General features: G+C 46.1%; 47 protein-coding genes, 1 tRNA gene and 1 riboswitch (2 of these 49 only partly in view). Of the genes, 32 read left to right on the top strand and 16 right to left on the bottom strand.

The window, feature by feature from the left end; all coding sequences use genetic code 11:
• Positions 1–1850, top strand: the 3' portion of a protein-coding gene (locus MHH63_RS21990; protein WP_076302330.1) for a heavy metal translocating P-type ATPase. The gene continues 394 nt to the left of window position 1, outside the view; the window shows 1850 of its 2244 coding nt (coding positions 395–2244); its start codon lies off the left edge, out of view; it ends in the stop codon at positions 1848–1850.
• Positions 1851–2030: 180 nt separating this feature from the next.
• Complete coding sequence (locus MHH63_RS21985; RefSeq protein WP_254847742.1) at positions 2031–4073, top strand: methyl-accepting chemotaxis protein; 2043 nt, start codon at positions 2031–2033, stop codon at positions 4071–4073.
• A gap of 99 nt (positions 4074–4172) precedes the next feature.
• On the opposite strand, the gene MHH63_RS21980 is transcribed toward MHH63_RS21985, so the two are convergent.
• The 3 genes from MHH63_RS21980 to MHH63_RS21970 all read right to left on the bottom strand — a co-directional run bounded on the left by MHH63_RS21980 (position 4173) and on the right by MHH63_RS21970 (position 6504).
• Positions 4173–5135: an L-lactate dehydrogenase gene (locus MHH63_RS21980; RefSeq protein ID WP_341172111.1), complete on the bottom strand. Its 963-nt coding sequence runs from the start codon at positions 5133–5135 to the stop codon at positions 4173–4175.
• Between the two features lie 400 nt (positions 5136–5535).
• Positions 5536–6036: a CcdC family protein gene (locus MHH63_RS21975; RefSeq protein ID WP_036682651.1), complete on the bottom strand. Its 501-nt coding sequence runs from the start codon at positions 6034–6036 to the stop codon at positions 5536–5538.
• 207 nt (positions 6037–6243) lie between these two features.
• On the bottom strand, positions 6244–6504 hold the full coding sequence (locus MHH63_RS21970) for a GlsB/YeaQ/YmgE family stress response membrane protein (RefSeq protein ID WP_036682650.1): 261 nt from the start codon (positions 6502–6504) through the stop codon (positions 6244–6246).
• A 250-nt stretch (positions 6505–6754) separates the two neighbouring features.
• Here MHH63_RS21970 and MHH63_RS21965 point away from each other — a divergent pair, with 250 nt between their 5' ends.
• The gene (locus MHH63_RS21965; protein ID WP_076304330.1) at positions 6755–7804 is read left to right on the top strand and encodes a lactonase family protein; all 1050 of its coding nucleotides are present in this window, start codon (positions 6755–6757) and stop codon (positions 7802–7804) included.
• Positions 7805–7933: 129 nt separating this feature from the next.
• Here MHH63_RS21965 and MHH63_RS21960 read toward each other — a convergent pair whose 3' ends face one another.
• Positions 7934–10201: an alpha/beta hydrolase family protein gene (locus MHH63_RS21960; protein WP_341172110.1), complete on the bottom strand. Its 2268-nt coding sequence runs from the start codon at positions 10199–10201 to the stop codon at positions 7934–7936.
• Positions 10202–10588: 387 nt separating this feature from the next.
• Between MHH63_RS21960 and MHH63_RS21955 the strand changes: the two genes are divergently transcribed.
• The 4 genes from MHH63_RS21955 to MHH63_RS21940 all read left to right on the top strand — a co-directional run bounded on the left by MHH63_RS21955 (position 10589) and on the right by MHH63_RS21940 (position 13991).
• Entirely contained in the window at positions 10589–11716 is a 1128-nt protein-coding gene (locus tag MHH63_RS21955; RefSeq protein ID WP_036682645.1) for a sulfate ABC transporter substrate-binding protein, read from the top strand.
• Between the two features lie 93 nt (positions 11717–11809).
• Positions 11810–12658, top strand: a complete 849-nt coding sequence (cysT, locus tag MHH63_RS21950) for a sulfate ABC transporter permease subunit CysT (RefSeq protein WP_076124574.1) — start codon at positions 11810–11812, stop codon at positions 12656–12658.
• 127 nt (positions 12659–12785) lie between these two features.
• Positions 12786–13649: a sulfate ABC transporter permease subunit CysW gene (cysW, locus tag MHH63_RS21945; protein ID WP_076101318.1), complete on the top strand. Its 864-nt coding sequence runs from the start codon at positions 12786–12788 to the stop codon at positions 13647–13649.
• Between the two features lie 117 nt (positions 13650–13766).
• Positions 13767–13991: a YezD family protein gene (locus MHH63_RS21940; RefSeq protein WP_076101319.1), complete on the top strand. Its 225-nt coding sequence runs from the start codon at positions 13767–13769 to the stop codon at positions 13989–13991.
• Between the two features lie 656 nt (positions 13992–14647).
• On the opposite strand, the gene MHH63_RS21935 is transcribed toward MHH63_RS21940, so the two are convergent.
• A complete protein-coding gene (locus MHH63_RS21935; protein ID WP_076134873.1) occupies positions 14648–14956 on the bottom strand; it encodes a hypothetical protein in 309 nt (102 codons plus the stop codon).
• Between the two features lie 179 nt (positions 14957–15135).
• Here MHH63_RS21935 and MHH63_RS21930 point away from each other — a divergent pair, with 179 nt between their 5' ends.
• The 3 genes from MHH63_RS21930 to MHH63_RS21920 all read left to right on the top strand — a co-directional run bounded on the left by MHH63_RS21930 (position 15136) and on the right by MHH63_RS21920 (position 18152).
• Positions 15136–15549: a GNAT family N-acetyltransferase gene (locus tag MHH63_RS21930; protein WP_081386322.1), complete on the top strand. Its 414-nt coding sequence runs from the start codon at positions 15136–15138 to the stop codon at positions 15547–15549.
• Positions 15550–15779: 230 nt separating this feature from the next.
• Positions 15780–16412 carry an NAD(P)-dependent oxidoreductase gene (locus tag MHH63_RS21925; protein ID WP_076306498.1) on the top strand — a complete coding sequence of 211 codons (633 nt, stop codon included), beginning with the start codon at positions 15780–15782 and terminating at the stop codon, positions 16410–16412.
• A 90-nt stretch (positions 16413–16502) separates the two neighbouring features.
• Positions 16503–18152 carry an NAD(P)H-hydrate dehydratase gene (locus MHH63_RS21920; RefSeq protein ID WP_341172109.1) on the top strand — a complete coding sequence of 550 codons (1650 nt, stop codon included), beginning with the start codon at positions 16503–16505 and terminating at the stop codon, positions 18150–18152.
• A 16-nt stretch (positions 18153–18168) separates the two neighbouring features.
• Here the strand turns inward: MHH63_RS21920 and MHH63_RS21915 are convergent, their stop codons facing one another.
• Positions 18169–18624: a hypothetical protein gene (locus MHH63_RS21915; protein ID WP_076142073.1), complete on the bottom strand. Its 456-nt coding sequence runs from the start codon at positions 18622–18624 to the stop codon at positions 18169–18171.
• A 31-nt stretch (positions 18625–18655) separates the two neighbouring features.
• Positions 18656–19555: an SDR family oxidoreductase gene (locus tag MHH63_RS21910; protein WP_076142074.1), complete on the bottom strand. Its 900-nt coding sequence runs from the start codon at positions 19553–19555 to the stop codon at positions 18656–18658.
• Positions 19556–19680: 125 nt separating this feature from the next.
• On the opposite strand from MHH63_RS21910, the gene MHH63_RS21905 reads away from it, so the two are divergent.
• The 4 genes from MHH63_RS21905 (at position 19681) to sdaAA (ending at position 22419) form a co-directional block, all read left to right on the top strand.
• Positions 19681–20256, top strand: coding sequence for a DUF4269 domain-containing protein (locus MHH63_RS21905; protein WP_076302335.1), 576 nt, complete (start codon positions 19681–19683; stop codon positions 20254–20256).
• Between the two features lie 2 nt (positions 20257–20258).
• Complete coding sequence (locus tag MHH63_RS21900) at positions 20259–20678, top strand: GNAT family N-acetyltransferase (protein WP_076124560.1); 420 nt, start codon at positions 20259–20261, stop codon at positions 20676–20678.
• Between the two features lie 155 nt (positions 20679–20833).
• Positions 20834–21544 carry an L-serine ammonia-lyase, iron-sulfur-dependent subunit beta gene (gene sdaAB, locus MHH63_RS21895; protein WP_076124558.1) on the top strand — a complete coding sequence of 237 codons (711 nt, stop codon included), beginning with the start codon at positions 20834–20836 and terminating at the stop codon, positions 21542–21544.
• A complete protein-coding gene (sdaAA, locus tag MHH63_RS21890) occupies positions 21541–22419 on the top strand; it encodes an L-serine ammonia-lyase, iron-sulfur-dependent, subunit alpha (protein WP_076124557.1) in 879 nt (292 codons plus the stop codon). The genes sdaAB and sdaAA overlap by 4 nt, the downstream gene beginning before the upstream one ends.
• A gap of 2 nt (positions 22420–22421) precedes the next feature.
• Here the strand turns inward: sdaAA and MHH63_RS21885 are convergent, their stop codons facing one another.
• Positions 22422–22724, bottom strand: coding sequence for a hypothetical protein (locus tag MHH63_RS21885; protein WP_341172108.1), 303 nt, complete (start codon positions 22722–22724; stop codon positions 22422–22424).
• A gap of 62 nt (positions 22725–22786) precedes the next feature.
• Between MHH63_RS21885 and MHH63_RS21880 the strand changes: the two genes are divergently transcribed.
• Positions 22787–22984, top strand: coding sequence for a YwbE family protein (locus MHH63_RS21880; RefSeq protein ID WP_036682616.1), 198 nt, complete (start codon positions 22787–22789; stop codon positions 22982–22984).
• 73 nt (positions 22985–23057) lie between these two features.
• On the opposite strand, the gene MHH63_RS21875 is transcribed toward MHH63_RS21880, so the two are convergent.
• Positions 23058–23780: an HNH endonuclease gene (locus tag MHH63_RS21875; RefSeq protein WP_339170960.1), complete on the bottom strand. Its 723-nt coding sequence runs from the start codon at positions 23778–23780 to the stop codon at positions 23058–23060.
• A 366-nt stretch (positions 23781–24146) separates the two neighbouring features.
• On the opposite strand from MHH63_RS21875, the gene MHH63_RS21870 reads away from it, so the two are divergent.
• From MHH63_RS21870 to MHH63_RS21820, 11 genes are all read left to right on the top strand, one after another.
• Entirely contained in the window at positions 24147–24536 is a 390-nt protein-coding gene (locus MHH63_RS21870; RefSeq protein ID WP_248549100.1) for a hypothetical protein, read from the top strand.
• 52 nt (positions 24537–24588) lie between these two features.
• Positions 24589–25608, top strand: a complete 1020-nt coding sequence (locus MHH63_RS21865) for a LacI family DNA-binding transcriptional regulator (protein WP_339170961.1) — start codon at positions 24589–24591, stop codon at positions 25606–25608.
• 394 nt (positions 25609–26002) lie between these two features.
• Positions 26003–27340, top strand: a complete 1338-nt coding sequence (locus MHH63_RS21860) for a glycoside hydrolase family 30 protein (RefSeq protein ID WP_076185207.1) — start codon at positions 26003–26005, stop codon at positions 27338–27340.
• A gap of 28 nt (positions 27341–27368) precedes the next feature.
• A complete protein-coding gene (locus MHH63_RS21855; protein WP_341172107.1) occupies positions 27369–30596 on the top strand; it encodes a cellobiose phosphorylase in 3228 nt (1075 codons plus the stop codon).
• 173 nt (positions 30597–30769) lie between these two features.
• Positions 30770–31759 carry an ABC transporter permease gene (locus tag MHH63_RS21850; protein ID WP_036682605.1) on the top strand — a complete coding sequence of 330 codons (990 nt, stop codon included), beginning with the start codon at positions 30770–30772 and terminating at the stop codon, positions 31757–31759.
• A gap of 17 nt (positions 31760–31776) precedes the next feature.
• Positions 31777–32667, top strand: coding sequence for a carbohydrate ABC transporter permease (locus MHH63_RS21845; protein WP_036682603.1), 891 nt, complete (start codon positions 31777–31779; stop codon positions 32665–32667).
• Between the two features lie 92 nt (positions 32668–32759).
• Positions 32760–34454, top strand: a complete 1695-nt coding sequence (locus MHH63_RS21840; RefSeq protein ID WP_036682600.1) for an extracellular solute-binding protein — start codon at positions 32760–32762, stop codon at positions 34452–34454.
• Between the two features lie 127 nt (positions 34455–34581).
• Positions 34582–36483, top strand: a complete 1902-nt coding sequence (locus tag MHH63_RS21835; RefSeq protein ID WP_341172106.1) for a cache domain-containing sensor histidine kinase — start codon at positions 34582–34584, stop codon at positions 36481–36483.
• Entirely contained in the window at positions 36480–38039 is a 1560-nt protein-coding gene (locus tag MHH63_RS21830; protein ID WP_248549096.1) for a response regulator, read from the top strand. Before MHH63_RS21835 ends, MHH63_RS21830 begins: the two co-directional genes overlap by 4 nt.
• A gap of 73 nt (positions 38040–38112) precedes the next feature.
• Complete coding sequence (locus MHH63_RS21825) at positions 38113–38916, top strand: aminoglycoside N(3)-acetyltransferase (protein WP_076278895.1); 804 nt, start codon at positions 38113–38115, stop codon at positions 38914–38916.
• A gap of 38 nt (positions 38917–38954) precedes the next feature.
• Positions 38955–39593 carry a histidine phosphatase family protein gene (locus MHH63_RS21820; protein WP_339170971.1) on the top strand — a complete coding sequence of 213 codons (639 nt, stop codon included), beginning with the start codon at positions 38955–38957 and terminating at the stop codon, positions 39591–39593.
• Positions 39594–39699: 106 nt separating this feature from the next.
• Here MHH63_RS21820 and MHH63_RS21815 read toward each other — a convergent pair whose 3' ends face one another.
• Positions 39700–45996, bottom strand: a complete 6297-nt coding sequence (locus MHH63_RS21815) for a 5'-nucleotidase C-terminal domain-containing protein (RefSeq protein ID WP_341172105.1) — start codon at positions 45994–45996, stop codon at positions 39700–39702.
• 415 nt (positions 45997–46411) lie between these two features.
• The gene (gene serS, locus MHH63_RS21810; RefSeq protein WP_076124541.1) at positions 46412–47701 is read right to left on the bottom strand and encodes a serine--tRNA ligase; all 1290 of its coding nucleotides are present in this window, start codon (positions 47699–47701) and stop codon (positions 46412–46414) included.
• Between the two features lie 401 nt (positions 47702–48102).
• Between serS and ssuE the strand changes: the two genes are divergently transcribed.
• Positions 48103–48651, top strand: a complete 549-nt coding sequence (ssuE, locus tag MHH63_RS21805; protein WP_036682586.1) for an NADPH-dependent FMN reductase — start codon at positions 48103–48105, stop codon at positions 48649–48651.
• Between the two features lie 180 nt (positions 48652–48831).
• Here the strand turns inward: ssuE and MHH63_RS21800 are convergent, their stop codons facing one another.
• From MHH63_RS21800 to MHH63_RS21780, 5 genes are all read right to left on the bottom strand, one after another.
• Positions 48832–49863, bottom strand: a complete 1032-nt coding sequence (locus MHH63_RS21800) for a ribonucleotide-diphosphate reductase subunit beta (protein WP_036682584.1) — start codon at positions 49861–49863, stop codon at positions 48832–48834.
• 3 nt (positions 49864–49866) lie between these two features.
• Positions 49867–50025: a hypothetical protein gene (locus MHH63_RS21795; protein ID WP_176462588.1), complete on the bottom strand. Its 159-nt coding sequence runs from the start codon at positions 50023–50025 to the stop codon at positions 49867–49869.
• A gap of 123 nt (positions 50026–50148) precedes the next feature.
• On the bottom strand, positions 50149–52482 hold the full coding sequence (locus MHH63_RS21790) for a ribonucleoside-diphosphate reductase subunit alpha (RefSeq protein ID WP_076142084.1): 2334 nt from the start codon (positions 52480–52482) through the stop codon (positions 50149–50151).
• Positions 52483–52537: 55 nt separating this feature from the next.
• Positions 52538–53053 (bottom strand): anaerobic ribonucleoside-triphosphate reductase activating protein, encoded by a 516-nt coding sequence (gene nrdG, locus MHH63_RS21785; RefSeq protein ID WP_341172104.1) that lies wholly within the window; start codon positions 53051–53053, stop codon positions 52538–52540.
• Complete coding sequence (locus tag MHH63_RS21780; protein ID WP_339281611.1) at positions 53050–55035, bottom strand: anaerobic ribonucleoside triphosphate reductase; 1986 nt, start codon at positions 55033–55035, stop codon at positions 53050–53052. Before MHH63_RS21780 ends, nrdG begins: the two co-directional genes overlap by 4 nt.
• Positions 55036–55276: 241 nt before the next feature.
• Positions 55277–55511: riboswitch (cobalamin riboswitch) on the bottom strand.
• 378 nt (positions 55512–55889) lie between these two features.
• On the opposite strand from MHH63_RS21780, the gene MHH63_RS21775 reads away from it, so the two are divergent.
• The 5 genes from MHH63_RS21775 to MHH63_RS21755 form a co-directional block, all read left to right on the top strand.
• Positions 55890–56198: an MTH1187 family thiamine-binding protein gene (locus tag MHH63_RS21775; RefSeq protein ID WP_076124533.1), complete on the top strand. Its 309-nt coding sequence runs from the start codon at positions 55890–55892 to the stop codon at positions 56196–56198.
• Positions 56199–56291: 93 nt separating this feature from the next.
• Positions 56292–56363: transfer RNA gene (locus MHH63_RS21770), tRNA-Thr, on the top strand.
• 230 nt (positions 56364–56593) lie between these two features.
• The gene (locus MHH63_RS21765; protein WP_341172103.1) at positions 56594–56764 is read left to right on the top strand and encodes a hypothetical protein; all 171 of its coding nucleotides are present in this window, start codon (positions 56594–56596) and stop codon (positions 56762–56764) included.
• 464 nt (positions 56765–57228) lie between these two features.
• Complete coding sequence (locus tag MHH63_RS21760; protein ID WP_339246128.1) at positions 57229–57384, top strand: hypothetical protein; 156 nt, start codon at positions 57229–57231, stop codon at positions 57382–57384.
• Between the two features lie 199 nt (positions 57385–57583).
• Positions 57584–57671, top strand: the 5' portion of a protein-coding gene (locus MHH63_RS21755) for an undecaprenyl-diphosphate phosphatase (protein WP_339281613.1). Its footprint extends 716 nt past the window's final position; 88 of the gene's 804 nt are visible here — the first part of the coding sequence; the start codon lies at positions 57584–57586; its stop codon lies beyond the right edge, outside the window.

Below are 57671 nucleotides of genomic sequence, written 5' to 3'. Positions count from 1 at the left end.
ATACACGCAAAATATTGCTGCGGTTAGGCGCTGGTGGAATTCTTGCTCTAGCTGGGATATTCCTGCCCGTGAATGGAGTAGTTGAATTACTGATCTTTTTGGCAGCCTATCTTATCGTGGGTGGTGAAGTTGTCTGGCAGGCGGTTAAGAACATCATCCGTGGCCAGGTGTTTGATGAGAATTTCCTGATGGCTCTGGCAACTATCGGTGCATTTGCGATTGGTGAGTATCCAGAGGGCGTGGCAGTAATGCTGTTTTACCAGATTGGAGAACTGTTCCAAGGTCTGGCCGTGAATCGTTCACGCCGATCTATTACGGCACTTATGGATATTCGCCCCGAGTTTGCCTATCTCAAGCTTGGAAATGATCTGAGGAAGGTCTCACCAGAGGAAGTAGCCATCGGAGATTTGATTGTTGTTAAACCCGGTGAGAAGGTACCCCTTGACGGAACAATACTTGAAGGTAACGCCATGATGGACACATCTGCACTTACTGGAGAGTCGGTACCACGATCAGCTGGTCCAGGAAGTGCGGTGTTAAGTGGTTTTATTAACCGGAACGGCGTAATTACTGTGCAAGTTACTCAGACCTTTGGAGAATCGGCCGTATCCAAAATACTGGAGCTAGTGCAGAATGCATCAAGCAACAAAGCTAAAACCGAGAACTTTATTACTAAATTTGCACGTGCCTACACGCCTGTAGTAGTGATCACAGCAGTCCTGCTGGCCGTCGTTCCTCCACTGCTGATCAGTGGTGCAACTTTTTCGGATTGGATTTACCGTGCGCTTGTATTCCTCGTAATCTCTTGTCCTTGTGCGCTTGTGGTCTCGATTCCACTGGGATTCTTCGGAGGGATTGGTGCAGCTTCACGCAGCGGTATTCTGATTAAGGGAAGTAACTACCTGGAAGCCCTAAATGATGTGAAGGTAGTTGTCTTTGATAAAACAGGAACGTTGACCAAGGGACAGTTTAAGGTTACGGGGATTTATCCGTCGGGTGGCAAATCTAAGGATGAATTACTGCGGACAGCCGCTTATGCGGAGAGCCATTCCAATCACCCGATCGCTGAGTCGATTCGGACGGCTTATGGTGAACAGATTTCTAAGGAAGCTATCTCCAATTACAATGAAATCTCTGGTCATGGTATCGAAGTAACTATCGAAGGCAAGACCGTATTTGCAGGTAACGCACGTCTGATGGAGCGTGAGGGAATTGCTTATGAGGTCCCAGAGCAGAGCGGTACCGTTGTTCACATTGCAGTAGATCATCAATATGAAGGTTATCTGGTGATCGCTGATGAAGTGAAGGAGGACTCACTGCAGGCCATTCAGCGCCTCAAAAAGCTGGGTATACGCAAGACGGTGATGCTGACAGGTGATGCTTCCGCCGTAGCTGAAGATGTAGGGAAGCAGTTAGGGGTAGATGAGGTACACGCAGAGCTTTTACCACAGCATAAGGTAGAGGCCATCGAGAAGCTGGATCGTGATAAGTCTCCACGCGAGAAGATTATTTTTGTCGGAGACGGAATTAATGATACTCCTGTACTGGCTAGAGCCGATGTCGGCATCGCTATGGGAGGACTTGGTTCCGACGCTGCCATTGAAGCAGCAGATATTGTAATTATGACCGATGAGCCTTCGAAGATTGCTGTAGCTATCGGAATTGCCAAGCGTACTCGAGCCATCGTATGGCAAAATATTATTTTTGCTTTAGGTGTAAAAGCTATATTCCTTCTGCTCGGTGCATTTGGGATTGCCACGATGTGGGAGGCAGTATTCTCAGATGTAGGGGTAACCGTACTTGCCGTACTGAACAGTATCCGAGCTTTAAAAGTGCAAGACGAAGGTTAAGAATCTTTGGTGTTTAAATAAATGATTTCAACAAAAGTAAGCTTTAGGATTCCGGTTTTAGGGGTCTTAGGGCTTATTTTTTTTATTCTCCAGCAAAGAATTTGTCTATTTTTGCCGATATAGAAGATATATCCACATCAGGAGATATTATAACAAATGGAGTGAGGAGGCTATTTCATCGTGAATGAAAATGAAATGAAAGGAAACAAGATGAAAAAAATGAGAAAAAATGTAACGAAGAGAAAAGCGACGTCAATTCAACTTAAGTGGTCATCTGTTATATTAGCTATTGCAATCGTGCCGCTCATGGTAGCGACCATATTTTTACTTGATTATTTCGGCAATGTCACACGCACAGACAGTGAGCAAATGGCGCAGGACACCATTAATACGAACACATTCCGGATGGATGAGTGGCTATCCAACAAAACCTCGTCCGTAAAGGATCTGGTGTCCCAGCATCCTGAGTTCGATTTTACAAATCCGGCAAGTATCTTCCCTGTGATAGAAGTGCTGGAGGAAAGTGACAGTGAGACAGAAGGTTACAGTGTCATTAGTAAAGACGGCCAGTTAACCAATATGATGAACATGACCGCAAATGTAGCAGATGCGAGCTATTTCTTGAAAGCGAAAGAAACACATGCGCCTGTGTTGGGGGAAATGTCCTATCTGGAGCAGCTTGATAAATATATCATTCCAATCGTAGTTCCTGTCATGGATAAGGATAAGCAATTTATGGGAGGTATTGTCTTCTCGATTACTCCTGAAGTTCTTGCCCAAATGAGTAATGAAATTACTATGGCGGATACCGGATTTGGATATGTAATCTCAAATGATGGCATGTATTATACATATCCAGACGTCAGTCGTATGGGCAAAAAAATTACCGATTTCGCTAAAGAGCCGGCTCTTCAGAAGGTCGTTGACAAGATTTTAAGCAATAAAGAGGGGTCTGAAACTTATAAGGGCGAAGATGGTAAGAAAGTCATTACATACTTTAAGACAATTCCAGATACCGATCTAAAGCTTCTTGTAACAGTGCCGGAGAAAGAGGTTTTTGCCAAAGTGACCTCTGCACAAAGAACAGCAATGTTCATCTTACTGGCAGTTATACTTGTCATAATTTTTGTTTCACTGTACCTTACTCGTCTTATCGTTAGACCCATTAAAGCTATTTCCTCGACTATGAAAAAGGTGGCAGAGGGTCATCTGAATGAGAGGGTTAAAGTGCAGTCCGGAGATGAGATCGGCGAGATGAGTCAAAATATCAATGATATGATTGAGACACTCTCCGGTATTGTCAACAAGATTGATACAACAGTAGTGGAGGTTACTTATTCCTCAGAAGGAATGCTGAAATCGGCTCAACGTTCGTCCTATACTTCAGCAGAGGTTGCCACAGTTATCCAAGAAGTAGCTCAAGGAATGGAAGAGCAATTTAGAGGGTCCGAGCAATCCGCAAGAGCAACGGAAGAGATGGCCGTAGGTTTGCAACGTATTGCTGAGTCCTCTGCAGCGGTATCAGATCAGGCTGAGACAGTCAACTCAGAAGTAGAGAGTGGTTATTTGGAAATTCAATCTACACTGCAACAGATGGCTGTTATCAGTTCCACAGCTAATCAGACTGCCGAGATGATTGGGAAATTAAGTGAGCAATCGGAACAAATCGGACAAATTGTGGATGTAATTTCTGAGATATCCAATCAGACAAGCTTATTATCTTTGAATGCTTCTATTGAGGCTGCCAGAGCTGGAGAACATGGTCGTGGCTTCGGTGTAGTTGCGAATGAGGTGAAAAAGTTAGCAGAGCGGACGAACAGTTCCATCATTAGTATAGTGGAGCTAATCGGCGGCATTCAGTCTTCAACAACAAGTGCAGCGGATTCCATGAAGAAGAGTATTGAGGAAATTGGCGATGGAATGGGGAAAATGCAAAACGTCGGTGTTTCCTTTGATCATATCCGTTCTTCGATCCGTGAAGTATCGTCGCAAATACAGGATGTGTCAGCAATTAATGAAGAGATGTCAGCCGGCACGGAAGAAATAACGGCTTCTATATCCGATATGCTCGGAATAGCTAAAGAATCTGCTGAGAATGCTCAGGCGGTGTCCTTAGCTTCAGCGGAGCAGACAGAGATTATGAAGGATGTCGTGTCCTCCGCGGAATCACTTAATGAAGTGATGTCTGTGCTGAAAGAAGAAATCGAAAAGTTTAAAAAGTAGGAGATAAACTGAGATTCATCTCCTAATAATACAAAAAATCGCTCTCTGGGAGCTGGCGGGTGATCTCACCCATTCCCAAAGTAGCGATTTTTTTACGAATTAAACGCTGTCTTCCAGCTGTAGGCTCTCGATGCCTGCACGTACAATGTTGCAGGAGTGGTTCAATTTCCGGGTTTCCTCTGTATTTAAATTAAGCTCCAGCAGCTCTTGAATCCCAGTATTGCCTATGATGGCGGGCACGCCCGTGCATACACCGCTATGTCCGTACTCTCCATCCAGAATGGCCGATACGGCGATAATTTTGTGCTCATCATTCAGGATCGAACGGGTAATGTAGGCAAGTGCGCTGCCAATCCCGAAATGTGTGGAGCCTTTACGGGTGAAAATTTCCCAGCCGGCATCTTTTGTCTTGCGGGAGATATCCTCCAGATCCAAATGCGGGAACCGCTCGCGATGCTGATCTAAAATTTGCAGAATAGGCTTGCCGCCAATTGTTACATGGGACCAAGCTACAAATTGGGATTCGCCATGTTCACCTAAGGCGTAGCCATTAACACTGCGCGGGTCAATGGAGAACACATCGGAGAGCAGGGTTTTTAGGCGCGACGAGTCAATGGAGGTCCCGGTACCAATAATTCTGTGGCGAGGCAGACCTGATATTTTCCAGACCATATAAGTGACAATATCGACCGGATTAGCGGCGACTACGAATATTCCATCAAATCCCCCAGCCATGATGTTGGTAATGATTTCTCGAGTAATAACCGCAGAGGCTTCCAATACGTCAAGTCGGGTCTGCCCGGCTGTTGGATTAGCACCAGCGGTTAAGATAACGACATCCATTTTTGCACAATCGCTATAGGTTCCGGCATACACCTTTGTGCGTGTGCTTGTGAAATCCATACAGTGCGAGAGATCAAGTGCTTGTGCCATAGCCCGATCATAGGTGCGGTCGATCATCATAATTTCGTCGCAAATGGCCTGATTAACCATGGAGTAAGCACAGCTTGAACCCACCATTCCGGCCCCGACGATGGCTACTTTTCTCGATTTACTTTTCAATTGCCTTGTCCTCACTCTCTAAAAGTTATACGCAGTATAGGCTTCCAAATGATATTTATTTCAGCATTAAGGTCTTTTGGAAGCTTATCGTTAGGTATGCTTATAGTTTAACGTATCCCTTCGCAAGTTACCTGACATCGGACTTGCAAAGATTATATTTTTTCTGTTTAATGCTGAATAGGTGACATGATGAGTTAGTTATTTCAGGAGATCTATCCCTATAGTGTATGTAAAGTGCTTAAAGAGGATGTAATAAGAGGATGGCTAATTGATGTCAGAAAAGGGTGAAAAGTAGAAAAAAGCAGAGGAGAACATAAGCTTGAGTTACAAGAGGTAAGAAGTCATCTCAAGGATATCGGGTAAGAACCCTGAGATGGCTTCTTAGGATTATTATTGATAATCATGGCTGCGGCAGCAGACTCCCCGAGGAGGTCATAGCCTTATAACGCTTGAACATAAAAAATCTCCAATGAACAATCATGCCGAAGGCTAAAATAAAGAACAAACCACCGGACTGTGGAATAGACACATAACGGTTAATAAATTCATGGAGTAAAGTGCGGACTAGAAGAAGTCCGAGCAGGATAAACGCAAAGCTCTTGGAGCGTTGAGCGTAAATTTGTCCATCACGTTGTTCAAAGTGGGTGCTGCGTATAAGAGGATACGCGAAGATGAACCAGCCAATCAAAAAGGCGACTGCCGCCCACCATAATGGGAATCTGACCGCAGGTGCCACAAACATGGCAAAACCCGTCGACATACCGAGAGGTGGAATCCATATTTTTCGAATAGTAACCGGACGTGCGCTTGCTTTTAGACGAATGAAAATAACCATCAGCGCCATGAACAAAGCCCCTAATGTGGAGCCAATATGTAGAAGCGAGGGGTTTATGTTACCCATGATACACGACCTCTCTATGATTTCAGTCACTTGTATCTTCATTATAACAGAAAAACGATGGCAAAACATTGAAGTGTATTGGCTCCATCCCCGCAACAATTCCAGCAGAGGAATTTTTTCTTAAAGGAACGATACATACAAAAATCCCCGCCAGAGCATACTCTGACGAGGATTTATTGATGTGAATATTATTATCTCAGCCCAGACTTACGAACGGCTGCGTCCACTTGTCGAGCGAAGAATAAGGCTCACGATAAAGATCAGCACAACGGCACCGATCAAAGAAGGGAAGAAGTAGAAATCACTTACTTTAGGTCCCCAGCTTCCCAGAAGCACGCCACCCAGCCATGAACCGATAATACCAGCGATGATATTACCGATAACACCACCAGGAATATCTCTGCCCATAATCAGACCAGCCAACCAACCAATAACCCCACCAACGATTAACATCCATAGAAAACTCATGTTACTTCAACTCCTTCGTTTTGTTGTTTGCGATGTCTACTATTAACCTTTGTGACCATCTTTAAACCACATGGAAAAACTTACTTCTTCCGGAATGGTTAGGAAGTAGGCTCTAAATGCAGTTTCGATAATGTATTACAACTATAAACATGCTATAGTGAAAAAATATTATAAAATTATGAGTAAACCCCTATTAGTAAAGGGTAAGTAAGAAGTAATACAATACATAAAAGATAAAGGAGCCACTATTATGGAACGGGCTAATGAGGCATTGTTTTATGTAGGAACGTATAACTCTGAGAACGAGAAGGCGATTCAGTTATGTGCGCTTAGTCTTTTGTCGGGGGAAATGAGAATTCTTGAGGGTACCGAGGGAATTGAAAATCCATCGTTTTTAGCTGTGAATAAAGCAGGCAGCGTGTTGTATGCAGTTAGTGAGAAGGATCAAGGTGAGGTTTACGCATATGCAATTGATCCTGCAACTAAAGCGTTGAAATCACTTGGAAGTCGTCCTACGGAAGGTGGCGCTCCTTGTTATGTCTCCATTAGTCCTAAGGAAGATTACATATTCGTCTCCAATTACTCGGGAGGCAATGTTAATGCTTTTCCTGTAAATGAAGATGGTTCGCTTCAAGAGATGTCCGACCAAGTAAAACATGTGGGTTCAGGCATTCGTGAAGACCGTCAGGAGGCTCCGCATCCGCACTCTGTCATTCCGGACGCAAGTGGTAGACATGTGCTGGTGTGCGATTTGGGACTGGATCAAATTGTGATCTATCGCCCTGAAGAGGGCAAACTGGTAAAACATCGTGAGCTTAATCTGCCACCTGGTTCAGGTCCACGTCATCTGGCGGTGCATCCCTCTGGACAATGGATCTACCTGGCGAATGAACTGAATTGTACAGTAACGGCATTTGCTAATGATGAACAGGATGCAAATCTAAATGTTTTACAGCATCTTAGCACGCTTCCTGATAATTATACTGCCGGTAGTGACGATACAGCTTCCGATATTCATGTCTCCCCTTGTGGCAGATTCCTGTATGTCTCCAATCGGGGACAAGACAGTATCGCCCTGTTCCATATCGATGAATTAACGGGTCTGCTTGAAGCAGTGGATTGGCAGGGTACCGGCGGGCGTACTCCGCGTAACTTTGCAATTATTGGGGATAAGCTGCTTGCTGCTAATCAGAATAGTGATAATATTACCTCGTTCTCCATCGATAGTGAGAGTGGCAGATTAATCCCTACAGGAAATGAATTGGAAATGAAGTCACCTGTTTGTGTGCAAGCGTTGTAGGCTGAGACTAGGTTATTGTATGTCGTAAAAATAAGGGCTATTCCCGTATCCATTCATTTTTTCGTGAGTGGAGGTTGGGAATAGCCCTATTTTGCAAATGAAGACCTAAGGATAATAGCAAGTGATTTTTTAAAATGTATTTCGGATACCTAAATCGTAAAAACCGATGTCATCCAGCATGATCCGGTCGCCTTCTTCATCAAGATAGAAGGTGATTTCCGTCAGGTTGTCAGGATCCAGCTCTGGTTCTTCCTCTTGAAATTGTTCGAACGGCATCTCGTAGGTTTGAAATACAGCTTCGGAAAGGTCACCGTATTTGCCATCGTTTATCCGCTCTTCAAGCCATGGGAATAACGTGAACTGAGTTTGTGGAAGCGGCAGTATGTCCATTACTTCATCCAGCGTCAAGCGGGCTGAGGTATCATTATGGTCAGTTAACTCCACCTCAACCTTTGGAGGTAGTGGAACATCCATTTCTTCACTAATGTCACCATTCAGATTTGCCATAGAGAACGTAAGGCCATCTGCCCCTAAAAGAGCAGTTTCAGTACGGACACTGTCGTTAAGCTTAATGTTGTAATAAGCTTCTTCGTTTTTGCTGGCTGTGCGTTCAAGGACAACACCATAGGTGGCTTTGCTTTTTGACTCCCGGTCTTTAGCCAGCTCTTCTGACCAAGAAACACCCGATGCTTCTGCTGTTCCCAGTTCTACTGTGTTTTTGTTACGGTCATCGTCGAATGTGGCTACAGGACGATATCCCCCGCTTTGGAATCGATTGTAGTAGGCGGTATCTGGTAACCACTTCAGCCCGCTGCGATAATCCCGGAACAAGCTTTGGTATTCCTCCTTTTTATGCAAGGTGGTCTCCAAGAAAGCTGATACATAGACCTTAGCGATTTGCCGTTGTTTGTCTGCATCCATGATTTGTGCCCGATTTAAGAAGAGTCCAGCTGGCAAGGTCTGATCATACCCGCCCCAATCGCTGTTGAATTGACTGTGATTGGCGTCCGCAATATACAGCGAGCTTTTGAAAGCAGATGATCCTTGGGAATAGGAGGTACGTATATACTGCCGATCACCATAGAAATCATGTACATCTCCATCGCGGGCTCCCTGCAGGGTCAAATAATTGATGTCTTTGAGACGGGCTTGCTGGTCATCTATCGTTTTGTCCGTTGGTGCAAGCGCGATTACAGAGGTTATATTAAAGCGATTAACTGCCGCCATCACCGGATCATCCTTGAACCAACGAGTGGCATCCGCGGCCATAGCTACGGCTTGTCCTCCGCGGCTATGGCCGAGCAGGGCGGTTTTTGTGAAATCTATTTTCTGATAAAAAGGACTGCCCGGATCATCTGAAAAATCTGCTAGCTGCTCTAAATGTTTCAGTAGGATCCAAGTCCGTACTTTAAAATCATTGTCCGGAATACCGGACCAAGCAGAATAATTCAGGAAATTCTCATCGAGCGAGATCGCGATAAATCCCCGGCTTGCCAATAGTTCGCCGAGATAAGCGTACCCGCCATCAGAGTAATCTTCCATCATATGGTTGCCGTGCACCATCAGTACTACTGGATAAGGACCTTCACCTTCTGGCATCCATACGCGACCATTCAAGGGAAGTGCCTTATAATCGAAACCCCAGAATAAAGTGCGCAGCTTTGACCAATCCTTAATATAAGCAGAAGCATCGGCCGTAGAGGATATCAAGCTTGTATCCTTACCGTATTCGGCACGATGTAGATCGGTACCACTGGCATAGGTGAAGGTCTGATAAGCTAGATTACCTGGTTTTCCAGGATCGGAGGCTGTAAGTGGAACAACTTCCGTATCGTTGATGTCGACCGACTCTGAAATAGGCAGTTCTTGCACTCCGCTTGCCAGCGCAAGTGGGGAAAAAGTCACTGCCACTGTTAGCAGAAGTCCTAATGTTATTCTTTTGCTGCGGAGCAGGCCAATGGCTAATCCGCCTAGTGCTCCTAGCAGTGCAAGCACGACCGCAATGACAACCGCAGCCTCAATCTCAAAATCCGCATAATATAAGATTAGTAGAATAGCTCCAAAATCACTCAATACACAGCCTGCGAATAATCTTGGGATACGCAGTCCGGTCAACGCTAGCAGAACAGCCAAGATATTGCCAGAAATCGCCAGCAGGACAGTGCCTGCACCTGCAGCAAGAGCGATATCGGTAGGTTTACCTAATCCAGTAGGAATGCCTAACACGGCAGTACTAAAGGCTAAAAAGCATATTATCCACAGACCGGCTATTGCTGTTCTCCAAACTGCTGTATCGTAACGGTAGGTTCCCCTAATTCTTCGTCCAATTTCTTGAGCCATACGTCTGTGGAGCCGCGGTTTCAACGGCACAGGGACGTACTCTAAATCCATACCCATGACTCTCTCCCCTGACATAAAGCGGTAATTTCTCTTAACCCATAAGCTGTAGCAATAATATTACTTTATAGCATCAATAACAAGTGGATCTTACAGGAACCGACCCCATAGCTTGTATGGTGTGGTGTGTGGGAGTTTTCTTTGACATAGGCTGGAAAAAAAGGTTTGACACAGTTAAAGGGTTTCAGTATTATATCCATATAAACCAACTAAGTAGATAGGAATAATTGAAGAAGGTTCTTACCGTACGAACGGAGGAACGCCTGCATTAGGCTCGCAGACACGGTCTTAGGACCGGTTTGACCTGCCATACGTAGGCTTTCCTCCGTTCTTTTTGTGTTACCCAAGGGTTTGTCTGGTACGAAAAAACATGGGGGAGTGGAAAAGATGAAGAAAAAGATGAATAAAGGGCTTCTTGTAGGGTTTAGCTTGTTGCTGACGGCAGGGCTTACTGCTGCTTGCGGCAGCAATAACAATAACGGCAATAGTGCTAGTCCGGCAACAGACGCACCAGCAACAACCAATTCAGCGGAGGCCACAAATGCGGCTGAAGCCACCAAAACTCCATCTAAAGATCCAGTAGAACTACTGAACGTATCTTATGACCCTACTCGCGAATTGTACGAGAATTATAATAAAGCTTTTGCTGCCTATTGGGAGAAAGAAACAGGACAGAAGGTCACCATTAAACAATCCCACGGTGGATCGGGGAAACAAAGCCGTGCTGTGCTTGATGGCCTGGAAGCGGATGTTGTGACATTAGCACTTGGTTATGATATTGATGCCTTGCAGGAAAAGGGACTAATCAACGAGGGCTGGCAAAGTAAATTCGATCATAACAGCTCACCTTACACCTCGACTATCGTGTTCCTTGTACGCAAAGGGAATCCGAAAGGAATCAAGGATTGGCCAGATCTGCTCAAAGAGGGCGTAGAGGTTATTACACCAAACCCGAAAACATCAGGTGGAGCACGCTGGAACTACTTGGCGGCTTGGGGTTATGCACTAGACCAGAACAATAACGATGAGGCTAAGGCTGAGGAATTTGTAAAAGAACTGTTCAAGCATGTGCCAGTGCTGGATACCGGTGCGCGTGGATCTACGACAACGTTTGTGGAGCGTGGAATTGGTGATGTGCTGATCGCATGGGAGAATGAAGCCTATTTATCTGTGGAAGAGCTGGGACCGGACAAATTTGATATCGTGAATCCTTCGGAGAGTATTCTGGCTGAACCGCCAGTAGCTATAGTAGATAAGGTTGTGGACAAAAGAGACACGCGTGAGGTATCCGAGGCGTACCTGAAGTATCTCTATAGTGAAGAGGGACAAAAAATCGCGGCTGAGAATTACTACCGTCCTACATTAGATAGCGTGAAAGAAGAATACAAAGATAAGTTCCCGGAAATCAAGCTGTTTACATTGGCTGACAAATTCGGAACCTGGAAAGAAACGCAAGAGAAACATTTTAATGATGGCGGGATCTTTGACAAGATTTATGTGCCAGGTGCCAAATAACAGATGAATGAAATGCAGAATATGATCATTGAGATTTGTCCCGGTAGGGGCTGATCGGCTAAAAGGCCGAAGGCGAGAAAGGATGAATAGGGGATGAATGTCACCACTACGGCTGCACCAGCAGCAACGCGGCGCAAAATACTGCCCGGCTTCGGGCTGACGATGGGCTACAGTGTTTTATACCTGAGTCTAGTGGTTCTACTGCCACTTTCGGCGCTACTGTTCAATTCTACAGGTCTGAGCTGGGCGAAATTCTGGGATGTAGCTACGGACCCGCGGGTATTAGCTTCGTATCGTGTGAGCCTGTCGACAGCTGCTGCGGCTGCTTTTGTAGATGCAATTCTAGGTCTTTTGCTGGCGTGGGTACTGGTACGTTATGAATTTCCGGGCAAAAGAATATTTGATGCGCTGATCGATCTCCCGTTTGCCTTGCCGACAGCTGTAGCTGGTGTCTCCTTGACGGCGCTCTATGCAGGCAATGGCTGGATTGGGTCTTGGCTTGAGCCGCTGGGATTAAAGGTGGCATTCACTCCGCTCGGGATTACCTTGGCTTTGATGTTCATCGGCATACCGTTCGTTGTCCGGACGGTGCAGCCGGTGCTGGAGGATTTGGACAGAGATATGGAGGAGGCTTCGGCAACCCTTGGCGCAGGCCGCTGGAGAACCTTTCGCTCAGTAGTCCTGCCCGAGCTGTTCCCGCCATTGCTAACAGGTTTTGCTCTAGCTTTTGCTCGGGGCATCGGTGAATTCGGCTCCGTCGTGTTCATCTCCGGTAACATGCCGATGAGGACGGAGATTGCTCCGCTGCTTATTATGTCTAAACTGGAGCAATATGATTATGCCGGAGCTACCGCCGTAGCCCTGCTATTGCTCCTCATCTCTTTCTTAATGTTACTTGTTATTAACACACTTCAGCGCTGGGTTCGTAAGACTTCTCGTTGAGGTAATTGCCATGACAGCAGACGTCCGAACATGTTCAAACTTACTCGGAGACACTCGATATCTGCCGTCGATACTGAATTTTCCAAGCTATCTTGTCTTCGTAAAACCCTTTAAAGGAGGAATAATTTTGGCCGGTACCGTCCCTCTCCATACCCCCCGGCTACAAAAGAATGCGTCCTCGTCCGCGACAACGGAAACCCCAATTGTAAAATGGGTGTTGATCGGAGCGGCTGGGCTAGTCCTTTTTTGGCTGATTGCTCTGCCATTAGTTGTTGTGTTAACCGAGGCACTTAAGAAGGGCTGGGACGTATATATTGCTGCCCTGACTGATCCGGATGCCCGCTCAGCGCTGCGATTGACGCTGCTTGTTGCGGCGATAACTGTGCCTCTGAATACCTTTTTTGGTGTAACAGCGGCGTGGGCTGTAACCAAGTTCCGTTTCCGCGGCAAAGGGTTTCTGATCACCTTGATTGATCTCCCTTTTGCAGTCTCGCCAGTCATCGGCGGCCTAATCTTTGTACTCGTCTTCGGAGCAAACGGATGGTTTGGCCCTTGGCTGAGCGCCCATGATATTAAGATCGTATTTGCGCTTCCGGGTATCGTGCTAGCCACGTTGTTTGTGACGTTTCCTTTTGTAGCGCGTGAGTTAATCCCGCTGATGGAGGATCAGGGTACACAGGAGGAAGAAGCGGCAATTACACTCGGCGCACATGGGTGGCAAATCTTTTTCAGAGTCACGCTGCCTAATATTAAATGGGGGTTACTATACGGCATTATTTTGTGTAATGCGCGGGCCATGGGTGAGTTTGGTGCGGTTTCTGTGGTGTCCGGGCATATCCGTGGGGAGACGAATACGCTGCCGCTGCATGTTGAGATTTTGTACAACGAATATCAATTTTCAGCATCTTTTGCAGTAGCTTCTTTGCTCCTGTTATTGGCTTTGGTAACGATGATTATTAAAAGCTGGTTGTCGCGAAAAAATGCCCATTGACATGACTTTTAGTTCCATGCTAAGTTAATTCATAGTATACTGGTTGGTAATAACGGAATTGAGGAAAAAAGGAATTTAGGCGGATATAATCCTTTGGTGAGAAAGGGAGGCTAGAGAATGGCTAAACCGCTGAAAGTGGACGATTTATGGCTTACGCGGATTGCAGGACTTCTGGATGATATGGAATTTGGCTCATTGCATATTGTGGTTCATGAAGGTCAGATTGTTCAGATGGAGCGTACGGAACGCAAACGGTTTGAGAATAGCAGTGGCAACGCAAATGGACGTTATATTGGTGAAAGCGGCAGCCGGCGGGCCGATTCTCAATCGGCGGGACGTTGATTCAATCTCTGGGCAATTATAAAGGTATATATCATCTTTTTGGATAAAAGATTATGGAGTTGTCACATAAGCCACAAAATGGCTGCTGGGGCAACTCCTTTTTCTTCGTATGCTTGATATTTGGCACGTATGACGCACCATATGTCGCACCCCATCGGACTCAGTTGACACTAAACGCAGTATTATGCCACATTTGCCCCGCTAACGGACCGCATAGCCGCTATTGGCATAAAAAACACCACATATGGACCTGATTCTAAGCAATAACGTCCCTGGAGTCCGAAACCACGCTTCAAAAGCTGAAAAGGTGCAAATAACGTCATCTGGGTCCCTAGGTCGCAGGAATGATGATTGTTGAAGCAGACCGCTCATGAGTAAAAACACAGCAATATGTCATCTGGGTCCGTAAGCGCAGGGAATGATGATGATTGTTGAAGCAGACCGCTCATGAGTAAGAACACAGCAATATGTCATCTGGGTCCGCAGGTCGCCGGGAATGATGATGATTGTTGAAGCAGACCGCTCATGAGTAAAAACACAGCAATATGTCATCTGGGTCCGTAGGTAGGTCGCAGAGGATGATCTGTCTTTTTACGACTTTTACAAATGATTCGGCCCGTGGGATAGCTACATATTTTGATGACGCAGTACGTTTGTTAATAACGAGGGGCTTGGCGTGAGGCGGATACGCCCTCCATCAACAGGATGAACGCAGTAATGGCGTGCATAATCCAACCAACGATCGGAACAAAAGCTAAAATCGAGGTGATAATGCCCAGAACGTTACCCATGAATGGTTTATGTTCTCTTTGCAGCACAACAACGGCTACAGCATGAAGCAAAAAGGCAATGGCCAAAGGGACCCAACCATTAGCAATGATAAAGAGTCCGCCAATCAACGGCAGAGCCAGAAAAGCTTCATAAAGGCATGTTCCCCATTTAAACAGCTTGGCTACAGGAGACATAATGCTTCACCCACCCTTTTAAAAATATTGTTACAGATACTATTCCACACAGTCAGTAAAGGAATTCAAGAATATAATGCTTATCCCTCAGTTTCAAAAACATCCCTAGCAGTGAGCCTTGCCTGTGAACCATGCAGTCGTATATAGTGGGAACAGCAATGCTGAACGGAGGAGTGCGGATGGAAACAACTAGTAAGCTTGATATACGCCATGAACAGCCTTCAGTGGAACAGTATTTGGCGCTGAGAAAAGAAGCTGGGCTGAGTGAAATGAGTGTGGAAGGTGCAGCGATCGGTTTGCCTCGTTCTATTTTTGCGGTAACTTTGTATGAGGAGAATAACCTAATCGGGATGGGGCGGGTGATTGGCGATGGGGGATGCTTTTTTCAGGTCACAGATATTGCGGTCAAGCCTTCACATCAAGGACGAGGTTTGGGAAAGCTGATCATGCGGGAAATTAGAGAGTTCCTTAATACTGTACCGGACAAGGCTTATGTAAGTCTGATTGCAGATGGAGAAGCCTCGAAGCTCTATGCACAATATGGTTTTGAATCGGTTATGCCACGTTCTCAGGGAATGTTTTTGCGTTGCTAAGCTAAGGCAAATTCATGCTGCTTTTTTAGTAGAGAGTGCCCCTTGTATTGGTTAAGGGGTTTTTGGTCTGGAAGTGGAGTAGTAGGCGCCGTCTGGTTTCGATCGGATTTGAGCGGATAAATAATGTTTAAAGGCTGTAAGGGAAAGCTATTCAGATGAGCATCAAAAAAAAATTGAGCAGGAAGGCTGCACGATAATGGCCTTGCTCGTAGAATGTGAGGAACAACAAGATGGATGTTGTAATATTGGGCGCTTCAGGAACGATTGGAAAGGCAATTGTACAGGAGGCATTAAAAAGAAAACACGAAGTAACAGCTGCGGTACGCAATCCAGAGTCAGTAACTCTCGAACACGAGCGTTTACATGTCACAACGGTGGATATTCTTGATCCGGCTTCAGTAGCAGCTGCGGTCCGTGGCCATGAAGAGGTAATCAGTGCTTATGGACCAGGAGCGGGCCACGAGCAGGATCTGATTACGGCGGCAAAAGCGTTGGTGGAGGGTATGCAGACGGCAGGGTTAAATCGGCTGTTGGTTATTGGAGGTGCAGGTAGCTTAAAGACTGAAACTGGAGAGCTGCTGATGAATACACCGGATTTTCCGGAAGAGTTTAAACCAGTTGCAGAGGCGCATGCGCAGGCTTATGAGATTTACAAAAATACAGAATTGGATTATACGTATCTCAGTCCTGCTGCGGTAGTTCATCCAGGTCGTCGTACAGGTCATTTCCGCATCGGATTGGACCGTCTTATTCTAGATGAGAATGGTGAAAGCAAGATTAGTGTGGAGGATTTCGCTGTAGCTATGGTGGACGAGCTGGAGGAAGGGAATTTTAGTCGGGCCAGATTTACTGTCGCTTACTGATATCAGACTTGCGCCGGACTTGCGCTCGGGATTGTACTTGGAATTGCGTGTGAAGCTTTGGAACGGTAGATAGCGGAAAGGGGCTAAATCATGTATCTGGTAACTGCTGAGCAAATGAGGCAGCTGGACAGCGAAACGATCCAGCAGCTGGGGATTCCAGCGATTGCGCTGATGGAGAATGCGGGAAGAGTTATCGCAGAGGAGATCATCGCGCTTTGCCGGGAGAGAGGCGTGGCAGGCTGCAGAGATGCAGCCGAAGGGAACGATGCCGGGCTAAAGCAGGCCGCGCTGGGTGACCCAGGCAAGGCATTTAAGGTCAGCGCAGATCATGCGCTGACGCTTGCCTCTGCCGCCGCCGAGCGATGGTTTATCCTCGTCGGCAAAGGCAACAACGGCGGCGATGGCCTCGCCGCCGCACGGTACCTTCGCGAGACCGGCATCGCCGTCACGCTCGTCTATGCGGTGCCGCCGGAGTTGCTCTCCGGCGAGGCCGCCCTGCAGCGCGATGCGGCTGCAGCCATGGGCCTGCCTGCCGTAGTATACGGCAGGGATCGGCTGGACCTTGCCGAGTGCAGCGGCATCCTGGATGCGCTGCTCGGCACCGGCGGCGCGGGAGCCCCGCGCGGCGCCTATGCGGAGCTGATTGCCGCAGCGAACAGCAGCGGCAAGGTCATTGTGTCCGCGGACATCCCCAGTGGTCTGAACGCGGACACAGGAGAGACGCATGAGCCTTGCATTCATGCGTCAGTGACGGTATGCCTCGCGTTTCTCAAGCGAGGCCTCCTGCAATACCCCGGTGCAGGCGCAGCGGGGCATGTCAAGGTACGGGCCATCGGCATTCCGACTGCTCTGGCTCTTAACAGCGGTGTGCAGGTTCACCTGCTGACACCGGAAGTGCTGCATGCCCATCTGGGTGTCGATCTGGCCCGGCGGCGGTCACCAGAAGGCCATAAGGGAACTTATGGGCATGTACTCCTTGCTGCCGGCACCTTACGGATGAGCGGCGCCGGACTACTGGCAGCCCGTGCTGCGCTGCGCACGGGCTGCGGACTGGTGACGTGGGCGCTTCCTAAGAAGCTGTTACCTTCCGTCATCGGTGTTGTTCCTGAACTCATGCTGGCTGATGTAGGTGGCAGTGAAGAGGGAAACTGGGAGGCTGAGACCGCGTCCGAGCTACTGAAGTTAAGCGAAGAGCGAAATGTAATCGCTGTGGGACCAGGTCTTGGACGGTTCCCGGGTGATACAGATTGGCTTCGCAGTCTTTGGGAAGGCAGTGATTGCCCGCTGGTTATCGATGCGGATGCTTTAAATATTCTGGCTGACTCCGATTATAAGAGTTGGGCGCGGCGCCGTCATTCTGTAATTCTGACACCTCACCCAGGCGAAATGGCTCGCCTGGCTAACCTAACTACGGCTGAGGTCCAACGTGACCGAATCGGTCTGGCTATGGACTATGCCAAGGAGCATGGGGTTACGCTTGTGTTAAAAGGAGCACATACCGTGATAGCAACTCCTGAAGGGCAAGCTTATGTAAATACCACAGGCCATCCCGGCATGGGCACTGGTGGAGCTGGTGATGTGCTAACGGGCATGATTTCCAGCCTGCTGGCTCAGGGACTTCATGCTACGCAGGCAGCAGCTTTTGGGGTATACCTGCACGGATTAGCAGGAGAGGAAGCAGCCCGTCAGCGGAATAATCCGGCGGCTATTATTGCCGGAGATATCATTGAAGCGCTTTGAGTATCCCTAATAAAGCTTATGACAGCAGTAAGCAGAGCAGTGGCAGAAATAGGGCGAATACTGGCAGCAACAGAGGAAACCTTTCTACACCAAGCTGGGTCACTCTGAGAAGGAGTAGTCCCAGGACTCCACCCAGACCCCATAGCAGATACTCTGCACCTTGTTCCGCTGCCAGCCATAGACCTGCACCAAAACCCGTGACGACATATACAGCAAGGGGCAGGATAGGGGATTTGGAGCGCAGAATACGCAGCAGTACATCTGCTACTAACGCCGCAGGCAATCCATAAGCATAAATGGCATAAGGAATCGATAGTGGCCAGCCTTCAGGAATTCCATCGGATTGTGGAAATCCAAGCATAAGTAAGGTAATAAGGACGTAAGTTAGCCCTGCGCAGGCTAATTTGGTTAATGCGTACATGCCACTGCTTAGGCGGACAGAAGAGATATCATAATCATTTATCTTATTCATTTGATATACATTCCTCTCGTGGTGTAATGCATCAGCTGGTGACCATGTCTCCACCATTGACATGAATACATGTCCCGGTAACATACGAAGAATCCGGTCCCGCTAAATAAAGATAGGCTCCTGCTAACTCATATGGCTGTGCGGCACGTTTAAAGGGTGTATCCGTCCCAAATACACTAACCTCATCTGCAGAGTAGCTGGAGGGAATTAGTGGTGTCCATACGGGTCCGGGAGCTACGCTATTGACACGAATGCCAGAGTCTACGAGTGATAAGGCTAAAGAGCGGGTAAAGGAGACGATCGCGCCTTTAGTTGAGGAATAATCTATAAGCTCTTTATTTCCTTGATAGGCAGTAATGGAAGCAGTGTTGATGATGGCTGCGCCTTTTTTTAGATGTGGAAGTGCGGCTTGTGTCAGGTAAAAGAATGGAAATATATTCGTCTGAAACGTTTGGTAGAGCTGTGCTTCCGTGATATCCAGAATACTTTTTTGCGGGTACTGGACGCCATGATTGTTGACGAGGATGTCCAGCTTGCCAAAAGTGCGAAGGGTATGCTCCACAGCCTTGAAGCAGTTTTCCTTATGGCGTAAATCAACTTCGATCCGCAAACAACGTTGCCCTAATTCTTCAATTCGCCGCTGAGTGACCTCTGCATCTGAAGCTTCGTATAAATAAGCTATAGCGACATCTGCGCCTTCCTTTGCAAAAGCAATGGCCGCCGCTTTACCAATTCCGCTGTCGCCTCCGGTGATGAGCGCAATTTTTCCTTTTAGCTTTCCGCTGCCGGTGATCTCCGGATTTTCACTGATGGGGCGAGGATTCATTAGACTCTCTAGACCAGGCTGACGGTCTTGGTGCTGTGGGGGAAAAGCAATAGGCTGTTCCTTACATATCGTTTGTTCCCCATAATAGGGGTAGGTGGGGTTCATTTTTACATACACTCCTCCTTGCCTTCTATCTTCCGTATATTTCTATGCATGCGCCTAGAAAAGCGTGCGCTGTTATCCGGTCCTGCCTGTGTTTATAACCTAGTTCGAGGGAGCGTTTGTCAGAGATGAATGATTGGCGAAACATAGATTATCTGAATCGTGGAACTCCAGTGCAAAAAGAGGTCTATACCCTGTTAAGAAAATTAAATATTATGAGTTTGCTGGCCGACTATAACCCGGTGCTGGTTGGCACAGTGCCGCTTGGTATTCAGGTGAAGGGCAGCGATCTGGATATTATTTGTGAGGTGCATGATTCCGTAAAGTTTACGGACATTGTTAGTCGATATTTCGGAACCATGGATGAGTTTACTAGTGTATCGCGTGTGGTTGATGGGGTCCCACGAACGAAAATTAACTTTATGGCCGGTGGCTGGCCTATAGAACTGTTTGGGCAGCCGCGACCCACAGCTCTGCAGAATGGTTACTTACATATGATCATTGAAGCGGAAATTCTAGCTCAGCTGGATAATGATTTTCGCCAGCAGATCATTACAATGAAAACAAACGGGTGGAAGACCGAACCTGCCTTCGCGCAAGTGCTGGGCTTGGAAGGCGACCCTTATGAAGCGCTGCTGATGCTGGAAAAGCTTCCGCGGAGTGCTCTTTATGCTTTTTGTCATTCTATACAAGCGAGGGGATAGACATGAATTATCGAGAGATGATTGCGGATGATTATGAAGCTGCCCACCAGCTATGGGAAAATACAGAGGGAATGGGACTTAGTGAAGCGGATTCGAGACTGGAGATTACGCGTTATCTGGAGCGTAATGCTGGCTTCAGCCAGATCTGCGAGAATGAAGACGGCCGGATTGTAGGAACTGCATTGTGTGGACATGATGGGCGAAGAGGTTATATGTATCATGTTGCAGTTAGTAATGACTGCCGAGGCATGGGCATCGGGCGTGAGCTTGTAAAGCGTTGCCTCGGTAATTTACATACAGCTGGTATCGCAAAATGTCATCTGATGGTGATTGGAACCAATGAACAAGGAAGAGGATTCTGGGAAGGGATAGGCTGGCAGTATAGAGGTGGAATTATGTTATACTCCCAGGATATCTTGTGATACATAAGATGCGAAATGAAAATACTATCTAAGTAAAATATCATTAGATTAGAAGTGGATATATCACAGCAAATGTAACGGTGAACTCCGACTGCCAGTGCAGTATACTATATATGAGTTTGATAATTGCCTATTTTGCAGGCAGGAGGTCTTTTATGCGTTTTAAAGATGTGTTTTCAATTATTGGTCCGGCCATGGTCGGGCCTTCAAGCTCGCATACAGCCGGTGCGGCACGGATCGGAAGGGCTGCAAGGCAGGTGCTGGGTGAAGTTCCGCGTGTGGCAGAAGTGACGTTTTTTGGTTCTTTTGCAGCTACTTATCAGGGCCATGGCACAGACAGGGCTATTGTCGGAGGACTTTTGGATTACGCTACCGATGATCATCGGTTACCCGACTCTCTGGAGTTAGCGGCTGAAGCTGGGATGGACGTATCTTTTGAGCAAGGAACGGGATTGTTTCCTCATCCTAACACAGTTAAACTGCATCTTATCGGACAAGAGACAGGAAGTGAGCTGACTTTAACGGGGACATCCATCGGTGGTGGAAACATTGAGATCGTCGATGTGGATGGTTTTGGAGTAAAGCTTACGGGAATGTATCCGACGGTATTGATTCATCATATGGATTATTTAGGTGTTTTGGCGAGTGTTACAGAAGTGATGCGTAACGGACAATTTAATATAGGGCATATGTCTCTGGATCGGAAGAATCGCAGCGGTGCAGCCTTAACGGTGCTGGAGCTGGATGAAGCTGCTACTCCAGAGCTTATTGAAGCGCTTAAAGCGCTCACTGCGGTGAAATCGGTGAAATTGGTTAATTTAAACGAGGGTAAGCAAGATGAGAAGGGGAAGGAAAGCTTAACATGAATTTTCAAACACTTAGCCAACTGGCTGTATTATGTGAGGAACGTGGCCTCACCATTGGAGCCCTTATGCTTGAAGAGCAAAGCGCGGAATCGGGACGTTCCAGTGAACAGGAATTTGCCACTATGCGTGAATATTATGGGGTGATGAAAGAGGCTGTTCATCGTGGGATGCATGAAGATACCACTTCGCGCAGCGGTCTTACGGGAATGGATGCCCAGCGTGTAGGAGCCTATAACGCAGCAGATGAACCATGCCTAGGTGGACCCGCTGGTCAAGCAATGGCCTATGCCTTGGCTGTGTCCGAGGTTAATGCCTCAATGGGCCGCATAATTGCTACACCTACCGCAGGTTCATGCGGAATTATTCCGGGTGTATTTCTCAGCTGCCAGGAACGGTTTGGCTGGGATGATGACTATATGGTTACCGGTTTGTTCGCTGCAGGAGCGATCGGTTATGTCATTGCCAACAATTCGTTTGTATCTGGTGCAGAGGGTGGCTGTCAGGCGGAGGTCGGGTCGGCCATCGGGATGGCGGCAGGAGCTTTAACCGAACTGCGTGGAGGAACGCCTGCACAAGCAGTGCATGCTGTTGGACTGGCGCTTAAGAACACATTAGGACTGATTTGTGATCCGGTGGGAGGACTTGTAGAGATTCCTTGTATCGTTAGAAACGGATTCGGTGCAGTGACCGCGCTCGCCGCCGCCGATATGGCACTGGCTGGCGTACGTAGCGTGATTCCTTCAGATGAAGTAATCAAGGTCATGCTTGAGGTAGGCTCAGCTATGCCAGAAAAACACCGCGAGACCGCAGGTGGCGGATTAGCACAGACACCTACCGGCCGCAAGATCATGCAGGATTTACGTAAAAAGAAGTGATTTTAGAGCATTTTGAAACGTTCCAACTGTTCCCATAATCCTTCCTTCCGAAGGATTTCTGCTTGTTTGGGTCCCAAAAGGTCAAAGTGGGGGAATGGCGAACGATTATGAATATATTTAGCCGGCAGTCCATTTTCCTCACACCAATGTGTTAGTCTGGTTAGGTCACTACAGCCGACCTTGGTGACAGTAGTCATGCCGGGAAAACGCGGGTCTAGCCAGTAATGGGTTAAGAAAGCGATCTCTCCTGCGGAGACAGCCTTTTTCCAGCGGGTTAATTCTTCTCTGTTGATGCCAAAGGCCATTACGTCTCCTCCTTATGTAGTATAGTTGACAACATTATAACCCATTGAAAGGGGATTACATCATGAACGGACAGGTAAGAGCCGATATTCGTCCTGGGCTTGAAGTGGATATTGTGCTTAAGCAGGATCAGCCGACGGGTAAGCTAACACATGGAACGGTAAAGGATATTCTCACGAACTCACCTCGACATCCGCATGGCATCAAGGTGCGTTTAACCAGTGGACAGGTAGGACGAGTTAAGAATATTGTTGCTAACTAACAATAATAAACTTTACCTTTGATTTTTATAAAAAAGCGCCCCTAATCAACAGAAATTGGGGCGCTTTTCTTATTTATCTGCTCATAAAATCCTCAACGGACTGATCGGCTTTGGTCTGATTACATAACGTACAAGCGCAAACGCAATTATCCGGAGTAGTATGGCCACCTTTAGCACGGGGGAGCAAGTGATCTATAGTGTCTCCATAGGAGCCACAGAAGTAGCAAGTATAGTTGTCTCTGGTCAATATATAAGCACGGAAATCCTTATTGCTGTAAATCCGGCGGATGGTTCGGCGATTCACTACGATAGCGGCATGTTCTCTGACTAGAGTAACTGCAAGCTCGTAGTCAATTTCCTGATGCCAGCGCCGTCCTTTATCACTGTGGCCACGCATTAGAATTTTCCCTTTGGCAGAGGGAATCAATTGCGTTGGATCTTCGGGACTCAGTTTCGCGCCTTGAGAATGAGAATGTTTCCTTCGTTGTTCCAAGCCCCGTATGCGCTGATTTGGGTTGGATTGCGGTGAAGAAGCAACCGTGGAAGAAGGCTTTCCTTGTTTGGAGCGTTCCTTGACAGCTGAAGAAGGGGATTGAATGGTATCAGGTTGTACTGGAATGGGACCTGCTGCAAGAGTGAGATCTATGTTTTGTCGTTGTTTGCGGCACTCCCGACAAGCGCCACGGCGAGACTGGCCTTTGGAACGTTTGCCGGTACGTTTACGAAATTCAGAGAGCGGCTTCTGTTGCTGGCAATAGGTACATTGTTTGGTGGATAAAAGATGGGTATCGTTCATAGATATGTTAGGTTCAGCGCAACTTAGCGCCCGTCCTGTCTCCTTGTTTTTTAGGATCCAATGTATTTTATTTATTAGATTCAGTCGGCAGGGTTAACATTTCGTTCTAATCTTAGTATAGCGTAAAATACAATCGTTCACATCGCACTCAAAAAATGCTTAAATACGGCTTTTTGTGTGATATCTGTCTTGGTGACATTCAGGAAAAACATGTAAAATCGAAAAGAGCTATAAGGAATGCTCTACTTTTTAAACATGGGAAGGGGAACTGAAATGAAGCCAACCAAAAGAAGGCCGTTTACGGTAACATTGCTTTATATTCTTCATATATTTTTGGGGGTTGGAGCGTTAGCAGGAGGCGGGTCAATGGTCATAGATCCTAGTGGTGATCTGATACATATACCCACATCTATGCTGGAAAGATCGCCATTTTCAGATTTTTTAATTCCGGGTATTTTGCTATTCATAGTATTTGGTATCCTGCCTATGTTCGTGTTATATGGGTTGATAAAGAGACCAGAATGGCATTGGGTGAATACTTTGAATCCCTTTAAGAAATTATATAGCTTCTGGGCATTGTCCCTATATATCGGATTTGGTCTAATCATTTGGATTATGGTACAGACGTATATGCTCGACAGTGTGGTAATCATACATCTGGTCTATATGAGTCTAGGGCTTTTGATCCAAGCTGTTACGCTGCTTCCTTCCGTACAAAGTTACTTTTTGCTGGACGGCGGTACCGAAAGACGTTAAAATTGCAGTGAACAGAAGGTATTTCATTAGTCTGGGCAAGGAGTGAACCGGATTGACAACTATATACGATATTGCCAAAAGAACCGGTTACTCTCCTACAACGGTATCCAAGGCGTTTAATAATTATTCCGATGTACGGGAGAAGACTCGCCAGGAAATTTTCCGGGTTGCCCAAGAAATGGGATATTTGCCGAATTCCCATGCCCGTACACTGACTACTAAGAAATCATGGACCATTGGTGTATTGTTTGTAGAGAATACGGGATTTGGTATTCGCCATCCCTTTTTTAGCGCTGTGATTGAGAGCTTTAAGAAGGTTGCTGTGGATAAGGGGTATGCCCTCATGTTTATTTCCAAGGATGTTGGGGGTAAACAAAGCGGGTATTTGGAGAATTGCCGAATTCGTGGTGTAGATGGTGTTGTCGTTTTCTTGTCTGATTACGAGGACCCCTATTTCCGTGAGCTGCTAGAGAGTGATATTCCTACTGTGATTCTGGATTTTGAGACTACGCAGTCGCATACGGTATGTTCGGATAATACGGCTGGAGCTCAGCTTGCGATAGAGTATTTAGTTTCTTTGGGTCATCGCAAGATTGCTCATATTTCCGGGGGGATGAACACTTTTCCCGGTAAAACTCGGGAGTTCGGGTATAAGAACGCTATGAAGCAGCAGGGGCTTGACGTGCCGGAGTCCTATGTTGTGAATGGAGCTTTTTATTCTCGTGAAAGTGGTTACCATGCGATGCTGGAGCTTCTTAAGCTGCCTGATCGGCCAACCGCTGTTTTTGCTTCGGGTGACATGTTAGCTTTAGGGGCTATTATGGCGGCAAAAGATAGTGGACTTTCCGTACCGCGGGACATTTCAGTTGTGGGTTACGATGATATTGATCTAGCTGAGTATGTTACACCTGCATTGACAACCATTCGTCAGGATACGGCACTTTTAGGAAGCCGGGCAGCGGACATTCTTTTAGCATCGATTGAAGGGAAACAGTTGGATAAGGAAGCGGTTTTAGTTCCGGTAGAAGTGATCGAACGGGAATCCTGTGCGCCTCCGGCTAGCAGGAATTAGAGCTGTATCAAATTCCATAACTACAGAGAGCGGGCTGCTATCCACAGGATAAATCTTGACGTAGAGAAAAGAGTCCTGATAAAGTAGAGGACATCATAGCTCGAATTTTTCCTATGTGGTATTTGCTACAGCGTATTCAGAGGAATAGGGCTATAATGGGCATATTGTTATGCCGCTTTTTTCCTGCTCTCGTTAGATCATTTTTTTTCGTTATAATCGAAACCGGTTTCGATAATAGGTTTCGAATTGAGATGAAATCAAAATTTACCGAGGGCTTCCTTGAATTTTCTCAAACGTTTCAGTGGCCCATCGCTCCGAACCCTAACATCGGATGGTGATCCAGTAAAGGCAGTGCTTGTTGTTAGTAACAAAACAATTAGAGGAGATGGATGAAATGGCAAAAGTTCAAACTGTAGTAACTGCAAAAGATACAGGGGAACGCTTAACTCCGAAAGAGGCAATTGTTTTTAGCACAAGAGTAGATTCTGGATCTGCCGATGTAGAGCTTAGGCCAGAGCAGGAGTTCCAAAAGATGATAGGATTTGGTGGCGCTTTCACAGAAGCTGCGGCCTATACGTTGTCACGGCTCAGTCCTGAGAAACGGGCAGAGGTTATTCACCGCTATTTTCATCCGGTAGAGGGGTTAGGCTATAACATGGGTCGTGTTCATATCCATAGCTGTGACTTTGCTCTTGGAAATTATACTTATGTCGCTGATCATGATACGGAGCTGGCTACCTTTGATATCTCTCATGATCATAAGTGGGTGCTTCCGCTGATTAAGGATGCAATGCAGGTAAAAGGCGGGCCGTTCACGATGTTGGCGTCTCCTTGGAGCCCTCCGGCATGGATGAAAACAAATGGTGAAATGAATAATGGAGGATCACTCAAGCCAGAATACGCTGAAGTTTGGGCACGCTATTATACCAAATTTATCGAAGCTTATGGGAAGGAAGGCGTACCTATTTGGGCGGTTTCCGTGCAAAATGAGCCGGCTGCTGTTCAAGTCTGGGATTCTTGTATTTATAGTGCGGAAGAGGAACGCGATTTTGTTAAAAATCATCTCGGTCCAGTGATGCAGCAGGCAGGCCATTCCGATGTGAACATTGTCATCTGGGATCATAACCGCGATATTATGGTCGAACGTGCTTCGGTTGTGTTGTCTGATCCTGAAGCTGCACAATATGTGTGGGGTACAGGCATCCACTGGTATGGTGGTGAGGAGTTCGACAAGGTAGAGAAGGTACATGATCTATTTCCTGACAAACATCTATTGTTTACTGAGGGCTGTCAAGAGGGCGGCGTCAAGCTTGGCGAATGGTTTACAGGTGAACGTTACGGCAGAAATATGATTGGGGATCTCAATGCATGGACAGAAGGGTACCTGGACTGGAACCTGGTACTGGATGAGACCGGCGGGCCCAATCATGTAGGGAATCTCTGTGATGCCCCAATTATTGCAGATACAACAACAGACGAATTGCACTATAACAGCTCTTATTATTATATCGGGCATTTCAGTAAATTTATCGCGCCAGGTGCGGTACGGATTGGCTTTACTTCTGAAGCGGAAGGAATCCTATCCACAGCATTCCGTAATCCGGACGGCAGCATTGCTGTCATATTGATGAATGAGAGCGAAGAAGTTCGCACGGTAACCCTGGGGCTTGGCGAAGAGATTGCCAACTGCGAGCTATCCCCTCATTCTATCGTAACGCATCTGATTTCATAAATAAGTAACAGTTTAGGAGGACATTAACGTGAGTAATTATTATTTCGAATCAGGTAACTTTGTAATGGAGCAGTTTGATACAGGAAAGCCTTTCTCTAGTTTCCTGCCAGGTCTTGCAGGTCTTAAGGGAATTCCAATGTGGACTTTTTATGTAAACCGGGGGCAAGCGATTTGCAGCTTTGGGGTACGCGACAAGAACTCGCCAATCATGGAATTCTCTCCAGCAAATATCTCTTATAAAGACGTAGGAACCACCGGATTCCGAACCTTTATTAAAATAAAAGGTGAGCAAGAGATTTATGAGCCATTTCAATCGGCACGTCCAGATCCTGCCGCCAAGCGGATCATGACCATTTTGCCTAACGGACTGACCCTTGAAGAAAGCCATGCCGGGCATGGGCTGAAGACGACTGTACACTATTTCAATCTGCCTAATGACGATTATGCCGCGTTGGTACGTCGGGTGGAGATTGAGAATATCGGTGGCAAAGAGATTGAGCTGGAGCTGATGGATGGTCTGCCTGAGATTTTGCCTTACGGAGTAGAAAACAGCGGCTACAAGGAGATTGGTAACCTGCTGCGCAGCTGGATGGACGTATACAATCTGGAGAACGGTATTCCGTTCTATAAGCTGCGTTCCAGCACCAATGATAGTGCACAGGTTAGCGAAATCACAAATGGACATTTCTATCTGTCGTTTACTGGAGAAGGAGAAAAAGTCGCGCCAATCGTTGATTTCGAACTTATTTTCGGCGGCAATACCTCTCTTACTTACCCAGACCGCTTTGCGGGATTAACGCTCTCGGAGCTGAGTGAGCTTCCACAATATCCAGTCAATAAGGTTCCTTGCGGCTTCAGTGGTGTGGCTAGACGTTTGGCACCCGGCAGCAGCTTGACCCTGAATACTTTGGTTGGGCATGTAAATGACATCGACAAAATCAATAAAAAGGCGGAGCAGTTATGCCGGGATGAATATATCCTGTCCAAATCCAAGGAAGCCGCAGGTCTGACAGAGGAATTAACAGAAGACATTGCCACGCACACTTCATCGGCTGTGTTTGATGCTTATTGCCGTCAGTCCTATCTCGATAACTTCCTGCGCGGAGGCTATCCTTTTATTTTTGACAATGGCGGAGATGGCTTTGTAGTTCATTTATATTCCCGCAAGCATGGCGATTTGGAGCGCGACTATAACTTCTTCTCACTTGCCCCAGAATATTATTCACAGGGGAATGGTAACTTCCGTGACATGAATCAGAACCGCCGGAATGATGTGTTTTTTAATCCGAAGGTGGGCAGCTTCAACATCAAAATGTTCTATAGCTTGATTCAAGCAGATGGCTACAATCCACTAAGTGTTCAAGGAACAACCTTTGAAGTGAAGCCAGACAGCAAAGCGAAGGCTGCGGAATGGATCGGAGAAGCGGCTGCGGATCATCAAGCTGAGCTTGTTAAGCTATGCAACAGCCGGTTCACCCCAGGCAGCCTGATCAATTACATTGCGGATCAAAACGTTACGCTGAAGGTTAGTGAGCAGGAGTTTCTGTCGGGTCTGCTGGCTCTTTCACAGCAAAACATTGAGGCTGCTTTTGGCGAAGGCTTCTGGTCTGATCACTGGACGTACAATTTGGATCTCGTAGTAGGTTATTTGGACATCTTCCCTGACAAGAAGCAGGAGCTTTTATTTGGGGATAGTACTTATGCGTTCTATGACAGCCCAGCATATGTGCTGCCACGTAGTGAGAAGTATGTAATTAGTGACGGAAAAGCCCGGCAATATGGCGCCCTCCTTGAGGACGAGGAGAAGCTGCATAAGCTGAAATGGAAAGCTGGAGATACCCATTGGCTGCGTACCAAAGGTGGGCAAGGTGCTATTTACCACACCAATCTGTTCGTGAAGATGTTGTCTCTTGCTTTGAATAAATTTGCTACGCTTGACCCTTACGGCATGGGTGTGGAGATGGAAGGCAACAAGCCGGGCTGGAACGATGCTATGAACGGTCTGCCGGGATTGTTTGGCTCCGGAATGAGTGAGACTTTTGAGCTGAAGCGTACTGTAGTCTTTTTGCTGGATGTGCTGAACGGTGCTGAGAATGTACAGGGAGCTGTAAAGCTGCCAGAAGAAATCGCGGAGCTGCTTGAAGCGGTATATCACGCGGTAACTGCTGTCCTAGCAGGAGAAGTGGAACAATTCAACTATTGGGATACAGTAGCTTCAGCCCGTGAAGCTTATAGAGCAAGTATCCGGTTTGGCATTACGGGTGCTGAAACTGAAGTAACCTTGGAACACATCCGCGAAGCCCTTTCCAAGTTCCTGGTTAAAATTGATGAGGGGATCAACAAGGCGGTAGAAATGGGCAATGGACTTACCCCAACCTATTTCCGTTTTGAAGCGGAGAAATTCCATCAGGTAACAGATGCTGAGGGTCAGCCAGTCATTAGCGGATACGGATTGCCAAAGGCTGTGGTAGAGGAGTTTAAGGCTTATGCCTTGCCTTATTTCCTTGAAGGACCTACCCGCTGGTTGAAGACGATGAAGAACCCGGTGCAGGCAAAAAAAATCTATAATCTGATTAAGCAAACAGAGCTGTATGATCAGGCAACATCTATGTATCAGACCTCTGTTAGTCTAGAAGGTGAATCGCATGAAATCGGACGGATGAGAGCCTTCACACCAGGCTGGCTAGAACGGGAGTCTAACTTCCTGCACATGTCCTATAAGTATTTGCTTGAGCTGCTGAAGGGCGGGCTGTATGAGGAATTCTACGGCGAGCTGAAGACGTCGCTGGTGCCATTCCTTGATCCTGCTGTTTATGGACGCAGTACACTGGAGAATTCATCATTTATCGCAACTGGAGGCAATCCTGATCCAAATAACCATGGTAGAGGGTTCGTAGCGAGACTTAGTGGATCGACCGCGGAATTCTTAAGCATGTGGAGAACAATGATGGCTGGAAGCCATGTTTTCAGAATGGAGGATGGAGCGCTTACGCTGTCTCTCGATCCGGTATTGCCAGGATGGCTGTTTGATGAAGAGGGCAAACTGTCTTTCACTTTCCTAGGGAATACGGAGGTAATCTATTCTAACCCAAAACGTGAAAATACCTTTGGCGAGAAGAAGGTCAGCATTCAATCTTTGATGCTTGTATACCGTAATGGAACTGTGACTAAAATATCTGGAGCGTTCGTGCGCGGTGAAGAGGCAGAGGCTCTGCGGCGTGGAGAAATTGCACAAATTCAAGCAGTATTAGCATAAAAATAGAGGGGCGAGCTGCGGCTCGCCCTTAAATTTTCACTCAATCCGAAAAATGGTACCTATAATCCGAAATTCAAAGCCTTACGGAGACAGGCAAAAGCAAATACAATGGATACATAAACATTGTAAGCGCTTTAGATTAAATACAGATATAGAGCCTGGAGGTCCAAAGGATGGAGAACAAAAAAAGCATGGAAGTAAGCTCAGCGATGAAGCCGTTAATTCCTGGCAATTTCGAAACCGGTAAAGTAAATCGGAGCCCGCTTTGGAAGAGGTTCATTGCCCAGCGTCATTTGCAGACAATGGCTCTACTCGGCATTGCGTGGATGATAATCTTTAACTACATTCCCATGTATGGAATTATCATTGCTTTTAAAGATTACAACATCGTTAAAACGATTGCAGAAGCCCCATGGGTGGGACTTACACATTTCAAAGAGTTCATGGATGATGACAATCTCTCGAATGTAATTAAAAATACGCTCGGCATCAGCTTGTTTAAGCTAATTATCGGATTTCCATTGCCAATAATATTTGCTCTATTTCTGAATGAAGTTCGTTCAATGAAATTCAAGAAGACCATACAGACGATTTCGTATTTGCCCCACTTTCTCTCATGGGTGGTACTCGGAGGGATTTTGGCTACATGGCTTGCTGATGTAGGAATTATCAATAACATTTTGCTAGCGCTTCATCTGATTGATCAGCCAATTACATACTTGGCTGAGCCTGGTTACTTCTGGACAATTATTATCTCCTCTGATATCTGGAAAGAACTTGGATGGTCAGCGATTATCTATTTAGCAGCAATTTCCGGTGTATCTCCTGAAATGTACGAGGCGGCGACAATCGACGGCGCGGGCAGATTTCAGAAGATGTGGTATGTTACCTTGCCGGCGATTAAATCGACAATCAGCATTCTCTTCATTCTCGCGGTCAGCGGAGTGCTGAACTCCAACTTTGATCAGATTCTGGTCCTGCGCAACTCACTGAATGATAGTGCAAGTAATGTAATTGATTACTATGTGTACTATACAGGGATTCTCTCAGGCCGCTTCTCTTACTCAACTGCAGTTGGATTGTTAAAATCGGTTATCGCTCTAATATTGCTGCTGATTGCCAACCAAGTATCTAAAAAAATCAACGATACATCGTTGTTCTAGGATAAGGAGGACCATATATGTTTGCACTTAAGCGTAAAACGAAGGGCGAGGCCCTGTTCGATATCATCAATAACCTTATCATGTTATGTATCTGCTTCATAACGCTTTACCCGATCTGGTACGTATTGGTTAACGCCTTCAATAACGGTAATGACGCCATGCGGGGAGGAATCTACTGGTGGCCGCGGATGTTCAGCTTTGAGAATTTCGAGGCCGTGTTTGCCAGCCCCGGCATCATGCAGGCGATGTGGGTTACTGTCGCCAAAACACTTTTGGGTACTGTACTGCATGTATTTTTCACAGCGATGGTAGCTTATGCATTCTCCAGAAAAAACCTCATTGGCGGTAAGTTCTACATGCTGATGGGTACAGTGACTCTCTTTTTTGGCGGGGGACTCATTCCTACCTTCCTGCTGATGAAGGACCTTCACCTATTGGAGAATTTCCTAGTCTATATTATTCCGGTTATGTTTAGCTTCTTTGATCTTATTATCTTCATGACCTTCTTCCGGGAGATTCCCGATGGGCTGGAAGAAGCGGCACGGATTGACGGTGCTAATGATTGGTCCATCTTTCTAAGAATCGTACTTCCAGTATCCATGCCTGTAATTGCTACCATTGCGCTGTTCCATGGCGTGTATCAGTGGAATGATTACTTCACGGGTATGATCTATATCAATAATACTGATCTGCAGCCGATTCAGACGTATTTGTTCCGGGTCGTCGCACAATCGAGCTCTAGTCAAATGATGGTCGCTGTACAAGGCAGCAGCGTTACGAGAAGCGTAACGTCACAGTCCATTAAGCTGGCGACGATGGTAGTGACCACACTGCCGATAGTATTCGTGTATCCGTTCCTGCAGCGTTATTTCGTTAAAGGGATGATGATCGGCTCCATTAAGGGCTGATGTCTAGCAGTGATAACTCCTCCGGTTGCCTACAGCTGTAGGCACTGGGGTTGAGCTTATAATTAACATTCATAGAAAAGGGGTAAACAAGCATGGGCATGAAACGTAAGCCAAAAGCAATGGGAGTTCTGCTTCTCGCAATAATGATGTCATTGTCAGCCGCAGGCTGCTCCAGCGGGAATAATGCTGGCAAGAATGCCGAAGGTAATGCTAACAGCGCTAAAGCTACTAATACGGAGGCAAGTGCTGAACCGACTGCTGCTGCATTATCAGCAGATGAACCGGGATGGAAGATTGATACTTCACCCATTACATTTGACTGGTACCTGAACTTCTCATGGTTCCCTAATAAATGGGGCGTGGACCCAACCTCCCAATATGTAACTAAGAAGACCGGAGTTGATATTAATTTCATCGTTCCGGCTGGTAACGAGAATGAGAAGCTTAACACGCTGATTGCATCCGGTAAATTGCCTGATTTCATCACTTTGGGCTTCTGGGAAGATGCGATTAAGAAAATGGTCGAAGGTGAACTTGTTCTTCCATTGAACAAACTTGCTGATGAATATGATCCGTACTTCTTTAAAGTATCCGATGCTGATAAGCTGGGCTGGTATACACAAGAAGACGGCAATGTGTATGGCTATCCTAACTCTTCTTCCTCTCCTGCCGACTATGAGAAATATGGAGAAAATTACGTATCCAACCAAGTATTCGCTGTCCGCAAGGATATGTATGAAGCTATTGGAAGTCCAGATATGCGCACACCAGAAGGTTTCTTGAATGCGCTTAAATTAGCGAAAGAGAAATTCCCTGACGTAAATGGACAGCCGCTTATTCCACTTGGTTTGCATGAATTTACCGAGAACGGTAACGATTCTTTGGAAGGTTACCTGCAGAACTTCTTGGCAATCCCAAGAGAAAAAGATGGCAAGGTATATGCTCGTGAAACCGATCCTGAATATATCCGCTGGATGAAGGCACTTCGTCAAGCGAATCAAGACGGTCTGCTGGCTAAAGATATCTTTATCGACAAACGCCCACAAATGGAAGAAAAAATTGCCCAAGGCCGTTATTTCGCAATGCTGTATCAACGTACAGACTTTGCAGCACAACTAGGAACGATTTACCAACAGGATCCAACCAAAACGTATATCGCTGTTGACGGACCTTCCAATACGAACTTGGATAAACCAACCCTTGATGGCCCTGGTATCTCCGGTTGGACGGTAACACTGATCTCCAAAGATGTTAAGGATAAAGCACGTGCTATCCGCTTCCTCAGCTACTTGAACAGTGAAGAAGGCAACAAAGACTTGTTCTTAGGCGAAAAAGGTGTCAGCTACGATACGATTGATGGAAAAGATCAATTTAAACCAGAAGTGTTTGATTTGATGAATAAAGACCGTTCGACGTTTGATAAGCAAATCGGATCTTCCTTTACATTCTGGATGCTGCAAAATACGAATATCACAGACCAATGGGCTCCTAAATCGGTAGAACCATTTAAGCAATTGGAAGATTGGACTAGAGGTAAATCCATAGGCTCCTCCGAGTTCCAACAAATCGAACCAACAGGAAACTCTCCTGAAGGCATCATCGCTTCGAAGCTGAAACAGCTGCGCGGTAAAACTATGCCGAAATTGCTCATGGCTTCCTCCGATGCGGAATTCGATAAGATTTGGAATGAGTATTTAGAGAAGAGAAAGAAGGAAGGCGAAGATGTATTTGATGCCTACCAACAAAAGAAATATGAAGAGAATAAAGTGAAGCTGTCCATAAAATAAAAAGTATGACCCAAAATGCCCGCTAACTGCGGGCTTTTGGGTTATTTTCGAATTATAATAAGGAATAGATATTAAGTATTTGAATATTCACTATTTTAGCGAGGTGGACAGGACAGAAGTGTATAAAGTGAATAGGCGAGATCGAACCAGAGCATTATGGCATTCTTTTAGTTATTGGTGGGGGCGAAGATCACTTCAGAGCCGTTTAATTGCAGCTTATGTTTTTATTGTTTTAGGTCCGTGTATGCTGGTTTCTGTCTACTCCTATAAAGCCATTAATAATACCTATCTCCGCGATGCCGTCGAGAAAAATGATTATTTGTCGCAAATGGAGAAGCTGCATATTCATAATCAGATCGAAGCGATGGAACGGGCGGCGCAAATGGCTTATTCTGATGCCGAAGTAGAAAAATTCTTAGCGAATGAAACCGAACCGCAGCTAGTAGATTTGGTTGATTTTAATACAAATGCTTATGTAAATATGACTCGTATTCAATTTAATAATCCGAATATTGAGCATTTAAGACTGTATTCGAGAAGTAATAAGGTGCATGAAATTTGGCCGATTATCTTTCGCGAAGAGCGGGTTTCTTCCACCCCATGGTTTCAGAAAGCGCTTCAATTGAAGGGGCAGGAATACTGGTCTTTTCAGAAAAATGATCCGGATTTGATGCAGAGATACTCGGGAGCACCGACGGAGAGTCTGCCAAAGGTTTCTTTGCTGCGTGAGAAGAGTCGGCCAGCAGACAATCATATCGGCATGGTGCAGGTGGATATGCTGCTTAGTCGGTTTACACCCAAGACGTATACAGATGTACGGGATAATCAGACCCAGATGTTCCTTGTGGATAGTGAGCTGCAGCTTTTTACCAGGCCGGACAATTCTTTTTTGCAGGATAATCTAGAGATGGCTGATATGATTGCAGAACGGTATAAGCAGTTCCGGGAAACTGGCGAATGGGACAGTAATTACTCGGAGAATGGTAAATCGTTTTTGTTAATTAACACTCCGCTAGAACGAATTGATGCTTATTTGTTAAATGTAGTGTCAATGGAGGGAGTGATGAAGGATATCTCCCGCACGCGCAACTTAATCATTGGAGCCAATGTTGGTTTTATTACTTTACTAACGCTGATCGCTTATGTGACAAATGCCTTTATTCTAAAAAATCTACGTAGATTGACTGAAACGATGAAAAAAGTGCGTAGAGGTGAAGCGTACACTGGAATAATGATTCGTGGTGGAGGAGAAGTCGGTGAGCTTGCCCATCATTTCTCCAAGCTGATGAACACCATCAATACGTTGGTGGCTCAGGCAGTGAGCAAGCAGGCGTTGTCTAAAGAGGCTGAGCTGCGTACGCTGCATAACCAGATTGACGCACATTTTTTGTATAATACGCTGGAAAATATAAAAATGCTGGCTGAAATTGAGAACCAACGAACGATCTCGGACGCACTGACCTCGCTGGGTGGGATGATGCGCTATAATTTTAAATGGTCCGGAGAGTATGTGAAGCTGCGGGATGAAGTCCGCCACATTGAAAATTACATTGAAGTGATGAATATTCGTTTTGAATATCCGGTTAAGTTAGTGCTTCATATTGAACCTCGATATTTGGAGCTGGAGGTGCTGAAAATGTCACTGCAGCCTATTGTAGAGAACAGTGTTAAGCATGCTTGGTGCGACGAGAAAGAGAATTTACAGGACCCGAACATTCATATTCATATTTCGGAAACGGAAGGTGATATTTGCATAGAGCTTCGTGATAATGGCATCGGCTTAACTCCAGAGCGGTTGGTTGCTTTGAACGAGGCGATTTATGCGAAAGATGAGCGCTGTGAGAGTGCCTCAGAACAGAGGGATGTTGACCGCCGAACAGGTGGTATTGGACTGAGAAATGTACATCAGCGACTGCAAATCTTTTATGGTGATGAATATGGGCTTGTAGTACAGAGTGAAGCAGGGAGTTGGACGATGGTACGTCTGACCTTGCCGAAAGTTCTTTTGACAGGAGAAAAACAACTATGAAGAAGCTACTGATCATTGATGATGAAAAGAATATCCGTTACGGTCTCAAGACTATGATAGAAAGAGAATTTCCGTCCGTGTATACCATCACAATGGCGAGTAATGGCGCAGAGGGTTTCGAGATATTTAAGACCGAAGGTGCAGATATTATTATTACAGATATACGTATGCCAGTGATGGATGGTATTACGCTGTTGGAGCAGATATCTAAGGTAACAAGTGGTGAGAAAAGCCCAGCAGTGCTGATCTTAAGCGGGTATGATGATTTCGAATATGCCAAAAGCGCGATTCGTTATCGCGTGAAGGATTACTTGCTGAAGCCGATTCGCCGAGATGAGTTGTTCGAAATTTTGAAGAATATCGATAAGGAACAGGAAGAACAGGATCTCAGCGCAAGGCAGCTGGAACAGGAAACGGAACACTTCCGCAGGGAACTGCGGTCCAGTCGTTTACGGGGACTGCTAATGCAGCAGGAGGTTCCGCTGGAGCGTGAGCAGCAAGAGTGGCTAAGTGATCTGCAAGCACCTTTTACAGTTGGTGTGTTGAATTACTATTACAATGACGGAACAAGAATGAAGTCGGGGGATGTTCAGGGACTGGCGGAACGATTGATCGGACCGCTTGAAAAGTTTTTCTCGGAAATCACAACGGATTGGGATGGCAAATTAGTCTTGATCGGGAGCAGAAAACAGGATTTTATAGAGCTGTCCAGACAAACTGAAGCTAAGGAAATAAAGGGATTATCGATTGGGATTAGCAGCGAAGGAGAAAGTCTTGAGGACCTCCGTTCCTGTTATAAGGAAGCATGCCGGGCACTGCAATATACTTTTTTATATCCGCAACTGAGTTTGTTGGATTATGGGGATGTTGGCCAGGGACGGTCTAATTTTCCCTTACCGAAGGAGGAGCTTCGCAAGCTTCTCAATATGCTGGGAACAGAACGCGAGAAGGAGATGAAGCATCTTCTATCTGTGATTTTTCAAACTGAGCATTTGAAGGAACTGGACCTAGCTTATCTGGAGTCCGTGGGACAGAATGTAAACGAACTGGTGTTGGATGAAGTCTTTAGGGTGCATGGCGAAGCCTCAGTAGAGGTATTGAAGCTGTATCGCACGGTAGGCAATATGTACAACTATCGTCATTTCCACGAATATTATCGTGCGCTGGAGAACTTACTCTTGAGTGTGAATGAATACATTGCAGGCGTAAGGTCTGCGCATACCGAGCATGCGGATATGGAAGAGGCACTGAGCTATATTGAAGCCAACTATGCCCGTCCACTGAATATGGCTATGGTCAGCAATCATGTGTCCCTGAATTATTCTTATTTTAGCGAAGCCTTTAAGGCATATACCGGTGAGAATTTTGTTATTTATTTAAAAAAGGTCCGTATCCGTCACGCTAAAGAGCTATTGGCAAAAGGCTGCAGTAAGCTCGCAACAGTCTCAGAAGAGGTAGGCTTCGAGAACAGTAAACAATTTGCCCGTGTTTTTAAAGAGCTGGAGGGGATTTCCCCAGGTGATTATAGAGCGAAAATAGTATCCGAAGAGTGTTGAGGCTATTGAAGATGCATTTAGAAGCGGCCCTCCTATATAATGGATTTGAGAAGATTCATTGGAGGAATGAAGGGTGGAAGAAATACAAGGCAATTTGATTACGGTTCAGACATTAGCAGCGGATTTTCGTCGACTGGGCGTTAAGGCGGGCATGACGATTTTATTGCATTCTTCTTTTAAATCGTTAGGCCAATGGGTAGCCGGGGGCCCGGTCGCTGTTATTTTGGCATTGGAGGAGGTCCTCGGAGAATCTGGCACGCTGGTAATGCCCACTCATTCCAGTGACCTGACTGATCCCGCAGGCTGGAGCAACCCACCGGTGCCGGAGGCGTGGTGGCAGAGTATCCGCGAGCAGATGCCGGCTTATGATCCAGACCTGACCCAGCTTAGAGGAATGGGGGTTATTCCGGACTGCTTCCGTAAACAAAAAGGAGTAAAACGCAGTGACCATCCGATTCATTCGTTTGCCGCTTGGGGCAAGCATAGAGACGAAATTATGTATGGTCATTCGATTGAAATGGGTCTGGGGGAAGATTCTCCGTTGGCTCGGATTTACGATTTGGGCGGACATGTACTGTTGCTGGGTGTTGGCAATCTTAATAATACTTCTCTGCATCTTGCCGAATGCCGCGCATCTTATGCTGGCAAGAAGGAAACCCTTGGCGGGGCGCCCATTATGGTGGATGGAGTTAGGCAGTGGGTGGAATTTAAGGAGCTGGATTGGGATTCTGACGATTTCGTTCAGCTGGCAGATCAGTTTGGACAAGAGACGGGACTTATTACATATGGACAGGTTGCTTCCGCAACCGCTCAATTGATTCCGCAACGGGAAATCGTAGATTATGCAGTGAACTGGATGGAACAGAACAGGAAGTAAAACCTCATTGGATAGGGGAAATGGAAGGAGAAGCTGGCATGAGTACAACAACGATATTTTTAACCCGGCATGGTCAAACGGAATGGAACGTGCAGCATCGGATGCAGGGACATATGGATTCTGAACTGACGGCTCTTGGTGTGCAACAGGCAGAATGGCTGAGCCGGGGAATGCGCACTGAACAGCTGGATGTCATCTATGCAAGCCCCAGCCCAAGGGCGCTGCGCACAGCTGAGATTATTCGTGGAGAGCGGAGTACTCCGCTTAAGACCTCTGAGGCGTTCAAAGAGATTGGCATGGGTATGTGGGAAGGCCGTGATTCTACTGAGCTGGAGAGCGAGTATTCGGAGCAGCATCGCAATTTCTGGCAAGACCCTGAGCAGTTTAAAGTGGAGGGTAGTGAGACCTTCGCAGAGGTGCAGGCACGGGCGCTGGGTAAGCTTCAGGAAATTCTCGTTGACCATCAAGGTGAGACCATTCTTATTGTCACACATACAGTAGTGATTAAGCTGTTAATGGCCTATTTTGAGGGCAGAGCGCTGCCTAAGCTCTGGGATCTGCCTTACATTTATCCGACCTGCTTATGCAGGGTTGATTTTACGGATGGTGTGCCGGAAATCCTGCTGCATGGGGATACGAGCCATTACGAAGAGAGTGAAGCTGGGATGGAATCATAACACTTCCTACAGATCAGATTGGGTTTATAAAAAAAGGCGGTTCCTCGGGTGCATTACGCACTCGGGAAACCGCCTTTTTGTCTTCAGAGCTGGAGATCAGCTTTTGCTAGTTGATAAATTGGAGAGATTTCAATGTCTTCTCCAGCATCGTAACCGCTTCGGCACGAGTTGCTAGCTTCTGTGGAGCAAAGGAACCGTCTGTTGCTCCTTGGATAATTCCCTCAGCAGCGATTTCTGCTACTGCTGCTTGAGACCAAGCAGGAATGCTTGCTGCGTCACTGAATTTAGCCAGTGCCGCAGGATCGGCATTTAAGGTTTTACCTGTGTACTTGATGGCTTTCGCTAATACCGAGGCCATTTCCTGACGAGTGATTGGGCTACCCGGCTTAAAGCTGCCATCGGTATAACCGGAAATCAATCCGGCTTCTGCTGCGGTGCGTATAGCATCAGCATACCAAGCACTTGAGTTTACATCTTTAAATGTGGTCTCACCATTAGCTGTCGCAAGTCCCAGAGAACGCGTAATTAATGCGGCGAACTCAGCACGTGTGATCGACTGTGAAGGAGAGAACGTATCGTTGCTTGTTCCGCTGACAATTAGTTTGGTAGCTAATAGATCAATGGATGATTTAGCCCAGTGTCCGTTAATATCTGCGAACGTTTTGGAAGACTTAACAACGGTGTAGTAGCTGTTGCTGTTCCGTTTAATCGTAACGTCCGTTGTTCCATCTGTTTTAGGAACAAAGATAGCAGGCACGAAGGAGATCTTACCTGAAGCAGGATCGAAGACTACTGCCGTTGCGTTATTTGAATTTAAGACGGCAGGTACATTGATCGTGCGCTTCACGTAAGTGCTGCCGAAATTGTTCAGCGGCACACTCTTAGTTCCGGCTTGCGCTGAAACGCTGAATTCGATTACTGGAGCAGCTAAAGTAGCATTACCTAGCTGTGAGGCTATAGCTTGGTTTGTGCTGCTTAGTGTTCCCGAATTCGCTACTAGAATGGATACCGTAATTGTAAAGTCGCTGGTGCCTAATTGAGCGGCAAGTGCTGCGCTGTTTACAACACGGAGTGGCAAGGAATAAGAAGCACCATCCGTAGTAAAGGTAAGAACTGTGTTAGGTTGTGCTGCTGCTTGTTTTACAAGCACACTGCCTGGAAGCACTACTTGAGCGCCGCCTGTAGTGGCTTTAACCGGAATAACCAGCTCTTGGCTACCCGTTGGCAGTTCAGCAAGTTGTTTGGTTAGATCAGCAGCATCAATTGTTGTTACTTGTGCTGAAGCAATTGGAGCCACAGTTGGAGCAACAGTTGGTGATGGTGTAGCTGTTGGTACTGTTGGAGCCGATGTTGGTACTGAAGTTGGTACTGAAGTTGGTACTGAAGTTGGATCTGGTGTTGGTACTGGTGTTGGGTCTGGTGTCGGAGTTGGATTTGTCTCCGGCAGTGGTGCACCTTTCAGATCAACAATCCGGCCTTCAACGGCGGAAGTGTTCGCAGTGACCGTTCCAACCTTCTGCAGATACTTCGTAAATACATCAAAGTCCGGTAGGTACAGCAGATTCACGCGACCTTCTTTATAGGCCTTTTCAAGTGAAGTATAGAAATCTCCACCCTTCGCTGTGAAAGCATTCGTAGCTACTTCGTAGGATGCGTTCAGATCCAGAGGAACGTATTTATCCCCGTTTTTCACTTCAATACGCAATACACGTTCGTTCACAGGTTTCGTAGAGTCGTAATAGAATTTCAACCCTGCAACGTGTGGGAAACGTCCGTCTGCTGCCGGCGTTTTGGAAACCCCGTTCTCCATAGCATCCTTAATTTCTTGTCCAGTCAAAGTGATCGTAACCAGATCGTTGTTGAATGGAAGTACGCCGAGTACTTCGCCTTGTGTGATCGGTCCTTCGTTGATGGATTCGCGAATACCGCCGCCGTTTTGCAAGGCGATTACGGCATTAGTGCCCGCTTTTTGAGCTGCATAAAGCATGCCATCGGCAATCAGGTTACCAAGATTAGTTTCCTTTGTGCGCACATTATCACGAACTCCGTTTAGAACAACCTCTGAATTTCCTACTACCTCATTGGTTAGTTCTTGAATACCCGGCTTATACTCGGTATCCAGGATCTTTTTAGCTTCAGGATCCTCTGCGATAACGTAGTTAGTACCGTTTTTAGCATCGATGGAGATTAATTGGTCTTTCCAATCGGTCAGTACGCCATCTTTGTTAAATTTAACTTCAAGTTGGCCAAGGAAAAGACCTTTTTCACCAGTTTGTACAATTAGCTTCGGTGCTTTTGGATCGGTGTTATCAACAACGGCTTGATTCAGTTGCGTGTGGCTGTGACCCCCAACGATAATATCAATGCCGTTAACGACTTTGGCTAGCTTGAGATCTTCTTCATAGCCAAGGTGAGAGAGAACAATGATCTTGTTAACTTTCTCTTTTTCAAGCATAGCGACCGTTGCTTCCGCTTTAGCGAAGGCATTCTCAAAGGTCACTTTACCTGGTGAAGCAATGTTCGCCGTATCTTCTGTCGTCAGACCCATGATACCGACCTGTTGGCCGTCTACTTCTTTGATCAGCGCAGGGTAGATGGTTCCAGCATTACCTGACCGGCCGATTTCATTGGTGAACATTTTACTAAGAATATCATCCGCTGAGAAGTTCACATTGGAGGAGACAAATGGGAACTTTGCGTTGCCAATAAATTTGGACAGTACATCTGAATCTTTATCAAACTCATGATTACCGAAAGTCATAGCATCATATTTAACCAGATTCATAAAGGCCAGATCTGCTTGACCCAGATACTTATTGAAGTAAAGCGTTCCGGAGAACACATCACCTGCGTCTACAAGAATAGGATTCTCTGTAGTCGCCTTGGCATCTTTGATTGCTGTTACACGGCGCAAGATGTTGTTTGGTGAGCTGACAGTATCTAATCCTGCATGTGTATCATTGGTGTGCAGAATGGTTAGTGGGAAGTCTTCAGCAGTATTAAAATCAATCTGTGCCAAAACCGCATCATGATCGGATACCCGACCGTTCGATGGTGAGAAGTCGGCATTTAGATGAACGACATCTACTTTAGAAGAAGCCGTTAGATTTTTACTGACAAGAATATGATCTAGCACTTGAGAGTTTCCATCATAGGTGTACGTATACTGCTCATTTAAAGGTAATGTATCGATCAAATTGTCTAGTTCTGTACCTTTTAAGAGGGTTGCAGTTTTAGTAAATTGGAAATCATTCAAATCGCCAAGAGCTACGATATTGGCTTTAGGATTTGCAGTCAGAACCTCTTTGACAAATCCGTTTACGACCGCCGCGATTTTATGTCGTTGTGTTTCACTGGACAATACAGGGGGCTGAACGTTTCCGAAAGGACCGGTATCGCCGCCTTTTGAATTGAAATGGTTAGCGATCACAATTACTGTCTCGCCACCGAATACGAACTGTGCAGCAAGGGGTTTACGTGAACTTGTAAAGGCAGAGTTTGTTGGATCAATTCGTCCTGGATTGTAGGTCAATTGATCTGCCGCTGCGTTATATCCAACGGATTGTATAGCTGTACCTTTTTGTCCGCTCACACTGTCCGCAAGCTGTACTCTTGCTGGATTGTACAGGAATCCTACGCGAATGTTTCCGCCTGGGGCACCGCCATCCATATTGTTCTCCGGAGCGATATCTGTGTATTTATATACAGGACCGCCAGCGGTTTCAATAGCCTTAATCAATTCGGCTGCACTTGCTTCAGTGATACCATTATTGGCTTCACCATTGCTGTCCTGCATTTCGACAACGCCGATAATGTCAGGTTTTTTCATATTGTTTGTGATGGAGTCGGCTAGTTTCTGGATTTTTGTTGCTCCGACACCCGGGTAGAAGTTTTCAATGTTGTACGATGCGATCAACAACTTACTATCATTGACTTCAAGAGTAGTTGTTTCTTGCTTAAAGGTACTTGGAGTGATGGCTGGAAGCTTACCGTTTTCCGGAATCACTTTGAAGTTACCGTTGTTGTATCCGATGACGCCAGTTACATCTCCCGCGAACTTATCTCCGGTGATGACTTCTTGACCCGGATTTCCGTAAGCAATGATGAGGCGCTGAGGATTGTATTGGTTGTATTCTTTGAGAACTAATCCACCAGCTGGTGTGATGACATCAGGTGTTTCATTTTCTACTCTTGTAGGGATGTTATACAGCATGGAATTTCCGCTACCACTTGTCCAGTAAGGACTGATAATCGTAGGGGTAGGGAGCTTGACGAGCATACCTTCTAACGATTCGTAGAAATCAATTGCATCTTCATTAGGCTCAAAATCAGCCATGCCGTCATTGTCAATTATGGAAGACGGAATGGCTCTCCCGCCTTTACCAAGTACGACAGGCTCCGGCACAGTATAACTTGAAGAGGAGTCTACTTTTATTGAAGTCATAGTAATTTGAGTAGAGGTTAAATTACTTGCGTTACCTTCGTTGTATTCGGAAACAGCTCCACTAACTTGGACTAAATCTCCAATTTGAGGCTTAAGGGATGAATTAGTGCTGTATACAAAAATACCTTCCGAAGTGTTTACATTATCGTCTGGCTGAGGGTCTTGCATAAAGAAACCTCTATAAGCGCCAGTGGCGAAGGTGTACCCATATTGGGTAACGATGCCTTCTACATCGGAAACGTTCTGACCTGCATACTCAGAAGTATGAGATTCTCCTTGAATATCATGTATACGAGGGAGTTCAGATGCTTTATATGCAAAGGTATAAACCTTACTTGTCTTGCCATCTGCTACGACAATTGCATGGATGGTAAGATCTTGATTAACTGTAATCGGATCTGAATAAAGCTTACTTGCTGTTGTTGGTTCAGTTCCGTTGGTCGTGTAGTAAATCTGTGCTCCAAGAGTAGGGCTGGATAGGGTCACAGAACTTTCTTTGATGATGCGACCTGCGCCAGGGCTGGCCATAACGGAAAAAGTTTCTTCCACCAAAGCACTTTCATTAAGTGGAATGAATTGATAAGTCGTACTATATTGCTCGATAACCCCAGTGATATTGTCAAAGGTTTTACCCTTAACTAGTTTAGGCAGGGTTGAAAAAATTGTGAATTGTTGTCCACCTTGGCTAGCAGTCACCGTGCTGCCATTTACATTGTCTATGGTCACATTATTCATAGTTACCAGCTGAGCTTCGTGGCTTTCGCCGTTCGCGGCAGACAAGTCGGTTGCTGTAATCAATTTTGGTGCAGGCACCCCAACATTTTGTGCAGCTACATTGTATTGAAGTCCACTTTGGAATTTGATTTCTTGCAGGTTGCTGTAGATATCCATTGTGCCGCTTACTTCAACACGATCTCCAACGTTTGCGAACTCTGGGAAACCATAAAGTACGATCCCGCCGGATTCATCCTGAATATACATTTTTGCTGCATTAATGTGAGTTACGATACCTTCTGTTAAAATATTCTGACCTTTACTAGCAAGGCGTGCTGTTGCAACATCTGTTTTGGCCAGAATAGTGTAATCAAAAGTCGATATAGGGCTGTCTGGCATATTTGGTTCTGAAGCATACGCTTTAATCGTAGTGTCCTCAGTTAAGGTAATAGGCCCTGTGTAAGGTTGGAAATTAGTTGAACCACCTGATCCATAAACAGCTGCATAGACGGATGCTCCAACCGTTGGAGAATTCAAAGATATTTCTGTACCAGCCGGCCAGGCATTAGGGGCTGGTAAAGCTACTGCGGAACTAGCAGTTTCCGGTAATTCAGGTAACGTACCGTAGGTGCTGTTCCGTGGACTTGGTGCTTGGACAACAAAATCCGTAGAGTTGTTATCCGTATCTAGACCGCGGCTGTCAGCCGGTGCACCAGCCGCAGCTTTACGGATAGCGGCTGTCGTATTGGAGAGAGCAGCGGTTGCACTTCCCTCGACATTTGTAGCTGTTCCGTAGCCAACTAAATCAATTGTTGTACCTGATTTATCAACGAGGTCGACTTTGCCGTTTGTACCACTCATAGCAAGGATTCCCTTGCTAACATCAGGAGTAGGCAAGTCGGTAGTTCCTCCCGTTCCAGCGGCCTCCTCAATAAGGAAGTATCCATTTGCCGGGATGGTTCCATTTAAGTCTGTTCCGCTACTAAAGGTTCCGGCAGCTGAGGTATAGCGAACTTTCCATCCAGTCAAATCTACTGGATGATTTGTAGGATTGTATAATTCAATAAAATCATTTTTAAGTTCCGCTCCGCCGTTTCCACCACCACCATAGACCTGCGAGATAACAATATTGCTATTATCCGGTGCTGCCTCGGCAGTCTGGACAGCTGGTAACACACTGCCGGCAACCATTAACATTGCCAGTCCAGTAGCGAACCATTTCCTTACTCTTGAAGAAATAATCATTTGGATAAGTCATTCTCCCCTCGAATCTTTTATTTACAACCTATTAAATCTTAGCATTCAAATGTAAAATGAAAGGTTGTCTTTCATGAATATAAATTAAAGTTTGCATCATTTAAATCTAAAAATTGAAATGTTGTGATTTTAGTATAAAAACAGTGCATAAATACAATATTAATTATAAATTTAGTATTTTTATGGTTAATAGATCACCGATATTTTAATTTTATGTTATATATATTGTTGAATTTATTATGGATTGCGACAAATTTATTCTAGAGTTTTGTTAATTTTTACATAGGGAAAACAATAGTGATTAGAATTATATAGAATGTATCGGAACAAAAATAATGCCCCTCCAGCTTCTTATCGAGAAGTGGAAGGGCATTTTTAATTTTAAATCTACTTGGACAACACATCACTGCTGGTGCGGAAGCTCAAGCCGTTCAATTCCATCCATATATTTACGCAGTGCCTGCGGAATGTAAATGGATCCATCCTCCAGTTGATGATTCTCCAGCAGCGGAATTAGGATCCTTGGTGTAGCCACTGCGGTGTTGTTTAGGGTGTGGCAGTATTGCAGCTTACCGTCGGCATCCCGGTAACGAATGCCCGAACGACGAGCTTGGAAATCGAGCAGGTTGGAAGCCGAGTGTGTCTCTCCGTATGCCTCTCTGCTTGGCATCCAAGTTTCGATGTCATACTGCTTATGTGTCTTCAGGGACATATCTCCTGTGCAGACAGACATGATCCGATAGGGAAGTTCCAAGAGCTGTAGAATATGCTCTGCATTCGCAAGAATCTCCTGCAGCATGCCCTCTGATACGCCCTCATCATTCCGACATAAGATAACTTGTTCAATTTTTGAGAATTGATGAACACGGTACAGGCCACGCACGTCTCGTCCCGCCGATCCTACCTCACGGCGGAAGCAGGCCGACATTCCGGCGAGTCGCATTGGCGAATCCAGTTCGACAATCTCATCGCTATACAGCGAGACAAGCGACACCTCCGATGTGCCTACCAGCCAGCGATTGTCTCCGTTTAGCTCATAGGTCTGATCCATCCCGCCGGGGAAGAAGCCCGTACGTTCCAGCGCTTCCGGACGGACAATCACGGGAACATCCATCACCGTGAACCCGCGGGCAGTTAGTACATCAATGGCCAGCCGCTGTACAGCGAGATGTAACAACAACCCTGCACCCTTCAGCACATAGCTGCGTGGGCCGCCTGCTTTGACGCCACGGGGGATATCGATGATATTGTGGAGCTCGCCTAGCTCTACATGATCACGCGGTTTAAAGCCGAATTCCGGCAACGTTCCGGTTCGTCGCAGTTCTACATTATCTTTATCATCATGGCCAATCGGTGTATCCTGCGATACAGGGTTTGGTGCGAGCAGCATGAGTTCTCCACAGCGCCGGTCTGCCTCAGTTAGTTCTGCCTCATAGAGATTCAGGCGGTTGTTCAGTTCTCTTACTTGTTCTTTAACTGCTTCTCCTGCCACGCTGTCACCCTGTCGTAAAAGTCGTTCAACCTCTTTGGTCAGCCCGTTACGCTGGGCTCTCAACTGTTCCGTATCTTGGCGCAATTCGCGCCGTTTCTCATCCCATTCCAGCAGTTCATCCAGTGGGAAGTCGACTCTTTTCCAAGCCGTAATGTTTCTTACAAGTTCCTGATTGTCTTTGATCCAGTTCATATCCAGCATACCGTTTCGCTCCTTTTTGGTTAAAAAAACGCAAAAAACGCCCTCATCCATGGGACGAGGAGCGTCAGCTCGCGGTGCCACCCAGGTTGATCGAATCTCCTTAACTGCAGGAACAATCCGACCCTCTTTGGTCTTCGCGGTAACGGGCGAAACCCGGTGAACTTAGGGAGTTGTTGTAGACTCCGGTCGCAGACGCCTCACGGTTGGATGCCGATCATTGGCCTGATTGTTGGATTTAATATTGTTGCTTATTATAACGTAAGAGTAGGAGGAGCGCAAGTGGTTATGGTTTGACAAAAATATCAATTCTACGTTAGGATTAGTATTAATTTAAAGTAATTTTGTCGGGATAATAAATAAAGCAGTGTGAGCTGCTTAAGTGGGATGGAAGAGGTGGAAAAGTGGCTAAAATTGTTGTGATTAACGGAACGCCTTCCCTGGTATCGCGTATCAATGCAGCTATAGAATATGCGGAGGCCAGCTTAACCAATCAGGGCTTCGAGGTTGAGCGTATTAACGTAGCAGAACTACCAGCGGAGGATTTGATTCACACTAAGTTTGAAAGTGAGTCTATCGTCAAAGCCAATGGCCTTGTAGCGGAAGCTGATGCGGTAATTGTGGTTAGCCCGGTTTATAAAGCTTCTTATACAGGCGTGTTGAAGACCTTTTTAGATCTGGTTCCACAAAAGGGATTGGCCGGAAAAGTTGTACTCCCGCTGTTCATGGGCGGCAGTCTTGCACATCTGCTCACAATTGATTACGCATTGAAACCTGTGTTGTCTGTACTGGGCGCGCGTTACATTCTTGGCGGCGTCTATGCCGTGGATTCTCAAGTGGTTCGTAATGATCACGGAGTGGTAGAGCTTGCTGAGGAGCTGAAGCTGCGCCTGAACGATGCATTAGATGAGCTTGCAGAAGAAACTACACATCGTGTGGAACGCAAGGCATAAGACTAAGTAGCAAGCCTTCTGTGCTTAGTGCTAATAACAAACGTATAAGCGTCTCTTTCATCCCTGATACCAGGGGAGAGGGGCGCTTTTTGCATTATATAAGCTATAGCAAAAAGGCCATCTCACTAAGAAAGTAGAGAATGGCCTCTTTTTTATATAGGGATCGTTATATATCCGGTCTTACAAATCGTCGAATCCGTTATCGTCGCCAACCTTACCATAGTTGCGGGACTTAGCTTCGAAGAAGTCAGTTTTGGTAGCATTAAGCGCATCATCGGAGAAGGGTTTGATCCAAGGCATACAGTTAACGTCAACACCTTGATAAGCTTTTTCCATACCCATCAAAGTCAGACGTTTGTTCGCTGTATATTTGATGTAGTCGCTAAGCTCGTTAAGATCAATACCACGCACGTTAGTAAGTGTGTAATAAGCCCAGTTGGTTTCGAGCTCTACCGCGCGGTCGATGGTACGGTATACGTAATCCATGTTTTCTTTGGTGTTCAGCTCAGGGAAGTCTACAAGCAGCTGCTTAAATACTTCTGCGAAGAAGTAGCAGTGCTGATTCTCGTCACGTTGAATATAAGAGATCATTTGGCTGGTTGCCATCATCTTCTGGTCACGGGCCAGATTGTAGAAGAAGGCGAAAGTGCTGTAGAAGAAAATTCCTTCCAAGATGAGATCTGCTACCAGCGCATGGAAAAAGGTCTGTCTCGTAGGGTTATCACGGAACTCTTGATAAATATCAGAGATAAACTGATTACGTTCCAGCAGGACAGGGTCTTTTTTCCAATATTCAAAAATTTCCTTCTGCTCACTCTCCGACACGATAGAGGAAAGAACATAGGAATAGGATTGGTTATGCACCACTTCTTGCTGCCCGATAATAGCGGAGATAGCTTCCAAAGAGGAATCGGTGAAATAACGCTTCACGTCGCTCACGAACATCGTCTGCATCGAATCCAGCACAGCGAGTAGGGAGATATTAATCTTAAATACGCGTTGTTCCTCGGCATCCAGCATCGGGAATTGTTGCGCATCCTTGGACATTGGAATTTCATCCGCGATCCAGTGATTAAGCAGCAGCACCTTATACAGCTTGTACATATGAGGCATGCGAATATCGTTCCAGTTCAGAATACCTGAGCATTCACCGTCGATAATGCGTGTGGATTGGTTAGGTGCTTCAGTATTAAAAATCTTTTGTAATTGCATTTCTTATCCCTCCATTTTTTGCGCTGGTAATCTTTCTTTGGTGTCTTGTTCATAGAAAGACGGTGATGGAGTAACGGAGAGGAAGTTTGGAGCTGTAGGAGCGTCAGCGTTCGCCCGAAAGCTTTCCGTAGGAAAGCTCGCATCGAAAGCATATGCTGTCATCGGATGTCATCCGCTAATAGCGGTAAAGATCTAGACCTCTGATGACAACAGCGGCCGGAAGCCCAAACATTCCTCGCAGTTACGAAATTCATCATCGTTTTTCTATTCAGGGCACTAAGATAATTAGCTAGCGCAAGATTCACACTCTTCTATAGTCAAAGCACGGCTACGCACATAATAAGTTGATTTCAAGCCGCCCTTCCAGGCATTCAGATGCAGTTCCAGGAACTCGGTAGCCTTGATGTCAGGACGGACATACAGGTTGAAGCTTTGGCCTTGATCGACGTGACGCTGGCGAGCAGAAGCCATGCGGATCGACCAGTTTTGGTCAATCGTAAATGCTGTCTTATAGTACCAGATCGTTTTGTCGGACAGATCCGGTGCTGGGTTAGCAATCTTATAAGTTGTTTTTTCTTCATAGGAAAGCAGTTCATACAGCGGATCAATGCTGGCGGTAGAGCCGGCAATAATCGATGTAGATCCATTCGGCGCAATGGCGAACATCCAAGCGTTACGTACGCCGTCCTTAGCTACTTCTTCTTGCAGCTCGCGCCATTGCTCAGTCGTTACATATTTACCTTCTTGCTCACCGCTAACATACCCGCGGGAAGTGAAGTATGCGCCAGTCTCCCAATCGGATCCAGCAAATTTCGGATAACGGCCTTTTTCACGGGCAAGCTCCATGCTCGAACGAACCAACAGGTAGTTGATATGTTCATATAAATGATTGTTATATTCTACGGCTTCATCGGATTCCCAACGAATGCCCTTGAGTGCCAATAGGTGATGCAGGCCGAATGTGCCGAGACCTACTGCGCGGTACTGGCTGTTCGTGTATTGTGCCTGCAGAACTTCAATATTATTAATGTCGATTACGTTATCAAGCATACGAACTTGGATCGGAACAAGTCTTTCTAATACGCCAGCTGGAATCGCCCGTGCTAAGTGAATCGAATTCAGGTTGCAGACTACGAAGTCGCCAGGGATTTTGGAAATAACGATCCGGGTCTGGCCATCTTTAGTTACTAATTCTTCTTGCTCAATAACTGTTGCAGACTGATTCTGCATAATTTCTGTACACAGGTTGGAGGAGAAAACCATACCTTGATGACGGTTTGGGTTGGTCCGGTTCACGGTATCGCGGTAGAACATGTACGGTGTACCTGTTTCTAGCTGTGATTTCATAATCCGTTTCATGATGTCGATCGCAGGAACAGTGATCCGGGATAATTCCAGGTTCGCTGTAGCTTCAGCATATTTTTCACGGAAAGTACCTTTGCCAAGCTCTTCATCGTAGAAATCTTCCAATCCTAGTGGACGGCCATTTTTATCTGTCCAGCCCATGACCTTTTTCACTTCATGAGGGCAGAAGAGGTTCCAATGGCTGCGCGATTCTACAGCTTCCATGAACAGGTCAGGTAGGGAGACGCCATGGAACACGTCATGTGCACGCATGCGCTCGTCACCGTTGTTCAGCTTAAGATCGAGGAAAGCGAGAATATCTTTATGGAATACATCAAGATAAACAGCTACAGCACCTTTACGTGTGCCCAACTGGTCTACGCTGACTGCTGTATTGTTCAACTGGCGAATCCAAGGGATTACGCCGGAGCTTGTGTTCTTGTGGCCACGGATATCCGAACCACGTGCTCGTACTTTTCCAAGGTAAACGCCGATGCCGCCACCCATTTTGCTTAGACGTGCTACGTCTGTATTGGAGTCAAAGATACCCTCTAGGGAATCGTCTACAGTATCAATAAAGCAGCTGGATAGTTGTCCAGCGACCTTTTTGCCGGCATTGGACATTGTAGGTGTAGCAGCAGTCATGTAGATGTTGCTCATAGCCCAATAAGCTTCTTTTACAAGCTCAAGACGTTTCTCAGCTGGCTCACGGTGCATCAGGTACATAGCAATAATCATATAACGTTCTTGTGGAAGCTCCATTACACGGCCGTCAAAATCATGCGCCAAATAACGGTCGGATAGCGTAAGCAGGCCGATATAGTCAAACAAAAGGTCGCGTGTATAATCGATACACCCGCCTAGTTCGATAATTTGTTCTTTGGTGTAATGACTTAGAAGTTCTTCGCGATAGATTCCTTTTTTCACGAGATCCGTAATTAGTGGATACAATTCACCGTAAGGCTCTTCTGGATAAGCTTTGTAGCGGCGATGAACGGCAGCTTTTTTATAAAGGGTAGTCAGAAGGGCGCGGGCAGCTGCGAACTTCCAGTTAGGCTCTTCTTTTGTTACAAGCTCTAGAGCGCTCATGGTGAAGGCATTGCTGATTTCTTCTCCGCTTACCGAGTCACGACGCAGTTTGGAATTCACTCCACGCAGCAAAGTTTCTTTATTTAGTTGATCGAGACCTTCCAGAATACGGTCAGCGTAGACGGAGAGACGGTTCTCATCAAAAGCCAGTTGGCGATTATCCGGTTTTACTACGAATTGCGGCATGGTTAGTTCATCCCTTCTTATTTCAAATTAATTTTCAATATCAAAAATTGATATATTATAGCGCAGCAGGCTGCCACAGAAAGACCTCCGAGCCGTTCATGCTGGCCGGAATGTCGATAATGCGTTGGTTGGAGCTTCCCCGGTAGAGAAGCGTAGTATCTTTCAGTTCTTCTACAAATCTTCCATCTATTAACACCTGACACTGTTTAAGTAGATTCCACTCCGGCGTACCGGGAAGGGCTGTAAGTTCTTCGTACTTATAACCACTGTAAATCCAGATTGAGAACTCTGGCAGTACAGTGCGAAGCTCATAAATGAACCCCAGCAACTCTTCTGCTGAGAAAAAAGGATCGCCGCCTGCCAGTGTCAGACCATCCAGCAAAGGGTTAGCGGCGATTTCTGCGATGATTTCATGTTGTCGTTCTAAGGTGAAGACTTCTCCATATTTAAAGTTCCATGTCTCGGGATTAAAACATCCCGGGCAACGATGGCGGCAGCCGCTGAGAAAGAGGACGGCCCGCATGCCCTCTCCCTCGTTAATCGACTCCGGATAGTAACCGCAAATATTCATAGATGCTTAACGCGATCCCGAACTTCAGCTTGTTTGGCGGCATTAAAGCGGGTCTGATAGTCGCCGGTTAAATAACCTGTAACTCTGCGCAAACGGCGGATGTGCACGTCATTCTCATGTGCGTTGCAGGAAGGACAGTTTGTCCCAATTACGCCTTCGTATCCACAGCTGGAGCAGCGGTCAATCGGATGGTTAATGCTGAAATAACTGACCTGTTGTTCGAGCGCATATTTAATGATTTTGATAAAAGCCGATGGGTTGTTGCGGGCATTGCCGTTTAATTCGACATAAGAAATAGCCCCGGCATTGCAGTATTCATGGAAAGGAGCTTCCAAGCTGATCTTCTGAGCAGCACCCAGATCGAAGTATACAGGGATGTGAAAAGAGTTCGTATAATATTCACGGTCGGTTACGCCCGGAATGGAACCCAGTACCTTGCGGTCAACTTTGGTGAATTTACCGGACAAACCTTCTGCTGGAGTTGCGAACAGGGTGATGTTAAGATCCAGTTCCTCACTTTTCCGATCGCAATAGTCCCGCATATGACGCACGATAGCCAGCGCCTTGGCATGAACTTCCATATCCTCGCCATGGTGTTTACCGTACATAGCTTTCATACATTCCGCCATACCGATGAAGCCAAGAGACAGACTGCCATGCTTCAGCAGATCGCCTACAGTGTCATCAGGTGCAAGATGTTCGCCGCCTTCCCAGACGCCTTCTCGCATCATGAAATCGGAAGCTTTAGCTTTTTGTGCGGTTTGGATGTGGAAGCGATGAAGAAGTCCTTCCAGCGCAATATCCATGTAATGATTTAGATCTTCATAGAAGCCAGCTTCGTCTGCGACGGTACGTCTGCCTGTTACTGTGCCGTGTGCCAGACCTAGCCGAACCAGATTCAGTGTATTAAAGGAAAGGTTGCCCTTCCCAGAGCAATGATTACGCCCAAAACGGTCACCGAGCACTCGGGTTCGGCAGCCCATTGTAGCGAACTCCGTATCAGGATCACTTGGATCATAATACTGCAAGTTGAGCGGAGCGTCCAGATTAGCGAAGTTTGGATATAGTCTGCGCGCAGAACATTCAGCCGCTTTTAGGAACAGTTCATAGTTAGGATCGCCTTGCTGTTGATTGATTCCTTGCTTGCATTTGAAGATTTGAATCGGGAACACTGGTGTTTCTCCGCTGCCAAGTCCGTTCATAGTTGCGGTTAGCAGAGAACTGATCACAAGCTGACCTTCTGGTGAAGTACAAGTACCGTAGTTGATGCTGGTAAACGGTATTTGTCCACCGGATCGGCTGGACATGGTATTCAGATTATGTACCATACTTTCAGCCGCTTGCAGAGTTTCGATTTCGGTTTCCTTTAGTGCAAAACGGAACGCTCTTGGATATAACTCCGCCAGATCGGTCCGGCTCATCGTAATCTCGCCCAAAGATTCATCAGCTTGTCCTTCTTCAAAATAATTCAGACCCTTGCGGAACAGCTTGGCGAAGGATTTGGTTACATAAGGTGCCAGATCATAGTCGAGTTTATTGGCGGATACACCACCATATTGAGCATTTTGCTGGGATTGGAAAATAATCGCTACCAGAGACATAGCTGTCATTATTGAGTTCGGAGGACGAACGCTGCCGTTGCCGGTATTGAAACCTTCACGGAGAAGTTTATCAAACGGGATAAAAATACAGTTCGTCGTTCCAATCGCGTATTGATCCAGATCATGCACATAGACGACATTGTCATCAATAGCCTGCACTAGCTGTGGCGGCATCGTAAAATTGCGGGCGTACCATTTTGAATATTCACTGCCGAACTTGCTCATTTTACCGGAGAAACTCTCTCCATTCAAATTGGCATTCTCGCGCAATAGGTCCATATCCCGACTGTCGATAATATCCCGGCCTAAATCAATGAGCTCTTCTAAAAGAACTTCCCGTGCATTTTCTACTCCATTAAATTGTCTCTCCAACAACGTCATTGTACAGCTCTCCTCTCAGTATAAAAGAAAAACATCTATCATCAAATCCATATATCCATAAGAAGTTGGACTGCTATAGCAGTCGTATATTTGTTCAGATTACATAAAAAAAGCATCCCCTACCCGAGGATGGCAGAAAATGCCCGATGCGTTATGTAAATATCCACACGGATATTTGCAGAGGTCTCTACGTAGATGACCGCATGCGGACACCATCCCTGTTCCTCGCAGGCATCAATAGTTGGTGTCGTCGAAACAGGTAGGTCTCCTGGCTTCCGTGGGATCTCTCGGCGCCTTCCCAAGGGTGTTCCTAACCCTCAGTGGCATTTGCCGGGAGATGTGGATTCTCAAGCTTCCCAGAAGCTTAAGAAGGCCATCCGGTTACAGTGGCGGGACCGCAGCGGATTCTCACCGCGCTTCCCTATTAAGCTCTAAATCCGGTTAAGGATCAAAGCGCCTGTCTCCACTATATTTTGTTGTCGTTAGATAAAAATAACCCAAGATGTTGTGTTTGTAAACAGTTTTTTAGAAAACCCGCGCGGGGAGCGGGTTCTTTAAAAGTACTCCACAAATGATCCACAGGCTGTCCATAAGTAATCCACAATTGATCCACAGGGAGATGCGAAATGATTCATAAATTGTCCGAAAAGATGCCACAAAGAGTCCATAAATATAGTGCAGATGACCCTAGAATTTGCTCATGAGAAAATACCCTTAGCCCAAAGTCATATTTTGGAGTAATCAGAAGAAATAGAAGAGATAAGGGAGGATAATCTTGCTTAGTTTGTGACAGAGCGGTGGAATTGTTACAATGGAAGGAGACAGCTACTATAAAATTTCGAGGAGGTATTCTCATGCCTATTGCTGAAGTTACAGTTATTCCAATTGGAACAGGCAGTACCAGTCTTAGCAGCTATGTTGCGGATATGCAGCGGGTGCTGAAGACAGTAGAAGGGATTACTTATGAACTTACGTCCATGGGGACGATCATCGAAGGGCCTCTGCAACGCATTTTTGCCGCGGTAGAAGCTTTGCATGAGTCTCCTTTTTCCGCAGGTGCAGAACGTGTCTCTACCTCACTTAAAATAGACGACCGCCGCGATAAACCCTCTACTAGCCGTGGAAAGTTAGAGTCTGTGGAGCGTAAGCTACAGGTGGATTAGCATTTTAGAAGGGCGGAAAACAGGGAGAAATAGGCTTGCGTTTCTGGCTGGAAGTTGTATAATATTTTTTGTTTGACAGAAGAACAGCGTTAAGCTGGTGTAGCTCAGGGGTAGAGCAACGCACTCGTAATGCGTAGGCCGGGGGTTCAATTCCCTTCACCAGCATATCTAAGAATGGCGCAATGGCGCGGTTTTCCGAGGTTTCGGGACCGCGTCATTTTTCATTAAATCCCCTGGCTTCTAACATTCTTCTAACCTTTAGTTAAGTAAAGTGGGGGTTTCAGTCGAAATCGCGACCTCTTTACGCGTTCCAAGAATGGAATCGCCGATACCCCGGAGCACCGCTTCCTGCAGATTGGGGAGAACATGTGAATAAGTATCCAGAGTGATATTTATTGATGAATGGTCCAATCTTTCCTGAAGTCGAATATGATGGACAGCCAATGCCGTTCCCTGTTCTTCTGGAGAAACGTATCAAGGAAGATAAGACATGGCGCGAAATCGCTAATGAAAACGGTATGACTAGTGGTCACTGTCGAGCAGACGGAAGGTGTGGCGCAAGCTGACAGCAATCAGAATGAAGAATGGTGGAGGAGGAGCATCATAAGCTGCTTTTCTCTTGCGGGGGCAGATCGGTTAGATGGTAATTACTATAAAAATAAAAAAAGACACCACAAGGTGTCTTAGTACAGATACTTTTCGCTCGAATTTCACGAGCTCGTCAGTGAACTGAGTTCATAAGCAAGACTGGCTACGGCTAACAGATGAAGAGATAAAGTAATATCAATGTTAAAATGTGCGGTAATATTAATTTTCATAGATAACCACGCTCCTAAAGTATAAATACACATAAAGAAAACTTTATAAAGCGCTTGGCCTGCCATCATCAGTGCCAGGTAGCCATCCTGTACAGACGCCTTAGCGTTTCGACAATAACATTATACTTAATATTTTGTGTTTTGCCAAAAAAAGGACCCCCTATTCTTGGTCGGGGTGGCGGTTCTGTGTGGTTTCTCAGCGCTTTGGAATCATGATGGTCATTGAGGCTCCACGCACGCGGCTGCAGAATGATCAAATGGAAGTTACGTTTCGGTATTCATATCTGCTGTATGCTCTGAACTTGATTATCCAAAATAACGGGCAGCAAGTTCAGAAGGTTAACGGATTTTTTATTGATACAGGTTGAATTTAATGTTTGATACTGTTGTTATGCTAACGGGAAAGGATAGTTTAATAAAGGAGTTACTTAAGACTGGAATAATGAGCAATGTGACAATTATGTCATTCTGAATTGAATATTGTTAGGTTAATCGATGGGGAAGTTTACGTGTCTCCCTTATACTGGAAATTAAATGATTTTATTTCCGAAAGGGGACAATGCACTAATGACTGATGTAATTAAAGCAATAATACTTGGCATAATAGAGGGCTTAACTGAATTTTTACCAGTATCATCTACTGGACATCTTATTC

The organism is Paenibacillus sp. FSL H3-0310 (genome assembly GCF_038002785.1).
Lineage (GTDB): Bacteria > Bacillota > Bacilli > Paenibacillales > Paenibacillaceae > Paenibacillus_AQ > Paenibacillus_AQ odorifer.
The sequence above is the reverse complement of the archived record's forward strand: the minus strand, read 5'-3'. Positions and strand labels throughout refer to the sequence as shown.

Bases quoted from the DNA above. Each gene is read 5' to 3' on its own strand.
- cysT (WP_076124574.1), top strand. From the start codon at position 11,810: ATGAATGTCACCACTACGGCTGCACCAGCAGCAACGCGGCGCAAAATA.
- MHH63_RS21760 (WP_339246128.1), top strand. From the start codon at position 57,229: ATGATGGTCATTGAGGCTCCACGCACGCGGCTGCAGAATGATCAAATG.
- MHH63_RS21880 (WP_036682616.1), top strand. From the start codon at position 22,787: ATGAACGGACAGGTAAGAGCCGATATTCGTCCTGGGCTTGAAGTGGAT.
- MHH63_RS21930 (WP_081386322.1), top strand. From the start codon at position 15,136: ATGGAAACAACTAGTAAGCTTGATATACGCCATGAACAGCCTTCAGTG.
- MHH63_RS21870 (WP_248549100.1), top strand. From the start codon at position 24,147: ATGGTCATAGATCCTAGTGGTGATCTGATACATATACCCACATCTATG.
- MHH63_RS21830 (WP_248549096.1), top strand. From the start codon at position 36,480: ATGAAGAAGCTACTGATCATTGATGATGAAAAGAATATCCGTTACGGT.
- MHH63_RS21940 (WP_076101319.1), top strand. From the start codon at position 13,767: ATGGCTAAACCGCTGAAAGTGGACGATTTATGGCTTACGCGGATTGCA.
- serS (WP_076124541.1), bottom strand. From the start codon at position 47,701: ATGCTGGATATGAACTGGATCAAAGACAATCAGGAACTTGTAAGAAAC.
- MHH63_RS21960 (WP_341172110.1), bottom strand. From the start codon at position 10,201: ATGGGTATGGATTTAGAGTACGTCCCTGTGCCGTTGAAACCGCGGCTC.
- MHH63_RS21845 (WP_036682603.1), top strand. From the start codon at position 31,777: ATGTTTGCACTTAAGCGTAAAACGAAGGGCGAGGCCCTGTTCGATATC.
- MHH63_RS21800 (WP_036682584.1), bottom strand. From the start codon at position 49,863: ATGCAATTACAAAAGATTTTTAATACTGAAGCACCTAACCAATCCACA.
- MHH63_RS21975 (WP_036682651.1), bottom strand. From the start codon at position 6,036: ATGGGTAACATAAACCCCTCGCTTCTACATATTGGCTCCACATTAGGG.
- MHH63_RS21885 (WP_341172108.1), bottom strand. From the start codon at position 22,724: ATGGCCTTTGGCATCAACAGAGAAGAATTAACCCGCTGGAAAAAGGCT.
- MHH63_RS21920 (WP_341172109.1), top strand. From the start codon at position 16,503: ATGTATCTGGTAACTGCTGAGCAAATGAGGCAGCTGGACAGCGAAACG.
- MHH63_RS21915 (WP_076142073.1), bottom strand. From the start codon at position 18,624: ATGAATAAGATAAATGATTATGATATCTCTTCTGTCCGCCTAAGCAGT.
- MHH63_RS21775 (WP_076124533.1), top strand. From the start codon at position 55,890: ATGCCTATTGCTGAAGTTACAGTTATTCCAATTGGAACAGGCAGTACC.
- MHH63_RS21840 (WP_036682600.1), top strand. From the start codon at position 32,760: ATGGGCATGAAACGTAAGCCAAAAGCAATGGGAGTTCTGCTTCTCGCA.
- MHH63_RS21970 (WP_036682650.1), bottom strand. From the start codon at position 6,504: ATGAGTTTTCTATGGATGTTAATCGTTGGTGGGGTTATTGGTTGGTTG.
- MHH63_RS21780 (WP_339281611.1), bottom strand. From the start codon at position 55,035: ATGACGTTGTTGGAGAGACAATTTAATGGAGTAGAAAATGCACGGGAA.
- MHH63_RS21955 (WP_036682645.1), top strand. From the start codon at position 10,589: ATGAAGAAAAAGATGAATAAAGGGCTTCTTGTAGGGTTTAGCTTGTTG.
- MHH63_RS21905 (WP_076302335.1), top strand. From the start codon at position 19,681: ATGAATGATTGGCGAAACATAGATTATCTGAATCGTGGAACTCCAGTG.
- MHH63_RS21925 (WP_076306498.1), top strand. From the start codon at position 15,780: ATGGATGTTGTAATATTGGGCGCTTCAGGAACGATTGGAAAGGCAATT.
- MHH63_RS21820 (WP_339170971.1), top strand. From the start codon at position 38,955: ATGAGTACAACAACGATATTTTTAACCCGGCATGGTCAAACGGAATGG.
- MHH63_RS21875 (WP_339170960.1), bottom strand. From the start codon at position 23,780: ATGAACGATACCCATCTTTTATCCACCAAACAATGTACCTATTGCCAG.
- sdaAB (WP_076124558.1), top strand. From the start codon at position 20,834: ATGCGTTTTAAAGATGTGTTTTCAATTATTGGTCCGGCCATGGTCGGG.
- MHH63_RS21900 (WP_076124560.1), top strand. From the start codon at position 20,259: ATGAATTATCGAGAGATGATTGCGGATGATTATGAAGCTGCCCACCAG.
- MHH63_RS21790 (WP_076142084.1), bottom strand. From the start codon at position 52,482: ATGCCGCAATTCGTAGTAAAACCGGATAATCGCCAACTGGCTTTTGAT.
- MHH63_RS21860 (WP_076185207.1), top strand. From the start codon at position 26,003: ATGGCAAAAGTTCAAACTGTAGTAACTGCAAAAGATACAGGGGAACGC.
- MHH63_RS21850 (WP_036682605.1), top strand. From the start codon at position 30,770: ATGGAGAACAAAAAAAGCATGGAAGTAAGCTCAGCGATGAAGCCGTTA.
- MHH63_RS21815 (WP_341172105.1), bottom strand. From the start codon at position 45,996: ATGATTATTTCTTCAAGAGTAAGGAAATGGTTCGCTACTGGACTGGCA.
- nrdG (WP_341172104.1), bottom strand. From the start codon at position 53,053: ATGAATATTTGCGGTTACTATCCGGAGTCGATTAACGAGGGAGAGGGC.
- MHH63_RS21965 (WP_076304330.1), top strand. From the start codon at position 6,755: ATGGAACGGGCTAATGAGGCATTGTTTTATGTAGGAACGTATAACTCT.
- MHH63_RS21795 (WP_176462588.1), bottom strand. From the start codon at position 50,025: ATGACAGCATATGCTTTCGATGCGAGCTTTCCTACGGAAAGCTTTCGG.
- MHH63_RS21910 (WP_076142074.1), bottom strand. From the start codon at position 19,555: ATGAACCCCACCTACCCCTATTATGGGGAACAAACGATATGTAAGGAA.
- MHH63_RS21935 (WP_076134873.1), bottom strand. From the start codon at position 14,956: ATGTCTCCTGTAGCCAAGCTGTTTAAATGGGGAACATGCCTTTATGAA.
- sdaAA (WP_076124557.1), top strand. From the start codon at position 21,541: ATGAATTTTCAAACACTTAGCCAACTGGCTGTATTATGTGAGGAACGT.